Raw genomic sequence first — 57,605 nt, forward strand, 5'->3', positions numbered from 1 at the left:
AAGATACCAGATAACGATGGAAAGAGAATTTTTGCTTTCACTTAAGTTCCTTTTATATTGATGAATGGAATAATATTATATTTTTAATATATTGAACAGGCGGGATTATATACGCAAATAAATATTTATAAACAATTTTTTTTGCGGGAATTATAAAAGTAATTCTAAACATATAATGCTGGTGAATATGTTTAATTTTTAATAATCGTATATTATTATTCTTTTAGGTAATGTGGTGGTGAATATTATTATTTATATCAATTAGTTTCTGAAGGGACATAATAAAGCTACTTTTAGATAGCGAGTGTCAATACATGGAAATGTGAAGTTAAGTAAAAAATAGAGAGCAGTTATTCTGAAATATTCAGCGTGGATATGAATGGCAGGAGGTTTTCACGTCCTGCCAGTGAAGATTATTCAAGCGCCTGTGCCAGTAATGTTATTGGATGTTCGCAGCGTTTGCTGGTTGACATCTCAATCTGCCATTTACAGGTTTCGCAGTCGGTGACCACCAGATCCGCGCCGCTCTCTTCTATCTGGTGGAACAGCGGTGCACCGATGGCTTGTGAGGTGGGGTAGTTCTCTTTCTTGAAACCGTAAGTTCCTGCAATACCGCAGCACTGGGAATCCAGCACTGTTAGCTCAAGCCCTGGGATTTTGCGCAACAATTCCAGGGTGTAGAGCGTCCAGCCCATTTTTTCCATATGGCACGGGGTGTGATAGACCACTTTTAGCGGCAGTGGCTTCAGTGGCAAGGTTTTTCCTTCGTCCAGCTTGCGCCACAGCCAGCGGGTTGCCAGTTCGATATGATCGCGCAAGCCTTTGTTGTCGACATTCAGCACCTCCGGGTACTCGTCGCGCAGGGCAAATGTACAGGTTGAGGAGGTGGCAATCACCGGAATGCCTTTTACCCCCACAACTTCGCGGATCGACTCTACATTCGTGATTGCCTGTTTACGTGCTTTATCGGTAAAGCCGTTGGCGATCAGTGGTACGCCGCAGCATTTTTCTTTGCTGAGCAGTTGCACGCCGGTGCCCATCGCGTTGAGCACTTTAATTAAATCTTTGCCTAACTGCGGATGGTTGTAGTTAACGAAGCAGCCGTGGAAAAAGGCGACCTGGTCTTTATATTGCGCCTGCTGAGCCGCCACGCTGCGATACCAGCGACGGAACGTGCCGAAGGAGTATTTCGGCAGCGTGCGGCGATGATCGATTTTTAACGCCGCATCAAGCAGCTTCCGCACCGGTTTCAGCGAGGTGGCGGTGTTGACGATAGGCGCGAACGGCGTAGAAACGCTACCCATCAGGTCGGTATGACTCAACACAAAATTGCGCAGCGACGGGCGCGTGGTGTCATATTTCGCCCGCGCGCGTTGGATGATATCGCCAATCTTCACATCGGATGGGCAGGCGACTTCGCAACGTTTGCAGTTGATGCAATATTTCAGCGCCTCGTCATAAAGTGCACCATCTTTTAAACGCAGACGCTCACCGTCCGGCCCGGCCTGTTTGGGCCCCGGATAGCCAGGATTTACCCGGCTCACCGGGCAGGCGGTGGTACAGACGGTGCACTTAATGCAATTTTCGAAGCTGGTATCGTTCATTGTTGGCCTCCTGCGCGTTGGGCAATCTGTTGAGCAGCATGTAATGCACTGACAGCACAAACGCCGCCGCCGCATCCCTGAGCGATAGGATCAAATCCGCCCAGCACTGAACCGATGGCAAACAAGTTTTCTACCGTCTGGCCTGCCAGCGACGGACGTAGCGTCTCATCAGTGGTTACACCGAACTGCTGCCACGGTTGCGGCGCAAAAAAATCACTTCGATACCACTCACCCCGCGTGGTGGTTTGCAGCACATCAAGGCCGAGAATCGGCTCGCGGATGCCGTTACGTTCCGCGACCAGCCCGCCGCTAAAGAAACTGCCGCTGGCAAGTACCGCAAAGCGCGGACGTAGCGGAATATCGGCGTGATTACGTGTCCATATTTCACTGACTACGCCATTTTTGCAGGTCACTTTTTTCACCTCATCGCCCGGCATCCATACACCGCCCTGGCGCACGAACTGGCGCTGCAACTGGTTTTGCAGACGGATGCCCAGCACGGAAGGTGGCAGTGTCGGCAGTAACATTAATGAACAGGGCAATTGTTCGTTCAGCCAGCGCCAGAGTTTGTCATCAGCCAGGCCGAAGCAGGCGGGCATCAGGATCATTTCGCAGGTGTTGGCAACAGGGATAAGCGCATCAAGCAACAGCGGCCAGTTTTCTTCGTTATCAAGGAAACGGGCAATATTTACCGCGCGGAACTCGGTGGCGTTATTACGTAGCACATCCAGTTCCGGCAGTTCAATTTCTGCGGTTTCAACCGAAAGATCCAGTTCACGTAACGAAGCCGCCGCAAGATGCGCCTGAAAATCCATCAGGCCGCTAATTCCCACCACACATATTTTCTTCGCTGGCAGCGGCCAGACGGGGACTTCTGGCGAACTTAGCCAGGTTGAGCGCAGAGTGCCGAGCGGTGTAACTCGCTGGTGAGCCAGTTCAACGCTACCCTGCAATTGTGCACCGTTTTCAGCGATCAATGCCTGCGCCCGGCAAGCGAGATCGAGCACGCGCTGTGAGCCGAGAACACTGTAAGGATGGGCAGGAGCCTGATGGCTCAAAGATTCCAGGCCATCGTGAATGTCTGTCACCGGTTGACCGTCCGGTAGATGGCTCAGTAAATCCAGCGACCCGGACGAAAAATGCAGCGCGCTCTGACCACGAGTGACAATCGCACAACGCAGCCCGTGTTTTTGTAGTTGCAGGCCGCAGAGTAATCCGGCAAGACCGCCGCCCATAATGACAGTATCAAATCGCATCTTTCTGCTCCTTCTCCAGACCACACAGTCCCTGATAAACCCAACGGGTAAATTCGCTTTCGCGCAACGCATCGCCCCAGGCAACAGGTTGCACGCCTTTCCAGCGTTCGTTCAGGAAGGTGGAAAGTTGCTCGATAGATTGCGCAGATGTGGTGACATTAAAGCGTTGCAGCAGTCCGGCGGCGCGGCAGGCGCAGAGTTCGCCCTGGCAGGTGCCCATTCCCACACGGGTACGACGGCGCAAATCTAACAGGCTGTTAACGTTCAAATTTTCTACTGCATATTGCACTTCGCCTGCGGTAACGGCTTCGCACTCACAGACCAGGCTGCGGTGCAGACGGCCTTCGCTCAGCCAGGCAGGCGTGCGATCGCCATGACGATAAACCGCTGAACCGCGAAGTGGCGCTGGCAGAGAGATGACTTTTTGCAGGGTGACTTCAGCCGGTTCCTGTGAGCCAGGTAGTGCCAGGTCGGCGGTAGTGCAGGGGCGCGTGTTGCCCAGTTTGCGACATACCGCGTCGGTAGCCCATTCCGCCATCAGCCGATAGGTCATCAGTTTGCCACCGGTGATGGTGATAAATCCGTCAAGGCCATCGCGTTCAGCATGGTCGAGCAGCACAATGCCACGGCTGACGTTACGCCCACTTGGGTCGTCATCGCTGGCAACCAACGGGCGCACGCCAGAGTAGGCTCGCAGAATACGCGTTTTCGCCATCACCGGAGCCAGTTTCTCCCCTTCACGCAGCAGAATATCAACTTCTTCTGCCGTCACTCGATTATCGTCAATCTCATTGTAATCAATACGTAAAGAGGTGGTGCCAATCAGCGAAATGGTATCGCCAGGCACCAGAATATCGGCGTCGGAAGGTTTGCGGCAGCGGTTGATCACATGCTGATTTATGCGGTGATCCATGATCAGCAACGATCCTTTCGCCGGGAACATGCGAATGCGCAGATCGGCATATTCGGCAATGTGTTGCCCCCAGATCCCGGCGGCATTAACTACGACAGGCGCATGAAGTGCCTGAGTTTCGCCGGTGAGATGGTTACGTACACGAACACCGCACACCGTCGCGCCTTCACGAATCAGCCCCGTGACTTCATGAGCGGTAAGGATAACGGCACCGTGTTCTTTGGCATCCAGCATGTTTGCTGCGGTCAGACGAAATGGATCAACGGTGCCATCCGGAACTTTCACCGCGCCAATCAATGCCGGGTTAACGGAAGGTTCGATAATGCGCGCTTGCTGCGGGTCTATAGCTTCTGCGCTGATCCCTGCTTCTTCGCAGGCGCGAATAAAAGTGGCCTGGAAGGAGAGGTCATCTTCCGGCAGGGTGATAAACAGGCCGTTGGTTGGTTCAACGCAGTGACGTGCAATGCGTTTCAGGATCTGGTTTTCACTAATGCATTCGCGGGCCGATTCTGCATCGGTTACCGCATAGCGCGCGCCGCTGTGCAGCAGGCCGTGGTTACGCCCGGTGGCACCGGTTGCGATGTCGTGGCGCTCAACCAAAATCACGCGCAGCCCGCGCAGGGCACAGTCGCGGGCAATCCCGGCTCCCGTTGCGCCGCCGCCAATGATAATCACGTCACTTGATTGCGAGTCGCGAGTTTTCATTGCTATCCCTCTGAAGTTCGTTTTTTACCATTTAGCCATAGTAAAAACATGAATTGTTTGATTTCGCGCATATTCGCTCATTATTCGAAAGTGAAACGTGATTTCATGCGCCTTTCGGAACATTTTGGCAATCTTATTTAATAATGTGTGCGGTAATTCACATTTAATTTATGAATGTTTTCTTAACATCGCGGCAACTCAAAAAAACAGCAGGTTCTTCCACTGAATCAGGCTGTTAATCATAAATAAGACCATGGGCCACGGAGGCTATAAATGTTGAGTATTTTTAAACCAGCGCCACATAAAGCGCGCTTACCTGCTGCGGAGATCGACCCGACCTATCGTCGATTGCGCTGGCAAATTTTCCTGGGGATCTTCTTTGGTTATGCCGCTTACTATCTGGTTCGTAAGAACTTTGCTCTTGCAATGCCTTACCTGGTGGAGCAGGGATTCTCGCGTGGCGATTTAGGTTTTGCGCTTTCAGGGATCTCAATCGCCTATGGATTTTCGAAATTCATCATGGGCTCGGTATCGGATCGCTCGAATCCGCGCGTTTTCCTGCCAGCAGGTTTGATTCTTGCTGCGGCAGTGATGCTGTTTATGGGCTTTGTGCCGTGGGCGACTTCCAGCATTGCGGTGATGTTCGTGCTGCTGTTCCTCTGCGGCTGGTTCCAGGGGATGGGGTGGCCGCCGTGTGGTCGTACCATGGTGCACTGGTGGTCACAGAAAGAACGTGGCGGCATTGTATCGGTGTGGAACTGTGCGCATAACGTCGGTGGTGGTATTCCGCCGCTGTTATTCTTGCTGGGGATGGCTTGGTTCAATGACTGGCACGCGGCGCTTTATATGCCTGCTTTCTGTGCCATTCTGGTGGCGCTTTTCGCTTTTGCTATGATGCGCGATACCCCGCAATCCTGTGGTCTGCCGCCGATCGAAGAGTACAAAAATGATTACCCGGACGACTATAACGAAAAAGCGGAACAGGAACTGACCGCGAAGCAGATTTTCATGCAGTACGTACTGCCGAACAAACTGCTGTGGTACATCGCTATCGCCAACGTGTTCGTTTATTTGCTTCGCTACGGCATCCTCGACTGGTCGCCAACTTACCTGAAAGAGGTGAAACACTTCGCGCTGGATAAATCTTCCTGGGCCTATTTCCTTTATGAGTACGCGGGCATTCCGGGCACCCTACTGTGCGGCTGGATGTCGGATAAAGTCTTCCGTGGCAACCGTGGTGCAACCGGCGTTTTCTTTATGACTCTGGTGACCATCGCAACTATCGTTTACTGGATGAACCCGGCGGGCAACCCGACCGTAGATATGATTTGTATGATTGTCATTGGCTTCCTGATTTATGGCCCTGTCATGCTGATCGGTCTGCATGCGCTGGAACTGGCACCGAAAAAAGCGGCAGGTACGGCAGCGGGCTTTACCGGTCTATTTGGTTACCTGGGCGGTTCGGTGGCGGCGAGCGCGATTGTTGGCTACACCGTGGACTTCTTCGGCTGGGATGGCGGCTTTATGGTAATGATTGGCGGCAGCATTCTGGCGGTTATCTTGTTGATTGTTGTGATGATTGGCGAAAAACGTCGCCATCAGGAATTACAGCAAAAACGCAACGGAGGCTAATGGCATGAAATTGACGCTGAAAAACCTTAGCATGGCGATCATGATGAGTGGAATGATCATGGGAAGCAGTGCAATGGCGGCAGACAATAGCGAGAAAATTGTAATAGCCCATCGCGGCGCCAGTGGTTATTTACCGGAGCATACGCTGCCAGCAAAAGCGATGGCATATGCACAGGGCGCTGACTATCTGGAGCAGGATTTGGTAATGACCAAAGACGACCATCTGGTCGTCCTGCATGACCACTATCTTGATCGCGTTACTGATGTCGCCGATCGTTTTCCGAATCGGGCGCGTAAAGATGGTCGCTACTACGCGATAGATTTCACGCTGGATGAAATTAAGTCTCTGAAATTTACCGAAGGTTTCGATATTGTAAACGGCAAAAAAGTGCAGACTTTCCCCGGGCGATTCCCGATGGGTAAGTCTGACTTTCGTGTCCACACTTTCGAAGAAGAGATTGAATTTATTCAGGGATTAAATCACTCGACGGGGAAAAATATTGGCATCTATCCAGAAATTAAAGCGCCGTGGTTCCATCATCAGGAAGGGAAGGATATTGCGGCAAAAACGCTGGAAGTGTTGAAAAAATATGGTTACACCAACAAAGGGGACAAAGTTTATTTGCAATGCTTTGATGCTGATGAGCTGAAACGCATTAAAAATGAGCTGGAACCGAAAATGGGCATGAATCTCAATCTGGTTCAGTTGATTGCTTATACTGACTGGAATGAAACTCAGCAGAAGCAGCCGGACGGAACCTGGGTAAATTACAGCTATGACTGGATGTTTAAGCCGGGTGCCATGAAGCAGGTGGCGGAATATGCCGACGGTATTGGCCCCGATTACCATATGGTGATTGATGAGACATCACAGCCGGGCAATATCAAACTGACTGGAATGGTGAAAGATGCACAGCAGAATAAGCTGGTGGTGCATCCTTATACCGTGCGGTCGGATAAACTGCCGGCATATACGACCGATGTGAATCAACTGTATGACGCTCTGTATAACAAAGCAGGTGTTAATGGGTTGTTTACGGACTTCCCGGATAAGGCAGTAAAATTCCTCAATAAAGAGTAAATTCAGTGTCGGATGGCACTTATGTGCCATCCGATGCCACTCTTCATCCACACCCCTACATATAGTGGACATAGTTAATTCTTAAATAAAATCTGTTGGTTATCCTTACTTGCTGTTATTTAGAGCGGGATGACTTGTTCCCGGCAAAAGAAATCCATTAAGAAACACTTTTTATTAAGTTTTTCTTAAGGTAAACACCTATAGTCATTGTCGTTAACAATAAAGACAGGCGACAGGGTATGGCTGTTTCAGCAAAACACGATGAGTTTAATCATTGGTGGGCTACAGAAGGTGACTGGGTTGAAGAGCCGAATTTCCGCCGCAACGGCATGAGCGGGGTGCAATGCGTCGAGCACAACGGCAAAAAGTTGTACGTGAAGCGCATGACTCACCACTTGTTTTATTCTATCCGCTATCCGTTTGGGCGTCCGACGATTGTGCGCGAGGTTGCGGTGATAAAAGATCTGGAACGCGCTGGCGTGATTGTGCCGAAAATCGTTTTTGGAGAAGCGGTGAAAATTGATGGCGAATGGCGCGCGTTGCTGGTGACTGAAGATATGGCGGGGTTTGTCAGTATTGCTGACTGGTATTCACAACACGTAGTAATGCCTTATTCCGATGATGTACGGCAAGCCATGTTGAAAGCGGTGGCGCAGGCATTTAAAAAGATGCATAGCGTTAATCGTCAGCATGGTTGCTGTTATGTTCGCCATATCTATGTCAAAACAGAAGGTAAGGCAGAAGCCGGTTTTCTTGATCTGGAGAAAAGTCGCCGTCGTCTGCGTCGCCATAAGGCGATTCATCATGACTTCCGCCAGCTGGAGAAATATCTGGAGCCGATCCCCAAAGCGGATTGGGAGCAGGTGAAAGCGTATTACTACGCCATGTAATCGTTGTAGACCAGATAAGACGCATAAGCGTCGCATCTGGCGTTAGTACCCGATCACATCTCGATTTCAATATCGCCTTTTGCCCGGCAACAACAGGGCAAAATTTCCCCCGGCTGAATAAAGGCTAACGGTTCGGTAATCCAGTCAACCTGGCCTGCAACAAGGCGCGTGCGACAGGAGCCGCAGTAGCCTTCGCGGCACTGATACTCAACTGCCACATTGTGGGATTCCAGCGCCGCCAGCAGGGAAGGGTGTTCATCCTGGCACAGCAGTTGTGTGCCAGTGATGCGCAGGGTAACGCGAGCCATCAGAGTTGGAAGTTACTCAAATCGTCGGTGTCTACTTCCGAGTCAATCTGTCCGACCAGATAAGAACTGACTTCCACTTCCTGCGGAGCAACCTGTACGTTATCAGACACCAGCCAGGTGTTGATCCACGGGATCGGGTTGGAGCGCGTCTGGAACGGCAGATCTAAACCAACCGCCTGCATACGGATATTAGTGATGTACTCGACGTACTGGCAGAGAATGTCTTTATTCAGACCAATCATCGAACCGTCACGGAACAGATAATCCGCCCAATCTTTCTCTTGCTGTGCCGCCTGGACAAACAGGTCATAGCACTCTTGTTTACACTCTTCGGCAATTTCCGCCATCTCAGGATCGTCCGCGCCGCTGCGTAACAGATTCAGCATATGCTGAGTACCGGTCAGGTGCAGGGCTTCGTCACGGGCAATCAGACGAATAATTTTAGCGTTGCCTTCCATCAGCTCACGTTCAGCGAATGCGAAAGAGCAAGCGAAGCTGACGTAGAAACGAATCGCTTCCAGCGCGTTAACGCTCATCAGGCAGAGATACAGTTTTTTCTTCAGCTCGCGCAGGCTAACGGTCACGGTTTTGCCGTTGACGGTATGAGTGCCTTCGCCAAGCAGATGCCAGTAACTGGTCATTTCGATCAGTTCGTCGTAGTAAGCTGAAATCCCTTCCGCGCGTTTCTGGATCTGCTCGTTGGTGACGATATCGTCAAACACAACAGACGGATCGTTAACGATATTACGAATGATGTGCGTGTAGGAGCGGGAGTGAATTGTTTCCGAAAACGCCCAGGTTTCTACCCAGGTTTCCAGTTCGGGAATGGAAATCAGCGGCAGCAGCGCCACGTTCGGGCTACGACCCTGAATGGAATCCAGCAGCGTCTGATATTTCAGGTTGCTGATAAAGATGTGTTTTTCGTGCTCCGGCAGCGCCTGATAATCGATACGGTCGCGGGAGACGTCAACTTCTTCCGGGCGCCAGAAGAAAGAGAGCTGCTTTTCGATCAATTTTTCGAAGATTTCATATTTTTGCTGATCGTAGCGAGCCACGTTGACCGGCTGACCAAAGAACATGGGTTCTTTGAGCTGATCATTCTTCGTCTGTGAAAAGGTGGTATATGCCATGAATGTGTCCTGTGGTTTTATTACCCCTCACCCTAACCCTCTCCCGCAAGGGGAGAGGGGACGGTTTGGTGCAAAGGCTGGGGGATTATCAGATCTTACATGCGCCGCTTTCGCAGCCATCGTCCTGGATTGACGGCACCAGATCGTCCTGCGCGTCTTCAGCGCCGTCACGGGTGTTCTGATAATACAGCGTTTTGACCCCGAATTTGTAGGCGGTGAGCAGGTCTTTCAGCAACTGCTGCATCGGCACTTTTCCTGACGGGAAACGTGACGGATCGTAGTTGGTGTTAGCAGAGATCGACTGATCGATAAATTTCTGCATGATACCCACCAGTTGCAGGTAGCCATCGTTACCCGGCATTTCCCACAGCAGCTCATAGGCGTCGTGCAGGTGTTCGTAGTCAGGCACCACCTGGCGCAGAATACCGTCTTTCGACGCTTTAATGCTGACGTAACCGCGCGGCGGCTCAATACCGTTAGTGGCGTTGGAGATCTGCGAAGAGGTCTCGGACGGCATCAGAGCAGAAAGCGTGGAGTTACGCAGGCCGTGCGTTTTGATTGACTCACGCAACGCTTCCCAGTCGTAATGCAGCGGTTCATTGGCGATAGCATCCAGATCTTTCTTGTAGGTATCGATCGGCAGGATGCCTTTCGCGTAAGTGGTTTCGTTAAACCACGGACACGCGCCTTGCTCTTTCGCCAGCTCGTTAGACGCTTTCAGCAGGTAATACTGAATGGCTTCGAAGGTTTTATGCGTCAAGTTGTTGGCGCTGCCGTCGGAGTAGCGTTTACCGTGCTTCGCCAGGTAGTAAGCGAAGTTGATTACACCAATACCCAGCGTGCGACGACCCATCGCTCCGCGTTTGGCTGCCGGGATCGGGTAGTCCTGATAATCCAGCAACGCGTCGAGTGCGCGTACCGCCAGAATCGCCAGCTCTTCCAGTTCATCCAGGCTATTAATTGCGCCCAGGTTGAAAGCAGACAGCGTACACAGCGCGATTTCACCGTTTTCGTCGTTGACGTCATTGAGCGGTTTGGTCGGCAGGGCGATTTCCAGGCACAGGTTAGACTGGCGCACTGGTGCAATAGCCGGATCAAACGGGCTGTGGGTGTTGCAGTGGTCAACGTTCTGAATATAGATACGACCGGTAGACGCACGTTCCTGCATCATCAGCGAGAACAGCTCAACGGCTTTCACACGCTGCTTGCGGATGCTGTCGTCTTTCTCATATTTGGTATACAGACGTTCAAACTCTTCCTGATCGGCGAAGAACGCGTCGTACAGCCCCGGTACGTCGGACGGGCTGAACAGAGTGATATCTTCACCTTTCAGCAGGCGGGTATACATCAGTTTGTTGATTTGTACCCCGTAGTCCATATGACGGACGCGGTTGCCTTCAACCCCACGGTTGTTTTTCAGCACCAGCAGGCTTTCTACTTCCAGATGCCAAATTGGGTAGAACAGCGTTGCTGCACCGCCGCGCACACCGCCCTGAGAGCAGGATTTCACCGCCGTCTGGAAATGTTTGTAGAACGGAATACAACCGGTGTGGAACGCTTCGCCACCGCGAATCGGGCTACCCAGCGCACGAATACGCCCGGCGTTGATACCGATACCCGCACGCTGGGAAACGTATTTTACAATCGCGCTGGAAGTCGCGTTGATGGAATCCAGGCTGTCGCCGCATTCGATCAGTACGCAGGAGCTGAACTGACGAGTCGGGGTACGCACGCCGGACATGATTGGCGTCGGCAGCGAAATTTTAAATGTGGAAACCGCGTCGTAAAAACGCTTCACATATTGCAGACGGGTTTCACGCGGATAGTTTGAGAACAGGCAGGCAGCAACCAGAATATACAGGAACTGGGCGCTTTCGTAGATCTCGCCGGTTACGCGGTTTTGTACCAGATATTTGCCTTCCAGTTGCTTAACGGCAGCGTAAGAGAAGGTCATATCACGGTCGTGATCGATAAACGTGTCCATCTGCTTGAACTCTTCTTCCGTGTAGTCTTCCAGCAGATGATTATCGTATTTGCCCATTTCGACCATTTTCTTCACATGGTCATACAGCGCAGGCGGCTCAAACTGGCCGTAGGCTTTTTTACGCAGGTGGAAAATTGCCAGGCGCGCGGCGAGGTACTGATAATCCGGTGCTTCACGGGAGATCAGGTCTGCGGCAGCCTTGATAATGGTTTCGTGGATGTCAGAAGTCTTGATACCGTCATAAAACTGAATGTGGGAGCGCAGTTCGACCTGGGAAATCGAAACGTTATGCAGTCCTTCTGCCGCCCAATCCAGAACGCGATGGATTTTGTCGAGATTGATGCGCTCTGTGCTACCGTTGCGCTTTGTCACCAGCAGATTCTGATTCATGTATGTAGTACCTGTTCTTTCCGAAATAGTTTCATGCAGACTACCTGTAGTGAGGGAAGTCGCTACAAACACTATATATAGGGGGTATGTTTGGGATTCACTGCAAGATAGTGTGAAAATGGCCCTCTTGCAAGTGTATAACTTTGTGGATAACTCGCGACGGAAAAGGCGGCTTCCACGCACCTTAGGTCAGACAAGGTGTTCGGGAAAGTCAATGGGAAGAGAAAAAATTGTTAAAAATAACCGTTCGGTGATTTCTTGAACGTTCAATTTAAGATAATTATTGATCCAGGTTATTTATTGCGCTTATGTCAGATGTGGCGAAAATTGATACCATCACAAACTCATATCACGTCGACACTTATTGTTATGTTTATGATGTGAGCAAATGTAAAGAGGTGTGGTTCACGAAACAGATATTTTTTAATCAGTAGATGTAAAATAAAAGTTTGCGATATTGATTATTCCAGGTAAACAAGAAATGAATTAATCAGTTTAATATGTTTTAATTATCATTGTTTAATAATCAGGTAAACTTTGAAAGAAATAATTAATTCCTTTCTGTAAATATTATTGCTGGTACGCTTATTTTAAAAATTTCTTGTTTACAATTGGTTATTATCTACAATCGCAATATGCCTTTTAATGATAGCCTGTTATTTCTCACAGGCTGTCAGATCATGAATAAAAAATGGATTATTTTTATCAGGAAAGGATATCTGTTAATTTTCCTGGCTGTCGTTGCTTGCGTGTTTACGCGTGCAAACGCGGCGTCGCAGATTCTGTCTTCATGTCAGGGGGTTAATGTTTCTACCAGTTGCCTGGCCAGTCGCCAGAGCCTCTCAGGTAGTATGCAGACCTGGAGTGTTGCTGACGGGCAATGGCTTATTTTTTCCTCTATGGCAAATGATGCCAGTGGCGGGGCGGTATTTTTACAACAAGGAGCTGATTTCATATTGTCAGCACAAGGTGGAACAGGTATGACTCTGTTCGAAAATAATACCGTGAGTGGTGAATATAATAATGGAGGTGCTATTTTTGCGAAAGAAAACTCAACGCTGAATCTTACTCAGGTTATCTTCGACAGTAATGTGGCAGGAGGATATGGCGGGGCAATCTATTCTGCGGGTACAAATGACGCTGGTGATATTGATCTTAGCGTTACCAATGCTGTATTTACAGGTAATATTGCTAACGACGGCAAAGGTGGCGCAATTTATTCGATTAATAATAATATTTACTTAAATAATACGATTTTTAATCATAATCGGGCATATACATCAACAAGTTACAGTGATGGCGATGGTGGCGCTATCGATATCACTGATAATAATACGGAAACCATTCACCCATCAGAGTTCACAATAATTAATAACACCACGTTTACAGATAATATTGCTGAAGGTTACGGTGGCGCAATTTATAGCAGTAGTACGAACTCTCCCTATCTTATTGATATTTCGGTTGATGCCAGCTACAGCTACAACGGTGGCGTTTTGATGGATGAGAACAACAGTGCCGCAGGATATGGCGATGCGCCATCTGCATCGGCGGGCGGCTTTATGTACATCGATTCAAGTCAGGTCAGGTTTGATATCGCTGGTAATAAAACGTTGATTATTGGTGACCTGAGCAACGATGGTGCGCTCGATTCCATTGCCGGAACCGGAAGTATCAGCAAAACCGGCGCAGGCGAACTGGTGCTTAATGCGGATAATAATAATTTTACCGGCGAGATGCGGGTTGAAAACGGTGAAGTGACGCTGGGGCGTAGCAATTCGCTGATGAATGTTGGCGATGATCGTTGCCAGAGTAATCCACAAAATTGCTATGGACTGATGGTCGGCAGTATCAGTCATCGGGATGATCAGGCAGAACTTAACGTTGGCGCAACACAGCAGACTTTTGTTCACTCACTGACGGGTTTTCAGAATGGCACTTTAAATATTGATGCTGGCGGTAACGTGACGGTAAATGCCGGTGGGTTTAGCGGAACTATTGAAGGTGAAGGGCAACTGACCATTGCCGAAAATGGTAGCTATGCGCTGGCGGGGGCGTCGTCGATGGCGCTGACCGGCGATATTGTGGTGGAAGATGGCGCAATCCTCTCGCTGGCGGGAAACGCGGCGGATCTGGCGGCGATGCAGGACGATCCGCAGTCAATTGTGTTAAACGCTGGCGTATTAGATCTCTCCGATTTCACCACCTGGCAGAGCGGTACGTCAGAGAACGATGGGCTGGAAATCAGTGGTAACGGCGGTACGGTGATTGGTCAGCAGGACGTTGTCGATCTTTATAGTGGTGAGGATTTGCATATTGGCGATGACGGGAAAAAAGGCGTCTATGTAGTGGTAGATGCAGGCGATGGACAGGTAAGCCTGGCGAATGACAATCAATACCTCGGCACAACACAAATCGCTTCCGGCACGCTGGTAGTGAGCAACAATTCTCAGCTTGGTGATACTCACTATAACCGCCAGGTTATCTTCACTGATAATCAACAAGATAGCGCGATGGAGATTACGGCTGATGTCGATACTCGCTCTGCGATGGCTGGTCATGGGCGTGATATCGAAATGCGCGCTGATGGCGAAATTGTGGTTGATGATGGTGCTGTGACGCAGTGGGGCGCATTGATGGCCGACAGCAGTGGACAGCACCAGGACGCGGGAACCACACTGACGAAAACCGGTGCAGGCACGCTGGAACTGACTGCCAGCGGCACGGCGCAGTCGGCGGTGCGAGTGGAAGAAGGTACGCTGAAAGGTGATGTTGCGGATATCTTTCCTTACGCTTCGTCGCTGTGGGTTGGTGACGGGGCAACGTTCGAGACTGGCGCGGATCAGGATATTCAGTCTATTGATGCCAGTTCCAGTGGCACTATCGACATCAGCGATGGCACGGTTTTGCGTTTAACCGGGCAGGATACGTCTGTGGCGCTCGACGCCTCATTATTTAACGGTGGCGGTACGCTGGTGAATGTCACCGATGGCGTTACGTTAACGGGCGAGCTTAATACCAACCTTGAAACTGACAGCCTGACTTATCTTCCTGGCGTGACGATCAATGGTGATCTGAGCAATACTTTCGGCGCGGTCAGCCTGCAAAATGGCGTCGCTGGCGATACCCTGATCGTAAACGGTGATTACAACGGTGGCGGTACGTTGTTGCTCGACAGCGAATTAAACGGCGATGACTCGGTAAGCGACCGGTTGGTGTTGAACGGTAATACCGCTGGCAACACGACCGTGGTGGTTAACCCCATTACTGGCATTGGCGATCCGACATCTACAGGTATAAAAGTGGTTGATTTCGCTGTCGATCCCACACAATTTCAAAATAACGCGCAGTTCAGTCTGGCGGGCAGCGGCTACGTCAATATGGGAGCGTATGACTACACGCTGGTGGAAGATAACAACGACTGGTATTTGCGATCACAAAAAGTCACGCCGCCATCGCCACCTGATCCAGATCCGACTCCCGATCCGGATCCCACGCCCGCTTATCAGCCGGTGTTGAATGCAAAAATTGGTGGATATCTTAATAACATTCGGGCGGCAAATCAGGCGTTTGTGATGGAGCGACACGATCACGCAGGTAGCAACGGTCAGACGCTGCATTTGCGCATTATCGGCGGACGTTATCATTACACGGCTGCGGGGCAACTGGCTCAGCATGAAGACACCTCTACGGTGCAGCTTAGCGGTGACCTGTTTAGGGGGCGCTGGGGCGATGATGGCGAATGGATGCTTGGGATTGTCGGTGGCTACAGCGATAACCAGGGCGACAGCCGCTCGAATATGACTGGAACTCGCGCCGATAACCAGAACCACGGTTATGCCGTTGGGCTGACTTCGAGCTGGTTTCAGCATGGTAGCCAGCAGCAGGGGGCGTGGCTGGATAGCTGGCTGCAATACGCGTGGTTTAGCAATGATGTTTCCGAACAAGGCGATGGCGCGGATCATTACCACTCGTCGGGGATCATCGCCTCGCTGGAAGCTGGCTATCAGTGGTTACCGGGGCATGGTGTGGTAATCGAACCACAGGCGCAGGTGATTTATCAGGGCGTGCAGCAGAATGATTTTACCGCCGCTAACCGTGCGCGGGTGTCGCAATCGCAGGGCGATGATATTCAGACGCGTGTCGGGATACATAGCGAATGGCGTAATGCTTTCCATATCACGCCAACCCTGGATCTGAATTATTATCACCATCCCCATTCGGCGGAAATTGAAGACGATGGCAGCAATATCAGCGACGATGCGGCGAAGCAGCGTGGTGAAATAAAAGTGGGGATAACAGGCAATATTAGCCAGCGAGTTTCCCTGCGCGGCAGCGTCGCATGGCAGAAGGGAAGTGATGATTTTGCCCAGACGGCAGGATTTTTGTCGATGACGGTGAAATGGTAATTGTTGTCCGCCCGGCATCGTTGCCGGATGCGGCGTAAACGCCTTATCCGACCTACGGGGGAGTCATTTGTAAGCCTGATAAGACGCGGCAAGCGTCGCATCAGGCATTGGTACGGTTGCCGGATGAATCCGGTCAACAGGAGAGCCATTTGTAGGCCTGATAAGACGCGGCAAGCGTCGCATCAGGCATTGGTACGGTTGCCAGATGAATCCGGTCAACAGGGGAGTCATTTGTAGGTCTGATAAGACGCGGCAAGCGTCGCATCAGGCATTGGCGCGGTTGTCAGATGTATCCGGTCAACAATCTCACTTATTCTGCGTGTGCAGCATATAGTTCACATCCACGCCGGGGCCGAGCTTAAAAGTATTTGTGATTGGGTTGTAATGTAGCCCGGTCATATGGCGCTCTTTAAGACTGGTCTGATCCACCCAGCCCAGCAGTTCTGCCGGTTTAATAAACTTCTTCACATCATGCGTGCCTTTGGGCACCATGCGCAAAATATATTCCGCGCCGACCACCGCCATCAGCCATGACTTGCCGTTGCGGTTAAGCGTGGAGAAAAAGACATCGCCGCCCGGTTTCACCAGTTGCGCACAGGCTCTAACCACTGACTGTGGATCGGGGACGTGCTCCAGCATCTCCATGCAGGTCACCACATCATACTGTCCGGCATGTTTTGCTGCGTGTTCTTCAACGGTTTCCTGCACGTACTCCACCTGAATACCGCTTTCCAGCGCGTGTAGCTTTGCAACCTGTAGCGGTTCAAAACCCATATCTAGGCCGGTCACCGTCGCGCCTTCGCGCGCCATACTCTCAGCCAGAATGCCGCCGCCACAACCGACATCGAGCACCTTTTTGCCAAATAAACCGCCAGCACGCTCGGCAATATAGCCCAGACGCAGCGGGTTAATGCGGTGCAGCGGTTTGAACTCACCTTCAAGATCCCACCAGCGGGAGGCGACGGCTTCAAATTTAGCGATCTCTTCGTGGTCTACGTTATGGTTTACCGGCGATTTTTCGGCATTCATTGGCACTTCTACTCCGTAATTGGCAAGACAAACGAGTATATCAGGCATTGGATGTGAATAAAGCGTATAGGTTTACCTCAATCTGCGCGGCTGTGTTATAATTTGCGACCTTTGAATCCGGGATACAGTAGAGGGATAGCGGTTAGATGAGCGACCTTGCGAGAGAAATTACACCGGTCAACATTGAGGAAGAGCTGAAGAGCTCCTATCTGGATTATGCGATGTCGGTCATTGTTGGCCGTGCGCTGCCAGATGTCCGAGATGGCCTGAAGCCGGTACACCGTCGCGTACTTTACGCCATGAACGTACTAGGCAATGACTGGAACAAAGCCTATAAAAAATCTGCCCGTGTCGTTGGTGACGTAATCGGTAAATACCATCCCCATGGTGACTCGGCGGTTTATGACACGATCGTCCGTATGGCGCAGCCATTCTCGCTGCGTTACATGCTGGTAGACGGTCAGGGTAACTTCGGTTCCATCGACGGCGACTCTGCGGCGGCAATGCGTTATACGGAAATCCGTCTGGCGAAAATTGCCCATGAACTGATGGCCGATCTCGAAAAAGAGACGGTCGATTTCGTTGATAACTATGACGGCACGGAAAAAATTCCCGACGTCATGCCAACCAAAATTCCTAACCTGCTGGTGAACGGTTCTTCCGGTATCGCCGTAGGTATGGCAACCAACATCCCGCCGCACAACCTGACGGAAGTCATCAACGGTTGTCTGGCGTATATCGATGATGAAGACATCAGCATTGAAGGGCTGATGGAACACATCCCGGGGCCGGACTTCCCAACGGCGGCAATCATTAACGGTCGTCGCGGTATTGAAGAAGCTTACCGTACCGGTCGCGGCAAGGTATATATCCGCGCTCGTGCCGAAGTGGAAGTTGACGCCAAAACCGGGCGTGAAACCATTATCGTCCACGAAATTCCGTATCAGGTGAACAAAGCGCGCCTGATCGAGAAGATTGCGGAACTGGTAAAAGAAAAACGCGTGGAAGGCATCAGCGCGCTGCGTGACGAGTCTGACAAAGACGGTATGCGCATCGTGATTGAAGTTAAACGCGATGCGGTCGGTGAAGTGGTGCTCAACAACCTCTACTCCCAGACCCAGCTGCAGGTTTCTTTCGGTATCAACATGGTTGCATTGCACCATGGTCAGCCGAAGATCATGAACCTGAAAGACATTATCGCTGCGTTTGTCCGTCACCGTCGCGAAGTGGTGACCCGTCGTACCATTTTCGAACTGCGTAAAGCCCGCGATCGTGCTCATATTCTTGAAGCATTAGCCGTAGCACTGGCGAACATCGACCCGATCATTGAACTGATCCGTCATGCGCCGACGCCTGCAGAAGCGAAAACCGCGCTGGTTGCTAATCCGTGGCAGCTGGGCAACGTTGCCGCGATGCTGGAGCGTGCGGGTGACGATGCTGCGCGTCCGGAATGGCTGGAGCCAGAGTTCGGCGTGCGTGACGGTCTGTACTACCTGACCGAACAGCAAGCTCAGGCAATTCTGGATCTGCGTTTGCAGAAACTGACCGGCCTTGAGCACGAAAAACTGCTCGACGAATACAAAGAACTGCTGGATCAGATCGCGGAACTGCTGCGTATTCTGGGTAGCGCCGATCGTCTGATGGAAGTGATCCGCGAAGAGCTGGAACTGGTTCGTGAACAGTTCGGCGACAAACGTCGTACTGAAATCACTGCCAACAGCGCAGACATCAACCTGGAAGATCTGATCACTCAGGAAGATGTGGTCGTGACGCTCTCTCACCAGGGCTACGTGAAGTACCAGCCGCTTTCGGAATACGAAGCGCAGCGTCGTGGCGGGAAAGGTAAATCTGCCGCACGTATTAAAGAAGAAGACTTTATCGACCGACTGCTGGTGGCGAACACCCACGACCATATTCTGTGCTTCTCCAGCCGTGGTCGCGTCTATTCGATGAAGGTTTATCAGTTGCCGGAAGCTTCTCGTGGTGCACGTGGTCGTCCGATCGTCAACCTGCTGCCGCTGGAACAGGACGAACGTATCACCGCGATCCTGCCTGTGACCGAGTTTGAAGAAGGCGTGAAAGTCTTCATGGCGACTGCTAACGGTACTGTGAAGAAAACCGTCCTCACCGAATTCAACCGTCTGCGTACCGCCGGTAAAGTGGCGATCAAGCTGGTTGAAGGCGATGAGCTGATCGGCGTTGATCTGACCAGTGGCGAAGACGAAGTAATGCTGTTCTCCGCCGAAGGTAAAGTGGTGCGCTTTAAAGAGTCTTCTGTCCGTGCGATGGGCTGCAACACCACGGGTGTTCGCGGTATTCGTTTAGGCGAAGGCGATAAAGTCGTGTCTCTGATCGTACCGCGTGGCGATGGCGCAATCCTTACTGCAACACAAAACGGTTACGGTAAACGTACTGCGGTGGCGGAATACCCAACTAAGTCGCGTGCGACGAAAGGGGTTATCTCCATCAAAGTGACTGAACGTAACGGTTTAGTGGTTGGTGCGGTACAGGTTGATGACTGCGATCAGATCATGATGATCACCGATGCCGGTACGCTGGTACGTACCCGCGTTTCGGAAATCAGCATCGTGGGCCGTAACACCCAGGGCGTGATCCTCATCCGTACTGCGGAAGATGAAAACGTAGTGGGTCTGCAACGTGTTGCTGAACCGGTTGACGAGGAAGATCTGGATACCATCGATGGCAGTGCTGCGGAAGGGGACGATGAAATCGCTCCGGAAGTGGACGTTGACGACGAGCCAGAAGAAGAATAATTTTATTTCTTCATGTCAAAAGGGAGCCATCTCCCTTTTTTAAATTGAAAAGTCCAGGCTGCAAAGTCTGGGCTTTTGTCGTATTAGGGCGCGATAAAGTTGTGCATCGCCCATAAAAAATGGCTGGCTTTACACAAGGAATGTGGCAATGAGTGGTGAAAAAAAGGCGAAAGGCTGGCGGTTTTATGGCCTTGTACGTTTTGGTGCAATAGCCCTACTTTCCGCTGGCGTCAGGGCATTGAAGGCAGCAACAGTGTGCAGGTCATCAGCCCGGATGGGCAAAGCCGACAAAAAATGCAGTTTTACTCAACGCCGGGTACAGGAACGATTCGCGCACGTTTACGGCTGGTTCTCTCGTGGGATACGGATAATACCGACCTCGATCTTCATGTCGTTACGCCTGATGGCGAACACGCCTGGTACGGTAACACGGTGCTGAAAAACAGTGGCGCACTGGATATGGATGTCACGACGGGGTACGGACCCGAGATTTTCGCCATGCCAGCGCCAGTTCACGGGCGTTATCAGGTGTATATCAACTACTATGGCGGACGCAGCGAAACGGAATTAACCACCGCCCAACTGACGCTGATCACCGATGAAGGATCGGTCAATGAGAAACAGGAAACATTTATTGTACCGATGCGTAATGCTGGCGAGCTGACGCTGGTGAAAAGTTTTGACTGGTAATTAATGAGGTTACTTTCACTGTCGATGTTTAAGAAAACGCCCGATGACTTTCGCTATCGGGCGTTTTTGTTCGTTAATTCAATCGTTCAATCACCATCGCAATTCCCTGACCGCCGCCAATGCACAGCGTCGCCAGACCCAGCGTTTTATCGCGAGCCTGCATTGCATGTAATAGTGTGACCAGAATACGTGCACCGCTGGCGCCGATAGGATGCCCCAGCGCGATGGCTCCGCCGTTGACATTCACTTTCTCAGGATCAAAGCCCAGGGTTTTCCCAACGGCAAGGAACTGCGCGGCAAATGCTTCATTGGCTTCGATGAGATCAATGTCTGCCAGTTGCAGCCCCGCCAGTTGTAACGCTTTTTGCGTGGCAGGTACTGGCCCCATACCCATCAATGCAGGGGGCACGCCACCGCTGGCATAGCTTTTAATGCGTGCCAGTGGTTTTAGGCCTGCCGCCAGCGCCGCAGATTCTTCCATAATCACCAGTGCGGCAGCCCCATCGTTAATGCCAGACGCGTTCCCGGCGGTGACCGTTCCGGCTTTGTCGAAGGCCGGGCGCAATGCAGCAAGAGCTTCTGCAGTAGAATCTACTTTCGGGAATTCATCGCGATCGAAGACGATGTTTTTCTTCCGTGTGACAACATTTACCGGGACAATTTCGGCGGTAAAAGCACCGGACTCAATGGCTGCTGCCGCTTTACGCTGTGAATGTAGCGCCAGTTCATCCTGCATTTCACGGGTAATTCCGTACTCTTTGGCAACGTTCTCGGCGGTAATACCCATATGATAACCGTGAGTGGCGCACATCAGGCCATCGCGCAGGATCACGTCATAAACCTGTCCGTCTCCAAGACGATAACCAGAGCGTGCTTTTGCATCGAGTAAATAGGGCGCTAAACTCATGTTCTCCATTCCACCCGCTACGATGCTCTGTGCCTGACCGGCCTGAATTGCCTGGGCGGCAAGCGCCACGCTTTTCAGACCAGAACCACATACTTTGTTGACCGTAAATCCGCACACCGTTTCTGCCAGTCCGCTTTTTAGCAGTGCCTGACGAGCCGGATTTTGCCCCAGCCCGGCCTGCAATACGTTACCCATAATCACTTCATCGACGTGTTGTGAATCGAGTTTTGCGCGTTCAATGGCGGCCTGAATTACTGTTGCCCCCAGATCGATGGCGCTGGTGGAGGCGAGTGAACCATTAAAACTACCGATGGCAGTACGTACCGCACTGACGATGACACAATTTTTCATTTTATATTCCTTCTGTCTGTAGAGTTGCCGTCAGAACAGCGTTAAACCAATGACGAAAATGACGCCGGAGAAGAGCAGGGCAGTGATGCAATAGCCCATGATGTCGCGGACACCGAGCCCGGCGATTGCCAGTGCTGGCAGCGCCCAGAACGGTTGTGCCATGTTCATCCATTGCTCGCCGTAGGCGATTGCCATTACCGATTTACCGAGATCAGCGCCCAGCGCCTGGGCTGCGGGTATCACGAAAGGTCCCTGAATAACCCAGTGACCGCCACCAGACGGAACGGCGAAGTTAATCAGTGCAGAACTAAAGAAGGTCATTACCGGGAAGGTGTCTTTGTTCGCAACATTGATAAAGAATTCGGTAATGAGTCCGCCCAGACCGGAGTGCTCCATCATCAGTTGGATCCCGGCGTAGAAGGGGAATTGCACCAGAATACCGGCGGTACTGCGTGCTGCCGCGCTGATAGCTCGCATATAAGCCATTGGCGTTTTATGTAGCAGCAGACCCGCAATCATAAACATCAGGTTGACGGTATTGATGGTGATGTTGAAGCCATGTTCGCTGAAGTACATTGCCAGGTAAGCGATACCGAGTGCGCCGATGATCAACGTCAGAATGCGGCTTTCTTCCAGTCGCTCGGACGGTGGAGCATCTTTCGGTAGCTGCTTCTGAAAATCAGCCTCTTCCATGAGTAGTTTCGGATCGATACTCACCACGTCAGACGGTTTTGGCATCATCATGCGGGTGATAAATGGCATCACCACAATCAATGCCACAGTGATGAAAATGTTAAAACCACTGAACAGAGTATCGCCCACCGGGATAAGCCCGGCGATATGCTCAACCGGGTTGCCCGGTGTTGCAGCCAACAGAGGCATTGAGCCAGAGAAGCCGCCACCCCAGGTGAGAAAACCAATGTAGGCGCAGGCAATGAGCAACGGATAATCAGAGCCAGGTACTCGCCGGGCGACTTCACGGGCGAACATTGCGCCGACAACCAGACCAAATCCCCAGTTGATGACACAAGCGACGGAACCGAAGAACGTGACCAGCATGACGCCCTGTACGGGCGTCTTTGCGGCGGAGGCGGCAGTCCGCAGCAAGCTTTTCACTGGAGCAGAGCTGGCAAGGGCATGACCGGTAACGATGATCAGCGCCATCTGCATACCGAACGCCAGCAAGTTCCAGAAACCGTCACCCCACATTTTCACCATGCTGATCGGCGTTTGTGGTGTTAACCAAAGCGCGATCACGAACGTTAGCAACGTCAGCAACATGGCAAAGATCAGAGGATCGGGAAGCCACCGGCTGACAAAACGCGTCATAAAACGCGAGATGCGACCAATCATAAATCACCCCGTTGCGTATTCAGATCGGCGGCTACTTCAAACTGAGCTTCGGTTTTGGCACGCACGGTGGCTAAATCACACCCGTCGGCAATTTCGGTGAGCCACATTTTGCCGTCAATGAAACGAAAGACAGCCAGTTCAGTGACCAGCATATGCACTGCGTGTTGCGCAGTAAGCGGCATGGTGCAGCGGCGCAAAATTTTCGGTGAACCATCTTTGGCGCAATGTTCCATGGCAATGATCACTTTGCGGGCCCCGGTCACCAGATCCATCGCGCCACCCATACCGGGCACCATTTTTCCAGGCACTACCCAGTTCGCGAGGTTGGCTTCTTCGTCTACCTGCAAACCACCGAGCACGCAGGCATCAATATGACCGCCACGGATCAGCGCAAATGACATGGCGCTGTCAAACATGGCTGCACCAGGCAAAACACCACATGGCTGTCCGCCAGCGTTCACCAGATCGGGATGCGCTGTCGTGACCGGGCCTAAACCGAGGAAGCCGTTTTCCGATTGCAGAGTGATATGAATGCCTTCTGGCAAATAGTTGGCGACCATCGTCGGCAGACCAATGCCCAGATTCACGATGTCACCATCACGAAGCTCTTGTGCCACACGGCGTGCAATACGTTGTTTCGCATCCATTATTTGCTCTCCTGTGAAACGATGATGTGGTCGATAACGGCACCAGGGGTGACAATATGGTCAGGTTGCAGCTCGCCGGTTTCGACCAGTTCATCTGGCTCTACCAGCGTGATATCAGCCGCAAGGGCAATCAGGGGGTTAAAGTTGCGGGCGCTAAGTTGATAGGTCAGGTTGCCAAGTGTGTCGCAACGATGAGCGCGAATTAGCGCCAGGTCGGCGCGCAGCGGGCGTTCGAGCAGCCAGGTTTTACCGTCGAGTGTCAGTGTCTGTTTGCCTTCCTCTACGACGGTGCCGACACCAGTTGGGGTGAGAAAACCACCAAGTCCAGCGCCACCACAGCGAATTTGCTCGATTAGCGTACCTTGTGGCACCAGAACGACGTCCATCTCACCAGATATCATGCGCCGACCTGTTTCCGGGTTGGTGCCGATATGTGACGCAATTACTTTGCGGACTCGACCATTGACGATGAGCGGACCGATGCCGGTATCAACAAACGCGGTATCATTGGCTATCAATGTCAGGTCGCGAACACCAGATTCCAGTAATGCTTCAACCAGGCGGGATGGAGTGCCAATCCCCATAAATCCGCCCACCATGATGGTCATGCCGTCACGAAAGAAGCCGGAGGCGTCTTGTAATGTCATCAATTTTGTTTTCATTATTTATCCCTCTTGCATACACCGTTGTGGGTACAGTCAGGGAATAGCAAGGGGAGTGCCAGAATGAGAATATTTGATGTTGTTTTTAACTGATTGAATATAAAAGAATAAATAAGGTGGGGATTAAGAAGGAGGATGATTGGCTATGCAGAAATTTGCGCACTGTGCAAATTTCTGCATAGCAAGTTTTGGTGTTATACATCCGCCGGATCGATACCGTATTCCTGGAGTTTATACATCAATGCACGGCGACTGATGCCCAGCATCAAAGCGGTGCGGGTTCGGTTTCCGTCCTGTTGTTCCAGCACTTCCATAATGATGCGTTTTTCGACGCGTTTAATTTCCTCTTTTAAATTACGCTCACCGACAGGGGCTGTTTTTGCCTCACCAGCATTACAGACTGGCTGACGAATCTGTGGCGGAAGATCCTCAGAAAAAATGATCGGACCTGAGTTCATTACGACGGCGCGTTCAATGACGTTGGAAAGCTCTCGAATATTTCCCGGCCATGACCAGGCGGTAAGCAGTGACATTGCCATCGGATCGATGTCGATAATATCGCGCTGATTCTCACTACTGAATTTTTGCAAAAAGTGATTAGCTAACAGGGAAATATCTTCCCGGCGATCGCGCAGAGGCGGCAGTATTAAATGAATAACGTTAAGGCGATAAAAGAGATCTTCACGGAAGGTGCCTTCTTTTACCATTGCCTGCAAGTCGCGGTTGGTGGCAGCAATGATGCGGATATCAACTTTTATGGTCTGATGGCCGCCAATCCGTTCAAATTCCCGTTCCTGCAGAATGCGTAGTAATTTGGCTTGCAGTACCAGCGGCATTTCGCCAATTTCGTCGAGGAGCAGAGTACCTTCGTTGGCACGTTCAAATAATCCCTGACGCAAGGTTTGTGCACCAGTAAATGCACCTTTTTCATGACCAAACAGTTCACTTTCGAGCAACGATTCCGGCAGCGCCGCGCAGTTGACTTTAATGAACGGCCCCTTTGCCCGCCGCGAATTGTAGTGAATCGCTCTGGCAATCAACTCTTTCCCGGTGCCGCTTTCACCGCTAATCAAGACGCTGGCCTGAGAAAGGGCTATTTTGGCGGTGTCTTTGCAGATGTCCATCATAGCCGGGCTGTTGGTGAGAATGTGCCCCCATTGCCAACTGGTGCTCAGTGCCTGGTGCAGATGGCGGATCTCTTTTTTCATTGACTGGAGTTGTAAAGCGCGCTGAACGATTAAATTCAACTCATCGAGATCAAACGGTTTGATAACATAGTCGAAAGCACCGCAGCGTAGTGCTTCGACGGCGGTTTCCACTTCAGCATAGGCCGTCATCAGAATAACGGGTGTCCGGGTCTCCTGGCTGCGCATCTCCTTTAGTGCCTTGATGCCGTCCATCTCAGGCATACGGATATCCATCAACACCACGTCGGGGTGAATATCGGCAAACAGGTGTAATGCGGTGCGTCCGTTGTTCGCACAATGTGTTTCGTATCCTTGTAGTGCAAAAGCGGTGCTCAGCATACGGCGAACATTATCTTCATCATCAACAATAAGGATGCGATTAATAGCGGTCATACAGTCTGATTTCCCTGCGGGTTGATCGGTAAAATAAGGGTGAAGGTTGCGCCGTAGCCCGGCAAACTGGTGACGCGAATATCCCCCTGATGGGCATTAATGATGCGTTGACTTAACGCCAGACCAAGCCCGGTTCCTGAGGCTTTGGTGGTGAAAAAGGGATCGAAGATCTTTTTTTGCAGCGAGAGATCAATGCCACAGCCGTTGTCTTCTATCGAAATAGCCAGTTGTGAGTCGCTGTACTGCCAGGTTCGAATGCGAATTTTCCCTCGTGCACTGATAGCCTGGACGGCATTGATCAGGATATTCAGGAGTACCTGTTTGAGCAGTTCGCGATCGGCACTAATCGGGCTTAATTCATTGTCCAGTTCGCTTATGAAGTCGACTCGCGCTTGTACGCCGGCGGTTTGCACCAGTACCAGAGTTTCTTCAACCAATGCATTGAGGCTGACTTGTTGCCATTGACTGTGGCGTGGGCGTGAAAAATCGAGCAATTGCTGAATGACTTTGTTAATTGAGTCGATTTCTTTGAGTACTACAGAAAGATATTCCTGATGTATTGGGTCAGTGGTTTGTTGGCGCAAGATCTGTACATAACCACGAATAGCCGTCAGCGGATTACGGACTTCATGCGCCACGCCAGCCATCAGCTCACCCAGTGTGGCGAGGCGTTCAGCTTGCGCCATGCGGCGTTGGGTTTCTTTGCGGGCAGTTAAATCAGAGAAAATCACCAAAGCACCTATCATTTCACCATGCGTGTTATGAATACGACTGGTAGTGACACTGATTTCAATGGTGCGGTCACGGCCTGGAAAACTGATTTCCAGCGCCACGTGTTCGGTGCCATGTTCCAGCGTATCCAGAACTGGACTGTAGAACTGAGTATTGTCGAACAACATGGAGTAAGGCTGCCCTACCAGTTCATGACGTTGATAGCCAGTGATGACTTCTGCTGCTGGGTTCATGGTGGTTACATCACCCTGGCGGTCGATGGCAATGACGCCATCGGCAGCGTTTTCAATAATCAGATCGTTAAGTGTCCGCGTTTCACGCAGTGCCTGGGCGAGGTTGTTAACACTCTGACTGATTTGCCCCATTTCACCGGGCAATTGTGGTAATCGAGTGGGAATATTTTGCGCCAGAGTCGAGAGGCCATCGGTGATGATATCTATATTGGCGCTCAGGCGACGGGAGAAAAGCACAATCAACAACAGGCTTATCAGCAAACCGGCGGTGAGTACAATGATAATCCTCACATCCATTTTCCAGGCCTGGCGGCGAATATCTTCGGTTAATTCATTGGCCCAGATATAACCGAGGACTTCACCATTACGTTCAATGGGGATCATTGAATTCAAAATATCGCCGCGCACCTGCCTGCCTGAATAAACCAAAGGGGTATTTGTACGCATAACTTCGCGACCAGGGTGATCCGCAGCAATAGTCACGCCCACATTATTCTGATATAGCGATGAAGGCGCATAGGTGATTATCGCATCCAGCGTCTTGTTATAATAACCAGCGCCTATGCCAGGAAAGGCGCGAGTAATATTTTCGGTAATGGGGGCAAGCTCTGCATTCAATGCGCGGATACGCTCTTCACGCGGTAAGTCGATGTAGAGATCGTAGCGATCGCCTAGCGCCTGATTAAGCAGGTTGACCACGGCAGAAAGTTTTTTCTCTTTTTCAGATAAGACTGCTGAACGTCCTTCCGTTTCTACGATATAACCAATAGTAAGCGTTGGGACAATGACCATCAGGATTGCCATCAGGATCATTTGATTGCGTAAGCGGCGTGGATAAATCCACTTCATATAATGCATGCTGAAATCCATCAATCTTGTCCGATATATGACGATTATCGGGGGTTAAGGTGATGATTTCTCGGCGGTGTATCATATTACCGAGAAGAGAGAACATTGCGGTGGCACGCTTTTACCGCTACCTTAACCACACTCCATCGGTCACCTGAGGCGGAGCTTCGCCCCTTTGAAATACCTTGCTTCTTTTCGCACAACCCTGAAAGTCTCGCGCTATATGTTCAGAGCATTGGCGTTATTGCTCTGGTTGCTGATTGCTTTTTCATCAGTGTTTTACATCGTCAATGCCCTGCATCAGCGAGAATCTGAGATTCGTCAGGAATTTAACCTGAGTTCCGATCAGGCTCAGCGGTTTATTCAGCGCACTTCTGACGTGATGAAAGAGCTGAAGTACATTGCTGAAAATCGCTTATCTGTAGAAAACGGCGTGCTTTCCCCGCGTGGGCGAGAAACGCAAGCGGATGTGCCGGTGTTCGAACCGTTGTTTGCTGATTCCGATTGTTCCGCGATGAGTAACACCTGGCGTGGCTCTCTGGAGTCACTGGCGTGGTTTATGCGCTACTGGCGCGATAATTTCTCTGCAGCTTACGATCTCAACCGCGTATTTTTGATCGGCAGCGATAACCTCTGCATGGCAAACTTTGGCCTGCGTGATATGCCGGTTGAACGCGACACCGCCCTGAAAGCTCTGCATGAGCGCATCAATAAGTATCGTAATGCTCCGCAGGATGACAGCGGCAGCAACCTTTATTGGATCAGCGAAGGCCCGCGTCCTGGCGTTGGATATTTTTACGCGCTGACGCCGGTGTATCTGGCGAACCGTTTGCAGGCCTTGCTGGGCGTTGAACAAACCATTCGGATGGAGAACTTCTTCTTACCAGGTACATTACCGATGGGGGTTACTATCCTTGATGAGAATGGTCATACCCTGATTTCGTTGACCGGACCAGAAAGCAAAATCGAGGCTGAACCGCGTTGGATGCAGGAACGTTCCTGGTTTGGTTATACACCAGGCTTCCATGAGCTGGTGCTGAAGAAAAATCTGCCGCCATCATCGTTAAGTATTGTTTACTCGGTGCCCGTAGATCAGGTGCTGGAACGCATTCGTATGCTGATACTTAACGCTATTTTGCTGAATGTGATTGCTGGTGCGGCGCTGTTCACCCTCGCGCGGATGTACGAGCGGCGTATTTTCATTCCGGCAGAAAGTGACGCCCAGCGTCTGGAAGAACACGAGCAGTTTAATCGCAAGATTGTCGCCTCCGCACCGGTGGGGATCTGTATTTTGCGCACCGCTGATGGCGTCAATATTTTGAGTAACGAACTGGCGCATACCTATCTCAACATGCTTACGCATGAGGATCGCCAGCGGCTGACGCAAATTATCTGCGGGCAGCAGGTCAATTTTGTCGATGTCCTGACCAGCAACAATACTAATCTGCAAATCAGCTTTGTTCATTCTCGCTATCGTAATGAAAACGTGGCGATTTGCGTACTGGTCGATGTTTCTTCGCGCGTGAAGATGGAAGAGTCGTTGCAAGAGATGGCGCAGGCAGCAGAACAGGCGAGTCAGTCGAAATCGATGTTCCTTGCTACCGTCAGCCACGAGTTGCGAACGCCGCTGTATGGCATTATCGGTAACCTGGATCTGTTGCAAACCAAAGAGTTGCCGAAAGGCGTTGACCGTCTGGTGACGGCAATGAATAACTCTTCCAGCCTGCTGTTGAAAATTATCAGCGACATTCTCGATTTCTCGAAGATTGAATCGGAACAGTTAAAGATAGAACCGCGTGAGTTTTCACCGCGTGAAGTGATGAACCATATCACCGCCAACTATTTGCCGCTGGTGGTGCGAAAGCAGCTTGGTTTGTACTGCTTTATTGAACCGGATGTGCCGGTAGCTTTAAACGGCGATCCGATGCGTTTACAGCAGGTTATCTCCAATCTGTTGAGTAACGCCATTAAATTTACCGATACCGGCTGCATTGTTCTGCATGTCCGTGCTGATGGTGATTATCTTTCTATTCGTGTTCGCGATACTGGCGTGGGTATTCCGGCGAAAGAAGTGGTGCGGCTTTTTGATCCCTTCTTCCAGGTAGGGACGGGCGTACAGCGTAACTTCCAGGGAACCGGTCTGGGGCTGGCGATTTGTGAAAAATTGATCAGCATGATGGACGGTGACATCTCGGTGGAGTCTGAACCAGGCATGGGAAGCCAGTTTACGGTGCGTATTCCGCTGTATGGTGCGCAATATCCACATAAAAAAGGTGTCGAAGGATTAACGGGTAAACGCTGCTGGTTGGCGGTACGTAATGCGTCACTATGCCAGTTTATCGAAACCAGTTTGCAGCGCAGTGGTGTAATCGTTACAACATACGAAGGTCAGGAACCCTCACCAGAAGATGTGTTGATTACGGATGAGGCGCTGAGCGAAAAATGGCAGGGTAGAGCGGTGGTGACGTTCTGCCGTCGGCATATTGGTATTCCGCTGGAGAAAGCGCCCGGTGAGTGGGTGCATAGCGTCGCCTCGTCGCATGAACTGCCTGTGCTACTGGCGCGTATCTATCGGATAGAAATTGAAAATGATGATCCTGCCAACGTTCTGCCATTGATGGACAAAGATTCCACCAGCAATGACGACATGATGATTCTGGTGGTTGACGATCATCCGATTAACCGTCGCTTACTAGCCGATCAGCTCGGATCGTTGGGTTATCAGTGTAAAACGGCAAATGATGGCGTCGATGCGCTTAATGTACTAAGCAAGAATCATATCGATATCGTGCTTAGCGACGTCAACATGCCGAATATGGACGGTTACCGGTTAACGCAACGTATTCGTCAGTTAGGGCTAACGTTGCCGGTAATCGGGGTGACTGCCAATGCGTTGGCTGAAGAGAAGCAGCGGTGTCTGGAGTCCGGTATGGATAGCTGTCTGTCGAAGCCCGTGACGCTGGATGTCATAAAACAGACGCTGACGATGTATGCCGAGAGGGTCAGGAAAGCGAGGAAATCGTAGGAGCGGTCGGAGTAAAAGCCTGATGCGACGCTGGCGCGTCTTATCAGGCCTACGTTTGTGCAATGTATTGAAATATTGGGATTTGTAGGCCGGATAAGGCGTTTACGCCGCAGCCGGCGGTCGGTGCTTATCTGGCCTGTCGGGAGATTACTCTTTATCTGCCGGGCTTAAGGTCACAGAAGAGAGATAGTTCAGCAGGGCGATATCGTTCTCGACACCCAACTTCATCATCGCGGATTTCTTCTGGCTGCTGATGGTTTTGATGCTACGGTTGAGCTTTTTAGCAATCTCGGTAACCAGAAAACCTTCTGCAAACAGGCGCAGTACTTCACTCTCTTTAGGTGAGAGACGCTTGTCGCCGTAACCACTGGCGCTGATTTTCTCCAGCAGACGAGATACGCTTTCCGGAGTAAATTTCTTGCCTTTTTGCAGCGCGGCGAGTGCTTTTGGCAGATCAGTAGGCGCGCCTTGCTTCAGGACGATTCCTTCGATATCCAGATCCAGTACCGCGCTAAGAATTGCCGGGTTGTTGTTCATGGTCAGAACAATGATCGACAGGCTAGGGAAATGACGCTTGATGTATTTGATCAAGGTGATCCCGTCACCGTATTTATCTCCAGGCATGGAGAGATCGGTAATCAACACGTGCGCATCCAGTTTTGGCAGGTTGTTGATCAGTGCTGTGGAATCTTCAAATTCGCCGACAACATTCACCCACTCAATTTGCTCAAGTGATTTGCGAATACCGAACAGTACTATCGGATGGTCATCGGCAATAATTACGTTCATATTGTTCATGTAATAGGCTACCTTGCTACAGCAAGCTCTTGACATAGCTGTCAATGTCGCTGATGTATTTTTCTGTTCCTGGGACATCCTTCTCGCGAATAAGATGTTCCAGCGTTTCACATAACTGCTTGCCGGGTACCAGATTTAGCATGGCAAACACGCCTTTAAGACGATGAGCCGTTTGGGCTAATGCAGCAAAGTCACTGGTTGCTGCTTCAGTATACAGCCTCTTAACATCATCCGGTACTGTGTCTACAAAGAGCGCATAATAGCCGCTGGCATGGAGTTGTGCATTTTCATCTCCACCCATAGGCGATTCTGTCACCTCTTCCTGCGCCAGTTGCACTTCAATTAATTGTAAGACCGCTTCCTGCATAGCATTGCTCATATTGAAGTTGACGCACAATTGACCAGGCCCAATTTCCCGTACGCCAGACTCATCATCGCTTAAAAGCAAGCCAGAGGCAGTAAGATTAGACGGATTATCCGTTAAAAAGATATCATAATCCTGACTAATTAATCTTTCATCGGGTGTGATACAGGTTGCACCCCAATTTTCTAACTGGCGAGTGACAATATTCCGAATTTCTGTGGAAGTTATATCCACCATCACGGTGACATCATCCAGTAAACGTTCTTCTTCCTCTTCAACGTCCGGGGTAGCAGGGAGCATTTTTATATGCACGGAGTATCGTGTGCCAAGCCCGTCCCGCGTTTTAATATTTAAATGACCGCCCAGTTTTCGCGCTAGTTGATCACTTAACCAGAATGCCAGCGGGTTCGCCTTGCCATAGCGATCGCTTTGGGTCTGGTTGATGAACGGGAAGTGCAAATTATCCATTTCATGAATGCTTACACCATCTCCGGTGTCAAGAATGCGGAAAGTCAGACGTTCGTCAGAGGATTCATCCTGATCAACCTCAAGGGTAATTTTCCCCAGTTGCGTTGAGGTGACGGCATATTGCATCAACAGCAGCAAAATACGGCGTAAAGCATCGCGATCGCCACGGCGCATATCGTGTGCTTTCAGATGATTGTTAATCAGCAGTTGCAGGCCTTTGCGTTTCATTGCTGGTAGCACTGCGGGCACTACTTCATCGATTAAATCCTGTACGGAGAAAAGCTCGGTCTCGCTCTTCCAGCTATCGTCCGCAAGAATATTCGCTAGCTGAATTTCATCGACCAGGCGCACCAGCACATCAGCCTGATTTGCCAGTTGTTTGCTTTCCGGGGAGTTGAGTTTAGCCGCACTCTCCGCCAGTGACCGTGCGGGTTCTTTCAGCGCATCGCCAATGTTTTGCATAAAGGCCATCCGGCCCTGCTGGTTTTTCTCATACAGGCGCTGCGCCTGCTTGAGTTTCTTGTTCACCAGCACCTCGCGATCCTGATCGCGAATGATGAAGATTTGCGTACGCGGCGCTATCTGGCTGCGGAACATGCGAATTTCATACAGCTCGTTATTGACGGTCGCCTGAATAATCCCCTGATGCTGTTCTGCCATGGTGGTGATGTTTTGCAGATTCAAATGCGGCAGCAGATGGTCGGCAATCTTATTGCTGATAACTGTGCGATTCGATTCCTGATCGTGAACCAGCAGACCGAGTGGCAGCAGTGACACAATCTCTTCATTTATTGCTCGCAAAATACGCAGTTCGTTATTCACTGCGGTGCTGGGAACGCTTTCTGTGCTGCGCCCGGAGAAATGGCGAAAGGTGGTGTAACCAAAAAGCGCCAGTGCCAGCAAACCGATATTCAGCAGCAGTGGCAGCAGAATATTTTGCAATGTATCCAGCAGCAAAGTGCCGTAAGGAACCTGCCAGACCAGCCGCATATCGGTGGAGTTGAGCGCCGAAGAGATTTCAATCTTCGAACTATTAAAGTTAATGCTGACGCTATCCGTTGCTTCTTTCTCATTATTATTGTTACCCGCAGTACCTGCTTCTGGTTCAAGACGGAAGCTATCCAGCGGCATCCCTGGCGGGATTAAATCATTAATAGGCAGATCAAATGCAACCACTGTTGCCAGATGTCCCGGCTGGTTAAAGGTTGTACGCAAGGTAAAATAATGACCGTTCTGCCAGGCAAGACGGCGCAGGTTAGAAAAACTTTCACGTTCATCCAGGGCATTAGCCTGCTGCAGCATCTCCGCGCGACGAGAATCAACAATGTCACTGACAGTCGATTCTTTAAATCCGGAGGTGAGATCTTTTAACGGCAGGGTCGAGATAAGAATCAGGCTGTTATCCTGACCGTTCAGATAATACATCGACCACGGTACATTTTCTGCGCCCCATAATGTGTCCAGATAAGTAGACATTCGTTGGGTCATCTCAAGCGTTGAGTTGTCGTGAGAACCAAAGATCAGGGCTTCTGTTTTGCGACGCGGTTTTTCCAGATAGTAGACATCCTGTTTCAGACGCGTCTCTTGCAAACTTTCACTGGTGGAAGGTGAAGTCGTTGCAGCGATGTTGTCGTAGATCTGCCAGGTCACGTAACGCCAGGTATCGACGCGCTTTTGTATAGCATGAGTAATGTCGACAATCTGGTAGCTTTTATCTTTCAGCCAGGCGTTGACTGCGCTTTGTACCATTACACCCATCATCACCAGCAACACAATGATCAACAGTAAAAAGAAGCGGGTAATGCTCCCCGGTAGGAGTGAAAAGCGGGTCGTGGCCGTTGTCTCTTTCTGACGCATTCGTGTTTATGACCTGTTAAAACTTCGCGAAGTGATAGGGCAGTATAAAGGGTACAGTGCGAAATTCCAGACTATTACCCGATAGATGATTCTCTCTTCCTCAACGATATGTCTCGTTCTGCCAGATGAGAAATAGATGTACACACCGCATTCTGCTGTACAAATAATCTGCAAAAAAGAAGAGCGAAATTAATTACGGATAAAGAAAAGATGGCGGGAATTATATCTTGTTAATTTTTTGTGAATTATTAACAATCGTTATAATTTTCCAGCGGTAGTACAAAAAAATAAAAGTTGTGTAAAGAAGGGTAAAAAAAACCGGATGCGAGGCATCCGGTTGAAATAGGGGTAAACAGACATTCAGAAATGAATGACGGTAATAAATAAAGTTAATGATGATAGCGAGACATATTTTAGTTGCGAGTGAAGATTTTGTTTTGGCATTCAGTGCTATCAAGTACTTAAGAATAAGTTATTGATTTTAACCTTGAATTATTATTGCTTGATGTTAGGTGCTTATTTCGCCAATCATCAAGAATCTTAAAAAGTTCCATCATATTTACATTTTGAAACATCTATAGCGACAAATGAAACATCTTAAAAGTTTTAGTATCATATTCGTGTTGGATTATTCTGCATTTTTGGGGAGAATGGACTTGCCGACTGATTAATGAGGGTTAATCAGTATGCAGTGGCATAAAAAAGCAAATAAAGGCATATAACAGAGGGTTAATAACATGAAAGTTAAAGTACTGTCCCTCCTGGTCCCAGCTCTGCTGGTAGCAGGCGCAGCAAACGCTGCTGAAGTTTACAACAAAGACGGCAACAAATTAGATCTGTACGGTAAAGTAGACGGCCTGCACTATTTCTCTGACAACAAGTCAGAAGACGGCGACCAGACCTATGTACGTCTTGGTTTCAAAGGCGAAACTCAGGTTACTGACCAGCTGACCGGTTACGGCCAGTGGGAATATCAGATCCAGGGCAATACCTCTGAAGACAACAAAGAAAACTCCTGGACCCGTGTAGCATTCGCTGGTCTGAAATTCCAGGACGTTGGTTCTTTCGACTACGGTCGTAACTACGGCGTTGTTTACGACGTAACTTCCTGGACCGACGTACTGCCAGAATTCGGTGGCGACACTTACGGTTCTGACAACTTCATGCAGCAGCGTGGTAACGGCTTCGCGACCTACCGTAACACCGACTTCTTCGGTCTGGTTGACGGTCTGAACTTTGCTGTTCAGTACCAGGGTAAAAACGGCAGCGTAAGCGGCGAAGGCATGACCAACAACGGTCGTGGTGCTCTGCGTCAGAACGGCGACGGCGTTGGCGGTTCTATCACTTATGATTACGAAGGCTTCGGTATCGGTGCTGCAGTTTCCAGCTCCAAACGTACTGATGATCAGAACAGCCCGCTGTACATCGGTAACGGCGACCGTGCTGAAACCTACACCGGTGGTCTGAAATACGACGCTAACAACATCTACCTGGCTGCTCAGTACACCCAGACCTACAACGCAACTCGCGTAGGTTCCCTGGGTTGGGCGAACAAAGCACAGAACTTCGAAGCTGTTGCTCAGTACCAGTTCGACTTCGGTCTGCGTCCGTCTGTAGCATACCTGCAGTCTAAAGGTAAAAACCTGGGTGTCGTTGCTGGTCGTAACTACGACGACGAAGATATCCTGAAATATGTTGATGTTGGTGCTACCTACTACTTCAACAAAAACATGTCCACCTACGTTGACTACAAAATCAACCTGCTGGACGACAACCAGTTCACCCGCGCTGCTGGCATCAACACTGATGACATCGTAGCTCTGGGTCTGGTTTACCAGTTCTAATCTCGATTTATATCGAACAAAGGGCCTGCGGGCCCTTTTTTCATTGTTTTCAGCGTACAAACGCAGTTTTTTGGTGTACTCTTGCGACCGTTCGCATGAGGATAATCACGTATGGAAATAAGCTTTACCCGCGTGGCATTGCTGGCTGCCGCGCTCTTCTTTGTTGGTTGCGATCAAAAAACACAACCCGCCAAATCCCACGCTACTGAAGTTACCGTTCTTGAAGGCAAAACGATGGGAACCTTCTGGCGTGCCAGCATCCCTGGCATTGACGCCAAACGCAGTGCTGAACTTAAAGAGAAGATTCAGACCCAGCTGAACGCCGACGATCAGCTGCTTTCGACCTATAAAAAAGACTCCGCGCTGATGCGCTTTAACGATTCGAAAAGTTTGTCACCGTGGCCGGTAAGTGAAGCGATGGCCGATATCATCACCACCTCGCTGCGCATTGGCGCCAAAACCGATGGCGCGATGGATATTACTGTCGGGCCGCTGGTGAATCTGTGGGGCTTTGGCCCGGAACAACAGCCGGTACAAATCCCGAACCAGGAACAGATCGACGCGATGAAAGCCAAAACGGGTTTACAGCACCTGACGGTCATTAATCAGTCGCATCAGCAATATCTGCAAAAAGATCTGCCGGATTTATATGTCGATCTCTCCACCGTCGGCGAAGGTTATGCGGCAGATCATCTGGCACGCTTAATGGAGCAGGAAGGTATTTCCCGCTATCTGGTGTCGGTGGGGGGCGCGCTGAACAGCCGTGGCATGAACGGCGAAGGGCAGCCGTGGCGGGTGGCGATCCAAAAACCGACCGATAAAGAGAACGCGGTTCAGGCCGTGGTGGATATCAACGGTCACGGGATTAGCACCTCCGGCAGCTATCGCAACTATTACGAACTGGACGGCAAACGCCTTTCCCATGTTATCGATCCGCAAACCGGGCGTCCCATTGAACACAATCTGGTCTCCGTGACGGTGATTGCCCCGACGGCGCTGGAAGCCGATGCCTGGGATACAGGTTTGATGGTGCTCGGGCCGGAGAAAGCCAAAGAAGTCGTTCGTCGGGAAGGGCTGGCGGTCTATATGATCACCAAAGTGGGCGATAGCTTTAAAACCTGGATGTCGCCGCAGTTTAAAAGCTTCCTTATTAGCGAAAAAAATTAAAGCGCAAGATTGTTGGTTTTTGCGCGATGGTGACCGGGCAGACTAAAGGCTATCCTTAACCAGGGAGCTGATGATGAAAAACGCCACACGCTTAACTGATGATCAACGCTGGCAATCTGTCTTAGCCCGCGACCCGAACGCCGACGGCGAATTTGTCTTCGCCGTGCGCACCACGGGCATCTTTTGCCGTCCGTCTTGCCGCGCCAGACATGCCTTGCGGGAAAACGTTTCTTTCTATACGGATGCCAGCGAGGCGCTTGCCGCTGGCTTTCGCCCCTGCAAACGTTGTCAGCCAGACAAAGCCAATCCCCAGCAACATCGCCTTGATAAAATTACCCACGCCTGCCGACTGCTGGAACAGGAAACGCCTGTAACGCTGGAAGCCTTAGCCGACCAGGTGGCGATGAGTCCGTTCCATTTGCATCGATTGTTTAAAGCGACGACCGGAATGACGCCTAAAGCCTGGCAACAGGCCTGGCGCGCTCGTCGTTTACGGGAATCTCTGGCAAAAGGGGAAAGCGTGACTCAGGCGATTCTCAATGCCGGATTCCCCGACGGCAGCAGTTACTACCGTAAAGCCGATGAAACGCTGGGCATGACGGCTAAACAGTTTCGTCACGGTGGCGAAAGCCTGGCTGTGCGTTATGCGCTGGCTGATTGTGAGCTGGGTCGTTGCCTGGTGGCAGAAAGCGAGCGGGGGATTTGCGCGATATTACTGGGTGATGATGACGCGACGTTAATCAGTGAACTGCGGCAGATGTTTCCCGCTGCCAGCGACGAACCGGCGGGTGAGGAATTTCAGCAACGCCTACGCGAAGTGATCGCCAGCCTCAATCAGCGCGATACGCTGCTGACGTTGCCGCTGGATATTCGCGGCACCGCTTTTCAACAGCAAGTCTGGCAGGCGCTGCGTACCATTCCTTGCGGTGAAACTGTGAGTTATCAGCAACTGGCAAACACCATCGGCAAACCGAAAGCGGTACGTGCCGTGGCAAGTGCCTGCGCCGCCAATAAGTTAGCGATCGTTATACCTTGTCATCGGGTGGTACGTGGTGATGGCACACTTTCCGGTTACCGCTGGGGTGTTTCGCGTAAAGCACAGTTGCTACGCCGTGAAGCTGAAAACGAGGAAAAATAATGTTGGATCTGTTTGCTAACGCTGAACCGTGGCAAGAACCCCTGGCACCTGGTGCGGTGATCCTGCGCCGTTTTGCCTTTAATACTGCGGAGCAACTGATGCAGGGAATCAGCAATGTCGCCCGCCAGTCACCGTTTCGCCAGATGGTCACACCCGGCGGATATACCATGTCGGTGGCGATGACCAACTGCGGGCGTCTGGGCTGGACCACCAATCGGCAGGGTTATCTCTATTCGCCCATTGATCCGCAAACAAATAAACCGTGGCCCGCCATGCCGCAGAGTTTTCATAATTTATGTCAACGTGCGGCTACGGCGGCGGGCTATCCAGATTTCCAGCCAGATGCTTGTCTTATCAACCGCTATGCCCCTGGCGCGAAACTGTCGTTACATCAGGATAAAGACGAACCGGATCTGCGCGCACCGATTGTTTCTGTTTCTCTGGGCTTACCCGCGATTTTTCAATTTGGTGGCCTCAAACGTAATGATCCGCTAAAACGACTGTTGCTGGAGCATGGCGACGTGGTGGTTTGGGGCGGTGAATCGCGGCTGTTTTATCACGGCATTCAACCACTCAAAGCGGGCTTTCATCCACTCACCGCCGACTGCCGCTACAATCTGACATTCCGTCAGGCAGGTAAAAAAGAATAAAAATAAGAATTATTATTGCTGTGAGCGCGGAGATGTTTAAACTGCGGGCTGTAATTCATTGTCCGGGTTTTCTGCATGGAACTTCTTGTACTTGTCTGGCGGCAGTATCGCTGGCCATTTATCAGTGTGATGGCGCTAAGCCTCGCCAGTGCGGCATTAGGCATTGGCTTAATTGCTTTTATCAATCAGCGCCTTATCGAAACGGCGGATAACAGTCTACTGGTGCTGCCGGAGTTTCTGGGTTTATTGCTGTTGCTAATGGCAGTGACGCTGGGATCGCAACTGGCACTTACTACGCTGGGGCACCACTTCGTTTACCGACTGCGTAGCGAATTTATCAAGCGGATTATGGATACCCACGTTGAGCGTATCGAACAACTCGGTAGCGCCTCATTGCTGGCGGGGTTAACCAGCGATGTGCGCAATATCACCATTGCTTTTGTTCGTTTGCCGGAACTGGTGCAGGGGATCATTCTCACTATCGGTTCAGCGGCGTATTTGTGGATGCTGTCGGGCAAAATGTTGCTGGTAACGGCAATCTGGATGGCGGTCACCATCTGGGGCGGTTTTGTGCTGGTGGCGCGGGTATACAAACATATGGCGACCCTGCGTGAAACCGAAGACAAGCTGTACACGGATTTTCAAACCGTTCTGGAAGGGCGCAAAGAGCTGACCCTGAACCGTGAACGCGCTGAGTATGTGTTTAACAACCTCTACATTCCTGATGCGCAAGAGTATCGCCATCATATTATCCGCGCAGACACCTTCCATCTTAGTGCTGTGAACTGGTCAAACATCATGATGCTGGGTGCTATCGGCCTGGTGTTCTGGATGGCGAACAGTCTCGGTTGGGCTGATACCAACGTTGCCGCGACCTATTCGCTGACGTTGTTATTCCTGCGCACGCCGCTGCTTTCTGCGGTTGGCGCATTACCGACGCTGCTGACGGCTCAGGTGGCGTTTAACAAGCTGAACAAATTCGCGCTCGCGCCTTTCAAAGCGGAGTTTCCACGCCCGCAGGCGTTTCCTGACTGGCAAACGCTGGAGCTACGTAACGTGACGTTTAGTTATCAGGACAACGCGTTTTCCGTTGGCCCACTCAACCTCACCATTAAACGTGGCGAACTGTTGTTTCTGATTGGTGGCAACGGTAGCGGAAAATCGACGCTGGCGATGTTGCTGACGGGGTTGTATCAGCCGCAAAGCGGTGAAATTTTGCTGGATGGTAAACCCATCAGCGGCGAAAAACCGGAAGATTATCGCAAACTGTTTTCGGCCGTGTTTACCGATGTCTGGCTGTTTGATCAACTGCTGGGGCCGGAGGGTAAACCTGCTAATCCGCAACTGGTTGAGAAGTGGCTGGCGCAGTTGAAAATGGCTCATAAGCTGGAGTTAAGTAACGGGCGTATTGTTAACCTGAAGTTATCAAAAGGGCAGAAAAAACGCGTGGCGCTGTTGCTGGCGCTGGCAGAAGAACGCGATATTATCCTGCTGGATGAATGGGCGGCGGATCAAGACCCACACTTCCGCCGTGAGTTTTATCAGGTGCTGCTACCGCTGATGCAGGAGATGGGAAAAACTATTTTCGCCATCAGCCATGATGACCATTACTTTATCCACGCCGACCGCCTGCTGGAGATGCGCAATGGGCAACTTAGCGAACTGACGGGCGAAGAGCGCGATGCTGCTTCGCGTGATGCTGTTGCCCGGACGGCATAATATTTTGACGCTGACCTGGCGGCTCGCTGCCGCCAGGTCAATATTCTAAAAATCCCTTCATTTCTAATAACCCTATAATTAATCAACGAAATTATAATGTTTCTAAAATTAGAATATAATTTATAAACATTATTTAAATGTTGTTACTTAAGTGTTACCGTTGATGCCGCGCAAATCTCACCTGCAATAAAGCGACTAAAAGTAAGGCATTAACAAGATGAAAAAAGTGACTGCCATGCTCTTCTCGATGGCCGTGGGGCTTAATGCCGTTTCGATGGCGGCAAAAGCGAAAGCGTCCGAGGAGCAGGAAACTGATGTACTGTTGATTGGCGGCGGCATTATGAGCGCCACATTGGGGACTTATTTACGCGAGCTGGAGCCAGAGTGGTCGATGACCATGGTAGAGCGCCTGGAGGGTGTCGCGCAGGAGAGTTCGAACGGCTGGAACAACGCCGGAACGGGGCATTCTGCGCTGATGGAACTCAATTACACCCCGCAAAACGCCGATGGCAGCATCAGTATTGAAAAAGCAGTCGCCATTAATGAAGCATTCCAGATTTCCCGCCAGTTCTGGGCGCACCAGGTCGAGCGCGGCGTGCTGCGTACTCCGCGTTCATTTATCAATACCGTTCCGCACATGAGCTTTGTCTGGGGCGAAGATAACGTCAATTTCCTGCGTGCCCGCTATGCGGCATTGCAACAAAGTTCGCTGTTTCGCGGTATGCGTTACTCTGAAGATCACGCGCAAATCAAAGAGTGGGCTCCGTTAGTGATGGAAGGGCGCGATCCGCAGCAGAAAGTGGCGGCTACACGCACAGAAATCGGCACTGATGTGAACTACGGCGAGATCACCCGCCAGTTAATTGCTTCCTTGCAGAAGAAATCTAACTTCTCGCTGCAACTCAGCAGTGAAGTCCGCGCCCTCAAACGTAATGACGATAACACCTGGACCGTCACCGTTGCCGATCTGAAAAATGGCACTGCACAGAACATCCGCGCGAAATTTGTCTTTATCGGCGCGGGCGGTGCGGCGCTGAAGCTGTTACAGGAATCGGGTATTCCGGAAGCGAAAGACTACGCTGGTTTCCCGGTTGGTGGGCAGTTCCTTGTTTCGGAAAACCCGGACGTGGTTAACCATCATCTGGCGAAGGTCTATGGGAAAGCCTCCGTTGGCGCACCGCCAATGTCGGTTCCGCATATCGATACCCGTGTGCTGGACGGTAAACGCGTAGTGCTGTTTGGGCCATTTGCCACCTTCTCAACCAAATTCCTCAAAAACGGTTCACTGTGGGATCTGATGAGTTCCACCACCACCTCTAACGTGATGCCGATGATGCACGTCGGGCTGGATAATTTCGATCTGGTGAAATATCTGGTAAGTCAGGTGATGTTGAGTGAAGAGGATCGTTTTGAAGCGTTGAAAGAGTACTATCCGCAGGCGAAAAAAGAGGACTGGCGTTTGTGGCAAGCAGGACAGCGTGTGCAGATTATCAAACGCGATGCCGAGAAAGGCGGCGTGCTGCGTCTGGGTACAGAAGTGGTCAGCGACCAGCAAGGAACCATTGCCGCGCTGCTGGGGGCATCTCCGGGGGCGTCAACTGCCGCGCCGATTATGTTGAATCTGCTGGAAAAAGTATTTGGTGATCGTGTTTCCAGCCCGCAATGGCAGGCCACGTTGAAAGCGATCGTTCCGTCTTATGGCCGTAAGCTGAACGGCGATGTGGCGGCAACAGAACGCGAGTTGCAGTACACCAGCGAAGTGCTGGGGCTGAAATACGATAAGCCGCAGGCGGCAGACAGTACGCCGAAACCGCAGTTGAAACCGCAACCCGTTCAAAAAGAAGTGGCGGATATTGCGTTGTAATGATGTGCCACATCCGGCATGGTATGCCGGATGTGGCGTAACCGTCTTATTCGGCCTACGGGGTGCCGCACCTCACAGCAGTTTAGCGAACTACCGCGTTGTCAATTTTCTCTTCCGCCTTCCAAATGCGGTATTTCACATCCACATTGTCTGGCGTATACACCACGATCGGCAGCTTACTGTTGTAACGCAGCATTCCAGCATCGCCCAGATACGCGGTGACAAATTTCTTCTCTTTCTTGCCATCCGGGCAGGCCATCATCGTCGAAACCGGGGAGCTTACTTTATCAAAGACATAATAATCATAGCCCCAGCCTTCCAGCGTTTTGCTTTCCAGCTTCCCGCCGAGACGATGCAAATTGCAATCGACTTCCAGCGTCTGACCGATTAACAGTTCTACTTTCAGGGTAGATTCATCTTCTTGCGGAGTTAACTGAATCACCTGACGCTTCATGCCTTTTTCAGCTTGTGGATAAGGCGCTACTTTCTCCAGTGGCTGGACACTCTCTGCCGCCCAGGCGGAGGTGGTAGCGAAAGCGGCAAACAATACTGCAGGTAGAATGGTCTTCATTTTTGCTTTCCTTCTTCATTTATAGGTTTTCACCGATGATGTCGCTGAAGGTTAACATATTCATCAGATTTATTAATTTGCTTTATGAATAACCTAAAGAATATTCAGACAATTTTACCTGCCATTTTAGTGTTAAATTCTGATGAATGGAGAAGCCTGGAGAAATATTTCTGGTGAATTAATCGCTATATAAATATGTTTATAACCATTTGAAATGTGAGCAAAAGCCCGTTTTTGCCACTCTTCCCACCACTCTTTTGATCCTGCTACAGGTTTTACCCCGATCGGGGTATGCATCTTTGACACATCCTTTAATATCTTAGCGGCTATAAAAATGGCTTATTAATTATGCGGTTTATTTGGTCGCTCTCAGTTTTCAGAGCGCGTTAATGATGGAAGGTCAATGTGAAGATTGATGCATCCCGTCGGGGCATACTCACTGGTCGCTGGCGCAAAGCCAGTAACGGTATCCGTCCGCCCTGGTCCGGTGATGAATCTCATTTTCTGACCTATTGCACCCGCTGCGACGCCTGTATTAATGCTTGTGAAAACAACATTCTGCAACGCGGCGCGGGTGGCTATCCGAGCGTTAATTTCAAAAATAACGAGTGCAGCTTCTGTTACGCCTGCGCGCAGGCTTGCCCCGAATCGCTATTTTCTCCGCGCCACACCAGGGCCTGGGATTTGCTGTTCACCATCGGGGAGGCGTGCCTGGCGTATCAGTCAGTTGAATGCCGCCGCTGTCAGGATAGCTGTGAGCCAATGGCAATTATCTTTCGCCCGACGCTCTCCGGGATCTACCAGCCGCAACTTAATAGCCAACTTTGCAACGGATGTGGAGCATGTGCAGCCAGCTGTCCGGTATCAGCCATAACTGCGGAGTATCTCCATGCACACTAACTGGCAAGTTTGCAGCCTGGTCGTGCAGGCCAAAAGCGAACGAATTTCAGACATCAGCACCCAACTGAACGCCTTTCCCGGCTGTGAAGTTGCTGTCAGCGACGCGCCGAGCGGTCAGTTGATTGTGGTGGTGGAAGCAGAAGACAGCGAAACGCTGATCCAAACCATTGAGTCAGTACGCAACGTAGAGGGCGTGCTGGCGGTGTCGCTGGTTTATCACCAGCAGGAAGAGCAAGGTGAGGAAACACCATGAAACTCAGTCGTCGTAGCTTTATGAAAGCTAACGCCGTTGCGGCCGCTGCGGCGGCTGCCGGTCTCAGCGTGCCGGGCGTTGCCCGCGCCGTTGTTGGTCAGCAGGAAGCCATTAAATGGGATAAAGCGCCGTGCCGTTTCTGTGGTACTGGTTGCGGCGTTCTGGTCGGAACGCAGCAGGGGCGTGTGGTGGCCTGTCAGGGCGACCCGGACGCACCGGTTAACCGTGGCCTGAACTGCATTAAGGGCTATTTCCTGCCCAAAATCATGTACGGTAAAGACCGTTTGACGCAGCCGCTGCTGCGTATGAAAAACGGTAAATATGACAAAGAAGGCGAATTTACCCCAATCACCTGGGATCAAGCCTTCGATGTGATGGAAGAGAAATTCAAAACCGCCCTGAAAGAAAAAGGGCCGGAATCGATCGGTATGTTCGGTTCTGGTCAATGGACTATCTGGGAAGGTTATGCCGCCTCCAAGTTGTTCAAAGCGGGCTTTCGTTCGAACAACATCGACCCGAACGCGCGTCACTGTATGGCGTCGGCAGTAGTTGGCTTTATGCGTACCTTTGGTATGGATGAGCCGATGGGCTGCTATGACGACATCGAGCAGGCTGACGCGTTTGTGCTGTGGGGCGCAAACATGGCGGAGATGCACCCGATCCTCTGGTCGCGCATCACTAACCGTCGTCTCTCTAATCAGAACGTCACCGTAGCGGTGCTTTCTACCTACCAGCATCGTAGCTTCGAGCTGGCGGATAACGGCATCATCTTTACGCCACAGTCTGACCTGGTGATCCTGAACTACATCGCCAACTATATCATTCAAAACAATGCGATAAATCAGGACTTCTTCAGCAAACACGTTAATCTGCGTAAAGGGGCGACGGACATCGGCTACGGTTTACGTCCGACCCATCCGCTGGAAAAAGCAGCGAAGAATCCAGGTTCTGACGCCTCCGAACCAATGAGCTTTGAAGATTACAAAGCCTTCGTTGCTGAGTATACGCTGGAAAAAACTGCCGAAATGACCGGCGTGCCGAAAGACCAGTTAGAACAACTGGCGCAGCTGTATGCCGATCCGAACAAGAAAGTCATCTCCTACTGGACGATGGGCTTCAACCAGCATACTCGTGGCGTGTGGGCCAACAACCTGGTCTACAACCTGCACCTGCTGACCGGCAAAATTTCCCAGCCGGGTTGCGGTCCGTTCTCCCTGACCGGGCAGCCTTCCGCGTGTGGTACTGCGCGTGAAGTGGGCACCTTTGCTCACCGTCTGCCTGCGGACATGGTGGTGACTAACGAGAAACACCGTGATATCTGCGAGAAGAAGTGGAATATCCCGAGCGGCACCATTCCGGCGAAAATCGGTCTGCACGCGGTGGCACAAGACCGTGCGCTGAAAGACGGCAAGCTGAATGTTTACTGGACCATGTGTACCAACAACATGCAGGCCGGGCCGAACATTAATGAAGAGCGTATGCCGGGCTGGCGCGATCCGCGCAACTTCATCATCGTCTCCGATCCGTATCCGACAGTCAGTGCGCTGGCCGCCGACTTGATCCTGCCGACTGCAATGTGGGTAGAGAAAGAGGGCGCTTACGGTAATGCCGAACGCCGTACTCAGTTCTGGCGTCAGCAGGTACAGGCACCGGGCGAAGCGAAATCGGATCTCTGGCAGTTAGTCCAGTTCTCCCGCCGCTTCAAAACTGAAGAAGTATGGCCGGAAGAGCTGCTGGCGAAGAAACCGGAACTGCGTGGCAAAACGCTGTACGAAGTTCTGTATGCCACCCCGGAAGTGAGCAAATTCCCGGTATCCGAACTGGCGGAAGATCAGCTGAACGATGAATCCCGCGAGCTGGGCTTCTATCTGCAAAAAGGGCTGTTCGAAGAGTACGCATGGTTTGGTCGCGGTCACGGTCACGATCTGGCACCGTTCGATGACTACCACAAAGCGCGCGGTCTGCGCTGGCCGGTGGTGAACGGTAAAGAAACGCAGTGGCGTTACAGCGAAGGTAACGACCCGTACGTGAAAGCGGGCGAAGGCTATAAGTTCTACGGTAAACCGGATGGCAAAGCGGTGATCTTCGCACTGCCGTTCGAACCGGCGGCGGAAGCACCGGATGAAGAGTACGACCTGTGGCTCTCTACCGGACGCGTTCTGGAGCACTGGCACACCGGCAGTATGACTCGCCGTGTACCAGAACTGCACCGCGCCTTCCCGGAAGCGGTCCTGTTTATTCACCCGTTGGATGCGAAAGCGCGCGATCTGCGCCGTGGCGACAAAGTGAAAGTGGTTTCTCGCCGTGGCGAAGTGATCTCGATTGTTGAAACGCGCGGTCGTAACCGTCCGCCGCAGGGCCTGGTGTACATGCCGTTCTTCGACGCCGCACAGCTGGTTAACAAACTGACGCTGGATGCGACCGATCCGCTCTCGAAAGAGACGGACTTCAAGAAGTGCGCGGTCAAACTGGAGAAGGTGTAAGCCATTATGTCCCGGTCAGCGAAACCTCAAAATGGTCGCCGCCGCTTTCTGCGCGATGTTGTTCGCACAGCAGGCGGGCTGGCTGCCGTGGGTGTGGCGCTGGGGTTACAACAGCAAACCGCACGTGCATCTGGCGTGCGGTTGCGCCCGCCCGGAGCCATAAACGAGAACGCCTTTGCCAGTGCCTGTGTGCGTTGCGGTCAGTGTGTTCAGGCTTGCCCTTACGACACCTTAAAACTGGCGACGCTGGCTTCTGGCCTGTCGGCGGGAACGCCATATTTTGTCGCACGGGAAATTCCTTGCGAAATGTGTGAGGACATTCCGTGCGCCAAAGTGTGCCCGAGCGGTGCGCTGGATCGTGAGATCGAATCGATCGACGACGCGCGAATGGGGCTGGCGGTGTTGGTGGATCAGGAGAACTGCCTCAACTTTCAGGGGCTGCGCTGCGATGTTTGTTATCGCGAATGCCCGAAAATTGATGAGGCCATCACCCTGGAGCTGGAGCGCAACACGCGTACCGGTAAGCACGCCCGCTTTCTGCCGACGGTTCACAGCGACGCCTGTACCGGTTGCGGTAAGTGCGAAAAAGTGTGCGTGCTGGAACAACCGGCAATCAAGGTGTTACCGCTGTCACTGGCGAAAGGGGAGTTAGGTCACCATTACCGCTTCGGCTGGCTGGAGGGGAACAATGGCAAATCGTAAACGTGACGCCGGGCGCGAGGCGCTGGAGAAAAAAGGCTGGTGGCGCAGTCACCGTTGGCTGGTGTTACGTCGCCTTTGTCAGTTCTTCGTGCTGGGGATGTTTTTGAGTGGCCCGTGGTTTGGTGTGTGGATTTTGCACGGCAACTACAGCAGTAGCCTGTTATTCGACACCGTTCCGCTGACCGATCCGCTGATGACGCTGCAAAGTCTTGCCAGCGGTCATCTGCCTGCCACGGTGGCGTTGACCGGTGCGGTAATTATCACCGTGCTCTACGCCCTGGCAGGAAAGCGATTATTTTGCAGTTGGGTCTGCCCGCTGAACCCAATTACCGATTTAGCGAACTGGTTACGCAGACGATTTGACCTCAATCAGTCTGCGACGATCCCTCGCCACATTCGCTACGTGCTGTTGGTGATCATTCTGGTGGGATCGGCCTTAACTGGCACGCTCATCTGGGAATGGATCAACCCCGTTTCCCTGATGGGGCGTAGCCTGGTAATGGGCTTCGGTAGCGGCGCGCTGCTTATTCTCGCGCTGTTTTTATTTGATCTACTGGTCGTTGAACACGGCTGGTGCGGGCACATTTGTCCGGTTGGTGCACTGTATGGCGTGCTGGGTAGCAAAGGTGTGATTACCGTTGCGGCCACCGATCGGCAGAAATGTAACCGTTGTATGGATTGTTTTCATGTTTGCCCGGAACCGCATGTGCTACGTGCCCCGGTGCTGGATGAACAAAGCCCGGTGCAGGTCACCAGCCGCGATTGCATGACGTGCGGTCGCTGCGTGGATGTCTGTTCTGAGGATGTATTTACAATAACTACACGATGGAGTTCGGGAGCGAAATCATGAAAAGCCATGACCTGAAGAAGGCGCTGTGTCAATGGACGGCGATGCTGGCCCTGGTGGTGAGCGGCGCAGTTTGGGCGGCTAATGGCGTCGATTTTAGCCAGTCGCCGGAAGTATCCGGGACGCAGGAAGGGGCCATTCGGATGCCAAAAGAGCAGGAACGAATGCCGCTGAACTATGTGAATCAGCCGCCAATGATCCCGCATAGCGTTGAAGGTTATCAGGTAACGACCAATACCAACCGCTGCTTGCAGTGCCACGGTGTCGAAAGTTATCGCACCACTGGCGCGCCGCGTATCAGTCCTACTCACTTTATGGACAGCGACGGCAAAGTGGGCGCAGAAGTGGCTCCGCGTCGTTACTTCTGTCTGCAATGTCACGTGCCGCAGGCCGATACCGCGCCAATCGTGGGGAATACCTTTACCCCATCAAAAGGTTACGGGAAATAAGAGGTTATTATGGGAAATTCTGACCGTAAGCCTGGTCTGATTAAGCGCCTGTGGAAATGGTGGCGTACCCCCAGCCGTCTGGCGCTGGGGACGCTGCTGTTGATCGGTTTTGTCGGCGGCATCGTCTTCTGGGGCGGCTTTAACACCGGTATGGAAAAAGCCAACACCGAAGAGTTCTGCATTAGCTGCCACGAAATGCGTAACACGGTGTATCAGGAATACATGGATTCCGTGCACTACAACAACCGTAGCGGCGTGCGTGCGACCTGCCCGGATTGTCACGTTCCGCACGAGTTTGTGCCGAAGATGATACGCAAGCTCAAAGCAAGTAAAGAGCTGTATGGTAAAATTTTTGGCGTTATTGACACGCCGCAGAAATTTGAAGCTCATCGCCTGACGATGGCACAGAATGAGTGGCGGCGCATGAAGGACAATAACTCGCAGGAGTGCCGTAACTGTCACAACTTCGAGTATATGGATACAACCGCCCAGAAATCGGTTGCCGCGAAGATGCATGACCAGGCGGTGAAAGATGGGCAAACCTGTATTGATTGCCATAAAGGGATAGCGCACAAGCTGCCCGATATGCGCGAAGTCGAGACAGGTTTTTAACAGGGTTATTGCGTGGGTATGCTTGAAGCCAGAGAATTACTTTGCGAGCGGGATGAACGAACCTTATTTAGTGGTTTGTCATTTACGCTGAACGCAGGAGAGTGGGTACAAATCACCGGCAGCAACGGCGCGGGGAAGACAACACTTCTCCGTTTGCTGACGGGATTGTCTCGCCCTGATGCGGGTGACGTTCTCTGGCAAGGGCAGCCCTTGCATCAGGTACGCGACAGCTACCATCAAAACCTGTTATGGATAGGCCATCAGCCGGGGATCAAAACCCGGCTGACGGCGTTAGAAAATCTGCACTTTTATCATCGCGATGGTGATACCGCACAATGTCTGGAAGCTCTGGCGCAGGCCGGGCTTGCCGGATTCGAAGATATTCCGGTAAATCAACTTTCTGCCGGGCAACAACGCCGCGTCGCTTTAGCGCGTCTGTGGTTGACCCGTGCCACGTTATGGATCCTCGACGAACCTTTTACCGCGATTGACGTTAACGGCGTCGATCGTCTGACCCAGCGAATGGCGCAGCATACGGAGCAGGGGGGGATTGTGATTCTGACTACCCACCAGCCACTCAACGTTGCTGAAAGTAAAATTCGCCGCATTTCGCTGACGCAAACGAGGGGCGCATGATGTTCTGGCGCATTTTCCGTCTTGAGCTGCGCGTGGCGTTTCGCCATAGCGCCGAAATCGCTAATCCGCTGTGGTTCTTCCTGATTGTTATTACCCTTTTTCCGCTCAGTATTGGCCCGGAGCCGCAGCTGCTGGCGCGTATTGCACCGGGGGTTATCTGGGTTGCGGCGCTGCTTTCTTCACTGCTGGCGCTGGAGCGACTGTTCCGTGACGATTTGCAGGACGGCAGTCTTGAACAATTGATGTTGTTGCCGTTACCCTTGCCTGCCGTTGTGCTGGCGAAGGTGATGGCGCACTGGATGGTAACCGGTCTGCCGTTACTCATCCTCTCGCCTCTGGTGGCATTGCTACTGGGAATGGACGTTTATGGCTGGCAAGTGATGGCGCTGACGCTGCTGCTGGGAACCCCAACGCTTGGCTTTCTCGGCGCACCTGGCGTGGCACTGACGGTGGGACTTAAGCGCGGCGGCGTGCTACTGAGCATTCTGGTGTTACCGCTGACTATCCCATTACTCATCTTTGCCACCGCCGCGATGGACGCGGCTTCGATGCATTTGCCCGTTGACGGGTATCTGGCAATTTTAGGCGCGTTGCTGGCAGGCACCGCGACATTAAGTCCTTTTGCGACGGCGGCAGCGTTAAGAATCAGCATTCAATAACGCTGGATTACTGATTTTTGTTCAAGTCTGGTATCGAAACTATGTGGAAAACACTGCATCAACTGGCGATCCCACCACGGCTGTACCAAATCTGTGGCTGGTTTATACCGTGGCTGGCAATCGCCAGTGTGGTTGTGCTTACCGTCGGCTGGATCTGGGGATTCGGCTTTGCCCCCGCTGATTATCAACAGGGAAATAGCTACCGCATTATCTATCTGCATGTACCTGCGGCGATCTGGTCAATGGGGATTTATGCCTCAATGGCGGTGGCCGCGTTTATCGGTCTGGTCTGGCAGATGAAAATGGCCAACCTGGCGGTGGCGGCGATGGCGCCCATTGGTGCCGTGTTTACCTTTATTGCCCTGGTCACCGGTTCTGCGTGGGGAAAACCGATGTGGGGCACCTGGTGGGTATGGGACGCACGCCTGACTTCTGAACTGGTGCTGCTGTTTTTGTATGTGGGTGTGATTGCCCTGTGGCACGCCTTCGACGACCGGCGTCTGGCAGGCCGTGCGGCAGGTATTCTGGTGCTGATTGGCGTGGTGAATCTGCCGATTATTCATTACTCCGTGGAGTGGTGGAACACTCTGCATCAGGGATCAACGCGGATGCAGCAAAGTATCGATCCGGCGATGCGTTCACCGCTGCGCTGGTCGATTTTTGGCTTCCTGCTCCTGTCTGCCACGCTGACGCTGATGCGGATGCGTAATTTGATTTTGCTGATGGAAAAACGCCGTCCGTGGGTGAGTGAACTGATACTGAAAAGAGGCCGTAAATGACCCCTGCATTTGCTTCCTGGAATGAATTTTTCGCAATGGGCGGTTACGCCTTTTTTGTCTGGCTGGCGGTGGTGATGACCGTTATTCCGCTGGTGGTTTTGGTCGTGCACTCGGTGATGCAGCATCGCGCAATTCTGCGTGGCGTGGCGCAACAGCGGGCGCGTGAGGCGCGTTTACGTGCTGCGCAACAGCAGGAGGCTGCATGAATATTCGCCGTAAAAACCGCTTGTGGATTGCCTGTGCCGTGCTGGCGGGGCTGGCGCTGACGATTGGCCTGGTGCTGTATGCGCTGCGCTCGAATATCGATCTTTTTTATACGCCGGGGGAGATTCTCTACGGCAAACGTGAAACCCAACAGATGCCGGAAGTCGGGCAGCGCCTGCGCGTCGGCGGAATGGTGATGCCGGGGAGCGTGCAGCGCGATCCCAATTCGCTGAAAGTAACGTTCACCATTTACGACGCTGAAGGCTCAGTGGATGTCTCTTACGAAGGCATTTTGCCGGATCTGTTCCGTGAAGGGCAGGGCGTTGTGGTGCAGGGCGAACTGGAAAAAGGCAATCATATCCTCGCGAAAGAAGTGCTGGCGAAACACGATGAAAACTATACGCCGCCAGAAGTCGAAAAAGCGATGGAAGCGAATCACCGTCGCCCGGCGAGTGTTTATAAGGATCCAGCATCATGATGCCAGAAATTGGTAACGGGCTGCTGTGCCTGGCGCTAGGAATTGCGCTGCTGCTGTCCGTGTATCCGTTATGGGGCGTGGCGCGCGGAGATGCGCGCATGATGGCGTCTTCCCGCTTGTTTGCCTGGCTACTGTTCATGACTGTGGCTGGCGCATTTCTGGTGCTGGTCAATGCTTTCGTGGTCAACGACTTTACCGTCACCTATGTTGCCAGCAACTCGAATACCCAGCTTCCGGTATGGTATCGCGTGGCGGCGACCTGGGGCGCGCATGAAGGTTCACTGCTGCTGTGGGTGTTGCTGATGAGCGGCTGGACGTTTGCGGTAGCGATTTTTAGCCAGCGTATTCCGCTGGATATTGTTGCTCGCGTACTGGCGATAATGGGGATGGTTAGCGTCGGATTTTTGCTGTTCATTCTCTTTACCTCAAACCCGTTCTCCCGCACGCTGCCGAACTTCCCGATTGAAGGGCGCGATCTTAACCCACTGTTGCAGGATCCGGGGCTGATCTTCCATCCGCCTCTGCTCTATATGGGCTACGTCGGTTTCTCGGTGGCGTTTGCTTTTGCCATTGCTTCTTTGCTGAGTGGGCGTCTGGACAGCACTTACGCACGCTTTACCCGTCCGTGGACGCTGGCGGCGTGGATCTTCCTGACGCTCGGCATTGTGCTTGGTTCCGCATGGGCCTATTACGAACTCGGCTGGGGCGGCTGGTGGTTCTGGGATCCGGTAGAAAACGCCTCATTTATGCCGTGGTTGGTGGGTACTGCGCTGATGCACTCACTGGCGGTCACTGAACAACGCGCCAGCTTCAAAGCGTGGACATTACTGCTGGCAATCAGTGCCTTCTCGTTGTGTCTGTTGGGGACTTTCCTCGTGCGTTCCGGCGTGCTGGTATCGGTACACGCGTTTGCGTCTGATCCGGCGCGCGGTATGTTTATCCTCGCCTTTATGGTGCTGGTGATTGGCGGTTCGCTGCTGCTGTTTGCCGCGCGTGGACACAAAGTTCGCTCACGCGTAAACAATGCGCTGTGGTCGCGGGAATCTTTGCTGTTAGCGAACAACGTTTTGCTGGTCGCCGCGATGCTGGTGGTGTTGCTGGGGACGCTGCTGCCGCTGGTGCACAAGCAACTGGGACTGGGCAGTATTTCGATTGGCGAACCGTTCTTCAACACCATGTTTACCTGGCTGATGGTGCCGTTTGCGCTACTGCTTGGTGTCGGTCCTCTGGTGCGCTGGGGGCGCGATCGCCCACGCAAGATCCGCAATTTATTGATTATCGCCTTCATCTCAACGCTGGTGCTGTCTCTGCTGTTGCCGTGGCTGTTTGAGAGCAAAGTTGTGGCGATGACGGTGCTCGGCCTGGCAATGGCCTGCTGGATTGCGGTGCTGGCAATTGCGGAAGCTGCGCTGCGTATTTCACGCGGCACGAAAACCACCTTCAGTTATTGGGGGATGGTGGCGGCTCACCTGGGGCTGGCAGTGACAATTGTTGGCATTGCTTTTAGCCAGAACTATAGCGTTGAGCGTGATGTGCGCATGAAGTCCGGCGATAGCGTCGATATTCATGAATATCGCTTCACCTTCCGTGATGTCAAAGAGGTGACTGGCCCGAACTGGCGTGGCGGTGTGGCGACTATCGGCGTAACGCGAGAGGGTAAACCGGAAACAGTGCTGTATGCGGAAAAACGTTATTACAACACTGCCGGGTCGATGATGACCGAAGCGGCGATTGACGGCGGCATCACGCGTGACCTGTACGCCGCGCTCGGTGAAGAGCTGGAAAACGGCGCGTGGGCCGTGCGTCTTTACTACAAACCGTTTGTTCGCTGGATCTGGGCGGGCGGGCTGATGATGGCGTTGGGCGGGCTGCTGTGCCTGTTTGATCCTTGCTATCGCAAGCGCGTGAACCCGCAAAAAACTGCGCCGGAGGCTGTATGAAGCGCAAAGTATTGTTAATTCCTTTGATTATCTTCCTGGCGATTGCCGCAGCATTGCTGTGGCAGCTGGCGCGTAATGCCGAAGGGGATGATCCGACCAATCTGGAATCGGCGCTCATTGGCAAGCCAGTGCCGACGTTTCGCCTCGAATCACTGGACAATCCGGGGCAGTTTTATCAGGCAGATGTGCTGACCCAGGGCAAACCGGTGCTGCTCAACGTCTGGGCGACCTGGTGCCCGACCTGCCGTGCGGAACATCAATATCTGAATCAGCTTTCTGCGCAGGGCATCCGCGTGGTGGGTATGAACTATAAAGACGACAGGCAGAAAGCAATTAGCTGGCTGAAAGAACTGGGCAATCCTTACGCGTTAAGTCTGTTTGACGGTGACGGCATGTTAGGGTTGGATCTTGGCGTGTATGGCGCGCCAGAAACGTTTCTCATCGATGGCAACGGCATCATTCGCTATCGCCATGCGGGCGATCTCAATCCTCGCGTCTGGGAAGAAGAGATCAAGCCGCTGTGGGAGAAATACAGTAAGGAGGCCGCACAATGAGGTTTTTATTGGGCGTGCTGATGCTGATGATCTCCGGCTCGGCGCTGGCGACCATCGACGTGTTGCAGTTTAAAGATGAAGCACAGGAACAGCAGTTCCGCCAGCTCACGGAAGAACTGCGCTGCCCGAAATGCCAGAACAACAGTATTGCCGATTCCAACTCGATGATTGCCACTGACCTGCGCCAGAAAGTGTATGAACTGATGCAGGAAGGTAAAAGCAAGAAAGAGATTGTTGATTATATGGTGGCGCGTTACGGCAACTTCGTCACTTACGATCCGCCATTAACGCCGCTGACCGTGCTGCTGTGGGTGCTGCCAGTTGTCGCTATTGGTATCGGCGGCTGGGTGATTTACTCCCGCTCGCGGCGTCGGGTGCATGTGGCGCAGGAGGAGTTTCCTGAACAAAGCGTGCCGGAAGGTAAGCGTGCCGGATATGTTGTTTATCTGCCGGGTATTGTGGTGGCGTTAATTGTAGCTGGCGTCAGCTACTACCAGACTGGCAATTATCAGCAGGTGAAAATCTGGCAGCAGGCCACGGCGCAGGCTCCGACGTTGCTGGACAGGGCGCTCGATCCGAAAGCCGATCCGCTCAACGAAGAAGAGATGTCACGTCTTGCGCTGGGAATGCGTACTCAACTGCAAAAAAATCCAGGAGATATTGAAGGCTGGATTATGTTGGGTCGCGTTGGGATGGCGCTGGGTAACGCCAGTATCGCGACCGATGCATATGCCACTGCGTATCGCCTCGATCCGAAAAACAGTGATGCTGCGCTAGGTTACGCGGAGGCGTTAACGCGTTCTTCTGACCCCAACGATAACCGCCTGGGCGGCGAGTTGTTGCGTCAACTGGTGAGAAGTGACCACAGCAATATTCGCGTGCTGAGCATGTATGCGTTTAACGCCTTTGAGCAGCAGCGATTTGGCGAAGCCGTTGCCGCGTGGGAGATGATGTTGAAACTCTTACCTGCCAACGATACTCGCCGTGCGGTGATTGAGCGCAGTATCGCGCAGGCGATGCAGCATTTGTCGCCGCAGGAGAGTAAGTAAGAAGAAGCCCGATGGTGACGCCATTGGAGCCAGGCGGATGACAACGTGCGCTATGTTTATGCCGGATGCGGCGTGATCGCCTTATTCGGCCTACAAAATCGTGCAAATTCAATACATTGCTCGATCTGCGTAGGCCTGATAAGCATAGCGCATCAGGCAGTTTTGCGTTTGTCATCAATCTCAGCCCGATGATAAATCCATCGGGCTATTTTTTTATTGTGTCCCGCGTTGTTGCAGGAACAGAATGGTGGCCGCCACGCGTGAGCGGACATTGAGTTTACGCAGCAGATTGCGAATGTGCACTTTTACCGTCTGCTCAGAAATATTCAACACCGAGGCAATTTGCTTATTCGACAGCCCTTGCGCCAGCTCGTGCAGAACATCCAGCTCACGCTCCGTCAGCACGCTGAAGGGATCTTCTTCCGCACCGAACATTTCACGTTCGCGCAAGTACTGATTGACGCGTTCGCTAAAGACTTTGCTGCCTTTTGCTCCGGCGCGAATTGCTTCCAGCAATACTTCCGGGTCGCTGTCTTTTAGCAGATAGCCGTCTGCGCCTGCGTCTATCAGTGCAAAGACATCGCTGGAGGCATCTGATACGGTCAGGATAATAATTTGCGCGGTAACGCCATCCCTGCGCAAGGCATTGAGGGTATCCAGGCCACTCATACCTTTCATATTGAGATCCAGCAAGATAACGTCGATATCCAGTCGATTAGCCAGATCGATAGCACTAGCGCCGTCGCCTGCTTCGGCGACCACTTCAAAACCAGGATCAAGCTCCAGTAACTGACGAACACCGCGTCGCATAAGTGGATGATCATCCACAATCATCACCTGAAAAGGCGTTGCTTCAGGCATAGTAGTCTCCTGAGGTTTTATTAGAATCATTATGTTTGAGCGTAGCGTTGGTAACGCTACCAGGCGCGTGAATGTTACCCCATTTTATGTATGGGCATGTAGTAAAACTGCAAGTGAGGGTAGCAAGACAATGCTGTGGATATAAAAAAACCAACCGTAAAGGTTGGTTTTCTTGGGATTTTTGGTCGCACGAGAGTAGTTTAATTGATTCTGTAACTGCATGATTTTAAAGATGTAGATTAATTGGGTTTTGAAATCGTATATCTAAACGTATAACTAAAATGATTTGCTGCAAAAATGTACAGCTTTAACCGTTACCATTTTCCGGCTATCCGCTATGAAGCTGGCTGGTGGATGAGCACGGATAACCTGACATCTACAGCCGCCTTAAAAAGCTGAACCCGACAAGCATATCGGCATCATGCCCACCTGCGTGACGCATTTTTTTAATTGCGCGGGCGTAAAAATTTGACGGGGCGGACAGTTCCATAAGTAATGGATTGCAGGAATTTCGCCCCCCTCCTGAATGCAATTTTTCGTATATATATACAAAACCACCCGTCCCACCCGTCCCACCTGTCCCATTGAAACCTAACAAATTGATTTTGTTAGAAATAAATTAGGT

At 51.7% G+C, this 57,605-nt stretch carries 45 protein-coding genes and 2 pseudogenes; 29 read left to right on the forward strand and 18 right to left on the reverse strand.

The window, feature by feature from the left end:
* Positions 1-413: 413 nt before the first annotated feature.
* From glpC to glpA, 3 genes are read right to left on the reverse strand one after another with little or no spacing between them, the layout of a single operon-like run.
* On the reverse strand, positions 414-1,604 hold the full coding sequence (glpC, locus tag A7098_RS20565; RefSeq protein WP_105281369.1) for an anaerobic glycerol-3-phosphate dehydrogenase subunit GlpC: 1,191 nt from the start codon (positions 1,602-1,604) through the stop codon (positions 414-416).
* A complete protein-coding gene (gene glpB / locus A7098_RS20570; RefSeq protein WP_105281370.1) occupies positions 1,601-2,860 on the reverse strand; it encodes a glycerol-3-phosphate dehydrogenase subunit GlpB in 1,260 nt (419 codons plus the stop codon). The genes glpC and glpB overlap by 4 nt, the downstream gene beginning before the upstream one ends.
* Positions 2,850-4,478 carry an anaerobic glycerol-3-phosphate dehydrogenase subunit A gene (gene glpA, locus A7098_RS20575; RefSeq protein ID WP_105281371.1) on the reverse strand — a complete coding sequence of 543 codons (1,629 nt, stop codon included), beginning with the start codon at positions 4,476-4,478 and terminating at the stop codon, positions 2,850-2,852. The genes glpB and glpA overlap by 11 nt, the downstream gene beginning before the upstream one ends.
* Positions 4,479-4,751: 273 nt before the next feature.
* On the opposite strand from glpA, the gene glpT reads away from it, so the two are divergent.
* From glpT to inaA, 3 genes are all read left to right on the forward strand, one after another.
* Positions 4,752-6,110 carry a glycerol-3-phosphate transporter gene (gene glpT / locus A7098_RS20580; RefSeq protein WP_000948734.1) on the forward strand — a complete coding sequence of 453 codons (1,359 nt, stop codon included), beginning with the start codon at positions 4,752-4,754 and terminating at the stop codon, positions 6,108-6,110.
* 4 nt (positions 6,111-6,114) lie between these two features.
* On the forward strand, positions 6,115-7,191 hold the full coding sequence (gene glpQ, locus A7098_RS20585; protein ID WP_032225747.1) for a glycerophosphodiester phosphodiesterase: 1,077 nt from the start codon (positions 6,115-6,117) through the stop codon (positions 7,189-7,191).
* Positions 7,192-7,430: 239 nt separating this feature from the next.
* Positions 7,431-8,081 (forward strand): lipopolysaccharide kinase InaA, encoded by a 651-nt coding sequence (gene inaA, locus A7098_RS20590; RefSeq protein WP_105281372.1) that lies wholly within the window; start codon positions 7,431-7,433, stop codon positions 8,079-8,081.
* A gap of 53 nt (positions 8,082-8,134) precedes the next feature.
* Here inaA and yfaE read toward each other — a convergent pair whose 3' ends face one another.
* The 3 genes from yfaE to nrdA form a co-directional block, all read right to left on the reverse strand.
* Positions 8,135-8,389 carry a ferredoxin-like diferric-tyrosyl radical cofactor maintenance protein YfaE gene (yfaE, locus tag A7098_RS20595; protein WP_096979870.1) on the reverse strand — a complete coding sequence of 85 codons (255 nt, stop codon included), beginning with the start codon at positions 8,387-8,389 and terminating at the stop codon, positions 8,135-8,137.
* Positions 8,389-9,519 (reverse strand): class Ia ribonucleoside-diphosphate reductase subunit beta, encoded by a 1,131-nt coding sequence (nrdB, locus tag A7098_RS20600; protein WP_000332038.1) that lies wholly within the window; start codon positions 9,517-9,519, stop codon positions 8,389-8,391. Before nrdB ends, yfaE begins: the two co-directional genes overlap by 1 nt.
* 88 nt (positions 9,520-9,607) lie before the next feature.
* Positions 9,608-11,893, reverse strand: a complete 2,286-nt coding sequence (nrdA, locus tag A7098_RS20605) for a class 1a ribonucleoside-diphosphate reductase subunit alpha (protein WP_001075191.1) — start codon at positions 11,891-11,893, stop codon at positions 9,608-9,610.
* A gap of 680 nt (positions 11,894-12,573) precedes the next feature.
* Here nrdA and yfaL point away from each other — a divergent pair.
* Complete coding sequence (gene yfaL, locus A7098_RS20615) at positions 12,574-16,302, forward strand: AIDA-I family autotransporter adhesin YfaL/EhaC (RefSeq protein ID WP_105281373.1); 3,729 nt, start codon at positions 12,574-12,576, stop codon at positions 16,300-16,302.
* Between the two features lie 306 nt (positions 16,303-16,608).
* Here yfaL and ubiG read toward each other — a convergent pair whose 3' ends face one another.
* Positions 16,609-17,331 (reverse strand): bifunctional 2-polyprenyl-6-hydroxyphenol methylase/3-demethylubiquinol 3-O-methyltransferase UbiG, encoded by a 723-nt coding sequence (ubiG, locus tag A7098_RS20620; RefSeq protein ID WP_000990776.1) that lies wholly within the window; start codon positions 17,329-17,331, stop codon positions 16,609-16,611.
* A 146-nt stretch (positions 17,332-17,477) separates the two neighbouring features.
* Between ubiG and gyrA the strand changes: the two genes are divergently transcribed.
* The 3 genes and pseudogenes from gyrA to A7098_RS20635 all read left to right on the forward strand — a co-directional run.
* Entirely contained in the window at positions 17,478-20,105 is a 2,628-nt protein-coding gene (gyrA, locus tag A7098_RS20625; protein ID WP_001281237.1) for a DNA topoisomerase (ATP-hydrolyzing) subunit A, read from the forward strand.
* A gap of 148 nt (positions 20,106-20,253) precedes the next feature.
* Positions 20,254-20,355: pseudogene (locus A7098_RS24315) on the forward strand (hypothetical protein); the annotation flags it as partial.
* Positions 20,346-20,795, forward strand: a pseudogene (locus A7098_RS20635) (YfaP family protein); the annotation flags it as partial. The pseudogenes A7098_RS24315 and A7098_RS20635, both read left to right, overlap by 10 nt.
* 73 nt (positions 20,796-20,868) lie before the next feature.
* Here the strand turns inward: A7098_RS20635 and atoB are convergent.
* The 6 genes from atoB to atoS form a co-directional block, all read right to left on the reverse strand.
* The gene (gene atoB / locus A7098_RS20640) at positions 20,869-22,053 is read right to left on the reverse strand and encodes an acetyl-CoA acetyltransferase (protein WP_000786558.1); all 1,185 of its coding nucleotides are present in this window, start codon (positions 22,051-22,053) and stop codon (positions 20,869-20,871) included.
* 30 nt (positions 22,054-22,083) lie between these two features.
* The gene (locus A7098_RS20645) at positions 22,084-23,406 is read right to left on the reverse strand and encodes a TIGR00366 family protein (protein ID WP_000580275.1); all 1,323 of its coding nucleotides are present in this window, start codon (positions 23,404-23,406) and stop codon (positions 22,084-22,086) included.
* Entirely contained in the window at positions 23,403-24,053 is a 651-nt protein-coding gene (gene atoA, locus A7098_RS20650) for an acetate CoA-transferase subunit beta (protein ID WP_000339060.1), read from the reverse strand. Before atoA ends, A7098_RS20645 begins: the two co-directional genes overlap by 4 nt.
* A complete protein-coding gene (atoD, locus tag A7098_RS20655) occupies positions 24,053-24,715 on the reverse strand; it encodes an acetate CoA-transferase subunit alpha (protein WP_000850523.1) in 663 nt (220 codons plus the stop codon). The genes atoA and atoD overlap by 1 nt, the downstream gene beginning before the upstream one ends.
* A 194-nt stretch (positions 24,716-24,909) precedes the next feature.
* Positions 24,910-26,295, reverse strand: a complete 1,386-nt coding sequence (atoC, locus tag A7098_RS20660) for an acetoacetate metabolism transcriptional regulator AtoC (protein ID WP_000125304.1) — start codon at positions 26,293-26,295, stop codon at positions 24,910-24,912.
* Positions 26,292-28,118, reverse strand: coding sequence for a two-component system sensor histidine kinase AtoS (gene atoS / locus A7098_RS20665; RefSeq protein WP_105281374.1), 1,827 nt, complete (start codon positions 28,116-28,118; stop codon positions 26,292-26,294). The genes atoC and atoS overlap by 4 nt, the downstream gene beginning before the upstream one ends.
* A gap of 166 nt (positions 28,119-28,284) precedes the next feature.
* Between atoS and rcsC the strand changes: the two genes are divergently transcribed.
* Positions 28,285-31,134 carry a two-component system sensor histidine kinase RcsC gene (gene rcsC, locus A7098_RS20670; protein WP_032225735.1) on the forward strand — a complete coding sequence of 950 codons (2,850 nt, stop codon included), beginning with the start codon at positions 28,285-28,287 and terminating at the stop codon, positions 31,132-31,134.
* A 147-nt stretch (positions 31,135-31,281) separates the two neighbouring features.
* On the opposite strand, the gene rcsB is transcribed toward rcsC, so the two are convergent.
* Both rcsB and rcsD read right to left on the reverse strand, forming a co-directional pair.
* A complete protein-coding gene (gene rcsB / locus A7098_RS20675; RefSeq protein WP_001516743.1) occupies positions 31,282-31,932 on the reverse strand; it encodes a response regulator transcription factor RcsB in 651 nt (216 codons plus the stop codon).
* A 16-nt stretch (positions 31,933-31,948) separates the two neighbouring features.
* Positions 31,949-34,621 carry a phosphotransferase RcsD gene (gene rcsD, locus A7098_RS20680; RefSeq protein ID WP_105281375.1) on the reverse strand — a complete coding sequence of 891 codons (2,673 nt, stop codon included), beginning with the start codon at positions 34,619-34,621 and terminating at the stop codon, positions 31,949-31,951.
* Positions 34,622-35,358: 737 nt separating this feature from the next.
* Here rcsD and ompC point away from each other — a divergent pair.
* From ompC to mqo, 6 genes are all read left to right on the forward strand, one after another.
* On the forward strand, positions 35,359-36,465 hold the full coding sequence (gene ompC / locus A7098_RS20685) for a porin OmpC (RefSeq protein ID WP_105281376.1): 1,107 nt from the start codon (positions 35,359-35,361) through the stop codon (positions 36,463-36,465).
* Between the two features lie 111 nt (positions 36,466-36,576).
* A complete protein-coding gene (gene apbE, locus A7098_RS20690; protein ID WP_105281377.1) occupies positions 36,577-37,632 on the forward strand; it encodes an FAD:protein FMN transferase ApbE in 1,056 nt (351 codons plus the stop codon).
* A 73-nt stretch (positions 37,633-37,705) separates the two neighbouring features.
* Positions 37,706-38,770, forward strand: a complete 1,065-nt coding sequence (gene ada / locus A7098_RS20695; protein WP_105281378.1) for a bifunctional DNA-binding transcriptional regulator/O6-methylguanine-DNA methyltransferase Ada — start codon at positions 37,706-37,708, stop codon at positions 38,768-38,770.
* Positions 38,770-39,420, forward strand: coding sequence for a DNA oxidative demethylase AlkB (gene alkB / locus A7098_RS20700; protein ID WP_105281379.1), 651 nt, complete (start codon positions 38,770-38,772; stop codon positions 39,418-39,420). The genes ada and alkB overlap by 1 nt, the downstream gene beginning before the upstream one ends.
* 75 nt (positions 39,421-39,495) lie before the next feature.
* On the forward strand, positions 39,496-41,139 hold the full coding sequence (gene yojI, locus A7098_RS20705) for a microcin J25 efflux ABC transporter YojI (RefSeq protein ID WP_105281380.1): 1,644 nt from the start codon (positions 39,496-39,498) through the stop codon (positions 41,137-41,139).
* A 217-nt stretch (positions 41,140-41,356) separates the two neighbouring features.
* Positions 41,357-43,003 carry a malate dehydrogenase (quinone) gene (mqo, locus tag A7098_RS20710; protein ID WP_000758076.1) on the forward strand — a complete coding sequence of 549 codons (1,647 nt, stop codon included), beginning with the start codon at positions 41,357-41,359 and terminating at the stop codon, positions 43,001-43,003.
* A gap of 82 nt (positions 43,004-43,085) precedes the next feature.
* Here the strand turns inward: mqo and eco are convergent, their stop codons facing one another.
* Entirely contained in the window at positions 43,086-43,574 is a 489-nt protein-coding gene (eco, locus tag A7098_RS20715) for a serine protease inhibitor ecotin (protein WP_032225728.1), read from the reverse strand.
* Positions 43,575-43,706: 132 nt separating this feature from the next.
* Positions 43,707-43,871 carry a hypothetical protein gene (locus tag A7098_RS23880; protein WP_021551082.1) on the reverse strand — a complete coding sequence of 55 codons (165 nt, stop codon included), beginning with the start codon at positions 43,869-43,871 and terminating at the stop codon, positions 43,707-43,709.
* Positions 43,872-43,979: 108 nt separating this feature from the next.
* On the opposite strand from A7098_RS23880, the gene napF reads away from it, so the two are divergent.
* From napF to ccmH, 15 genes are read left to right on the forward strand one after another with little or no spacing between them, the layout of a single operon-like run.
* Positions 43,980-44,474, forward strand: coding sequence for a ferredoxin-type protein NapF (napF, locus tag A7098_RS20725; RefSeq protein ID WP_039020508.1), 495 nt, complete (start codon positions 43,980-43,982; stop codon positions 44,472-44,474).
* Positions 44,464-44,727 (forward strand): chaperone NapD, encoded by a 264-nt coding sequence (napD, locus tag A7098_RS20730; protein WP_000557378.1) that lies wholly within the window; start codon positions 44,464-44,466, stop codon positions 44,725-44,727. Before napF ends, napD begins: the two co-directional genes overlap by 11 nt.
* Positions 44,724-47,210 (forward strand): periplasmic nitrate reductase subunit alpha, encoded by a 2,487-nt coding sequence (napA, locus tag A7098_RS20735; RefSeq protein ID WP_000778067.1) that lies wholly within the window; start codon positions 44,724-44,726, stop codon positions 47,208-47,210. Before napD ends, napA begins: the two co-directional genes overlap by 4 nt.
* A gap of 6 nt (positions 47,211-47,216) precedes the next feature.
* The gene (gene napG / locus A7098_RS20740; protein ID WP_105281381.1) at positions 47,217-47,912 is read left to right on the forward strand and encodes a ferredoxin-type protein NapG; all 696 of its coding nucleotides are present in this window, start codon (positions 47,217-47,219) and stop codon (positions 47,910-47,912) included.
* Entirely contained in the window at positions 47,899-48,762 is an 864-nt protein-coding gene (gene napH / locus A7098_RS20745) for a quinol dehydrogenase ferredoxin subunit NapH (RefSeq protein WP_000013499.1), read from the forward strand. The genes napG and napH overlap by 14 nt, the downstream gene beginning before the upstream one ends.
* Positions 48,759-49,208 carry a nitrate reductase cytochrome c-type subunit gene (napB, locus tag A7098_RS20750; protein ID WP_000835177.1) on the forward strand — a complete coding sequence of 150 codons (450 nt, stop codon included), beginning with the start codon at positions 48,759-48,761 and terminating at the stop codon, positions 49,206-49,208. The genes napH and napB overlap by 4 nt, the downstream gene beginning before the upstream one ends.
* A gap of 9 nt (positions 49,209-49,217) precedes the next feature.
* The gene (napC, locus tag A7098_RS20755; protein ID WP_000528377.1) at positions 49,218-49,820 is read left to right on the forward strand and encodes a cytochrome c-type protein NapC; all 603 of its coding nucleotides are present in this window, start codon (positions 49,218-49,220) and stop codon (positions 49,818-49,820) included.
* A 12-nt stretch (positions 49,821-49,832) separates the two neighbouring features.
* Positions 49,833-50,456, forward strand: a complete 624-nt coding sequence (gene ccmA, locus A7098_RS20760) for a cytochrome c biogenesis heme-transporting ATPase CcmA (protein WP_077693946.1) — start codon at positions 49,833-49,835, stop codon at positions 50,454-50,456.
* Entirely contained in the window at positions 50,453-51,115 is a 663-nt protein-coding gene (gene ccmB, locus A7098_RS20765) for a heme exporter protein CcmB (RefSeq protein ID WP_000971739.1), read from the forward strand. Before ccmA ends, ccmB begins: the two co-directional genes overlap by 4 nt.
* A 41-nt stretch (positions 51,116-51,156) precedes the next feature.
* Positions 51,157-51,894 (forward strand): heme exporter protein CcmC, encoded by a 738-nt coding sequence (ccmC, locus tag A7098_RS20770; RefSeq protein ID WP_001295447.1) that lies wholly within the window; start codon positions 51,157-51,159, stop codon positions 51,892-51,894.
* Positions 51,891-52,100, forward strand: coding sequence for a heme exporter protein CcmD (gene ccmD, locus A7098_RS20775; RefSeq protein WP_000186540.1), 210 nt, complete (start codon positions 51,891-51,893; stop codon positions 52,098-52,100). Before ccmC ends, ccmD begins: the two co-directional genes overlap by 4 nt.
* Positions 52,097-52,576 carry a cytochrome c maturation protein CcmE gene (ccmE, locus tag A7098_RS20780; protein ID WP_001026418.1) on the forward strand — a complete coding sequence of 160 codons (480 nt, stop codon included), beginning with the start codon at positions 52,097-52,099 and terminating at the stop codon, positions 52,574-52,576. The genes ccmD and ccmE overlap by 4 nt, the downstream gene beginning before the upstream one ends.
* On the forward strand, positions 52,573-54,516 hold the full coding sequence (gene ccmF / locus A7098_RS20785; RefSeq protein ID WP_105281382.1) for a cytochrome c-type biogenesis heme lyase CcmF: 1,944 nt from the start codon (positions 52,573-52,575) through the stop codon (positions 54,514-54,516). The genes ccmE and ccmF overlap by 4 nt, the downstream gene beginning before the upstream one ends.
* Complete coding sequence (gene dsbE / locus A7098_RS20790; RefSeq protein ID WP_000824453.1) at positions 54,513-55,070, forward strand: thiol:disulfide interchange protein DsbE; 558 nt, start codon at positions 54,513-54,515, stop codon at positions 55,068-55,070. The genes ccmF and dsbE overlap by 4 nt, the downstream gene beginning before the upstream one ends.
* Complete coding sequence (ccmH, locus tag A7098_RS20795; RefSeq protein ID WP_105281383.1) at positions 55,067-56,119, forward strand: cytochrome c-type biogenesis thiol:disulfide oxidoreductase CcmH; 1,053 nt, start codon at positions 55,067-55,069, stop codon at positions 56,117-56,119. The genes dsbE and ccmH overlap by 4 nt, the downstream gene beginning before the upstream one ends.
* Before the next feature lie 213 nt (positions 56,120-56,332).
* On the opposite strand, the gene narP is transcribed toward ccmH, so the two are convergent.
* Positions 56,333-56,980 (reverse strand): nitrate/nitrite response regulator protein NarP, encoded by a 648-nt coding sequence (narP, locus tag A7098_RS20800; protein WP_010348111.1) that lies wholly within the window; start codon positions 56,978-56,980, stop codon positions 56,333-56,335.
* Between the last annotated feature and the right edge of the window lie 625 nt (positions 56,981-57,605).

The sequence above is a fragment of the Escherichia sp. MOD1-EC7011 genome, assembly GCF_002965005.1.
GTDB classification, from domain to species: domain Bacteria; phylum Pseudomonadota; class Gammaproteobacteria; order Enterobacterales; family Enterobacteriaceae; genus Escherichia; species Escherichia ruysiae.

Bases quoted from the DNA above. Each gene is read 5' to 3' on its own strand.
- glpC (WP_105281369.1), bottom strand. From the start codon at position 1,604: ATGAACGATACCAGCTTCGAAAATTGCATTAAGTGCACCGTCTGTACC.
- glpB (WP_105281370.1), bottom strand. From the start codon at position 2,860: ATGCGATTTGATACTGTCATTATGGGCGGCGGTCTTGCCGGATTACTC.
- glpA (WP_105281371.1), bottom strand. From the start codon at position 4,478: ATGAAAACTCGCGACTCGCAATCAAGTGACGTGATTATCATTGGCGGC.
- glpT (WP_000948734.1), top strand. From the start codon at position 4,752: ATGTTGAGTATTTTTAAACCAGCGCCACATAAAGCGCGCTTACCTGCT.
- glpQ (WP_032225747.1), top strand. From the start codon at position 6,115: ATGAAATTGACGCTGAAAAACCTTAGCATGGCGATCATGATGAGTGGA.
- inaA (WP_105281372.1), top strand. From the start codon at position 7,431: ATGGCTGTTTCAGCAAAACACGATGAGTTTAATCATTGGTGGGCTACA.
- yfaE (WP_096979870.1), bottom strand. From the start codon at position 8,389: ATGGCTCGCGTTACCCTGCGCATCACTGGCACACAACTGCTGTGCCAG.
- nrdB (WP_000332038.1), bottom strand. From the start codon at position 9,519: ATGGCATATACCACCTTTTCACAGACGAAGAATGATCAGCTCAAAGAA.
- nrdA (WP_001075191.1), bottom strand. From the start codon at position 11,893: ATGAATCAGAATCTGCTGGTGACAAAGCGCAACGGTAGCACAGAGCGC.
- yfaL (WP_105281373.1), top strand. From the start codon at position 12,574: ATGAATAAAAAATGGATTATTTTTATCAGGAAAGGATATCTGTTAATT.
- ubiG (WP_000990776.1), bottom strand. From the start codon at position 17,331: ATGAATGCCGAAAAATCGCCGGTAAACCATAACGTAGACCACGAAGAG.
- gyrA (WP_001281237.1), top strand. From the start codon at position 17,478: ATGAGCGACCTTGCGAGAGAAATTACACCGGTCAACATTGAGGAAGAG.
- atoB (WP_000786558.1), bottom strand. From the start codon at position 22,053: ATGAAAAATTGTGTCATCGTCAGTGCGGTACGTACTGCCATCGGTAGT.
- A7098_RS20645 (WP_000580275.1), bottom strand. From the start codon at position 23,406: ATGATTGGTCGCATCTCGCGTTTTATGACGCGTTTTGTCAGCCGGTGG.
- atoA (WP_000339060.1), bottom strand. From the start codon at position 24,053: ATGGATGCGAAACAACGTATTGCACGCCGTGTGGCACAAGAGCTTCGT.
- atoD (WP_000850523.1), bottom strand. From the start codon at position 24,715: ATGAAAACAAAATTGATGACATTACAAGACGCCTCCGGCTTCTTTCGT.
- atoC (WP_000125304.1), bottom strand. From the start codon at position 26,295: ATGACCGCTATTAATCGCATCCTTATTGTTGATGATGAAGATAATGTT.
- atoS (WP_105281374.1), bottom strand. From the start codon at position 28,118: ATGCATTATATGAAGTGGATTTATCCACGCCGCTTACGCAATCAAATG.
- rcsB (WP_001516743.1), bottom strand. From the start codon at position 31,932: ATGAACAATATGAACGTAATTATTGCCGATGACCATCCGATAGTACTG.
- rcsD (WP_105281375.1), bottom strand. From the start codon at position 34,621: ATGCGTCAGAAAGAGACAACGGCCACGACCCGCTTTTCACTCCTACCG.
- ompC (WP_105281376.1), top strand. From the start codon at position 35,359: ATGAAAGTTAAAGTACTGTCCCTCCTGGTCCCAGCTCTGCTGGTAGCA.
- apbE (WP_105281377.1), top strand. From the start codon at position 36,577: ATGGAAATAAGCTTTACCCGCGTGGCATTGCTGGCTGCCGCGCTCTTC.
- ada (WP_105281378.1), top strand. From the start codon at position 37,706: ATGAAAAACGCCACACGCTTAACTGATGATCAACGCTGGCAATCTGTC.
- alkB (WP_105281379.1), top strand. From the start codon at position 38,770: ATGTTGGATCTGTTTGCTAACGCTGAACCGTGGCAAGAACCCCTGGCA.
- yojI (WP_105281380.1), top strand. From the start codon at position 39,496: ATGGAACTTCTTGTACTTGTCTGGCGGCAGTATCGCTGGCCATTTATC.
- mqo (WP_000758076.1), top strand. From the start codon at position 41,357: ATGAAAAAAGTGACTGCCATGCTCTTCTCGATGGCCGTGGGGCTTAAT.
- eco (WP_032225728.1), bottom strand. From the start codon at position 43,574: ATGAAGACCATTCTACCTGCAGTATTGTTTGCCGCTTTCGCTACCACC.
- A7098_RS23880 (WP_021551082.1), bottom strand. From the start codon at position 43,871: ATGCATACCCCGATCGGGGTAAAACCTGTAGCAGGATCAAAAGAGTGG.
- napD (WP_000557378.1), top strand. From the start codon at position 44,464: ATGCACACTAACTGGCAAGTTTGCAGCCTGGTCGTGCAGGCCAAAAGC.
- napA (WP_000778067.1), top strand. From the start codon at position 44,724: ATGAAACTCAGTCGTCGTAGCTTTATGAAAGCTAACGCCGTTGCGGCC.
- napG (WP_105281381.1), top strand. From the start codon at position 47,217: ATGTCCCGGTCAGCGAAACCTCAAAATGGTCGCCGCCGCTTTCTGCGC.
- napH (WP_000013499.1), top strand. From the start codon at position 47,899: ATGGCAAATCGTAAACGTGACGCCGGGCGCGAGGCGCTGGAGAAAAAA.
- napB (WP_000835177.1), top strand. From the start codon at position 48,759: ATGAAAAGCCATGACCTGAAGAAGGCGCTGTGTCAATGGACGGCGATG.
- napC (WP_000528377.1), top strand. From the start codon at position 49,218: ATGGGAAATTCTGACCGTAAGCCTGGTCTGATTAAGCGCCTGTGGAAA.
- ccmB (WP_000971739.1), top strand. From the start codon at position 50,453: ATGATGTTCTGGCGCATTTTCCGTCTTGAGCTGCGCGTGGCGTTTCGC.
- ccmC (WP_001295447.1), top strand. From the start codon at position 51,157: ATGTGGAAAACACTGCATCAACTGGCGATCCCACCACGGCTGTACCAA.
- ccmD (WP_000186540.1), top strand. From the start codon at position 51,891: ATGACCCCTGCATTTGCTTCCTGGAATGAATTTTTCGCAATGGGCGGT.
- ccmE (WP_001026418.1), top strand. From the start codon at position 52,097: ATGAATATTCGCCGTAAAAACCGCTTGTGGATTGCCTGTGCCGTGCTG.
- ccmF (WP_105281382.1), top strand. From the start codon at position 52,573: ATGATGCCAGAAATTGGTAACGGGCTGCTGTGCCTGGCGCTAGGAATT.
- dsbE (WP_000824453.1), top strand. From the start codon at position 54,513: ATGAAGCGCAAAGTATTGTTAATTCCTTTGATTATCTTCCTGGCGATT.
- ccmH (WP_105281383.1), top strand. From the start codon at position 55,067: ATGAGGTTTTTATTGGGCGTGCTGATGCTGATGATCTCCGGCTCGGCG.
- narP (WP_010348111.1), bottom strand. From the start codon at position 56,980: ATGCCTGAAGCAACGCCTTTTCAGGTGATGATTGTGGATGATCATCCA.